This window comes from Nitrosomonas sp., assembly GCF_022842015.1.
Lineage (GTDB): Bacteria > Pseudomonadota > Gammaproteobacteria > Burkholderiales > Nitrosomonadaceae > Nitrosomonas.
Genome location: NZ_JALHQJ010000004.1, coordinates 1 through 57,671, shown reverse-complemented (window position 1 = coordinate 57,671; position 57,671 = coordinate 1). Strand labels below are relative to the sequence as shown.

General features: G+C 42.8%; 57 protein-coding genes and 1 pseudogene (1 of these 58 running past the window's edge). 32 read left to right on the top strand and 26 right to left on the bottom strand.

Features of this window, described 5'->3' with window-relative positions:
* Positions 1-16, bottom strand: partial view of a GGDEF domain-containing protein gene (locus tag Q0C11_RS01535; protein ID WP_293005129.1) — the 5' portion only. It extends 1,448 nt beyond the left edge of the window; the window shows 16 of its 1,464 coding nt (coding positions 1-16); its start codon is at positions 14-16; its stop codon lies off the left edge, out of view.
* Positions 17-322: 306 nt separating this feature from the next.
* On the opposite strand from Q0C11_RS01535, the gene Q0C11_RS01530 reads away from it, so the two are divergent.
* The 4 genes from Q0C11_RS01530 to Q0C11_RS01515 all read left to right on the top strand — a co-directional run bounded on the left by Q0C11_RS01530 (position 323) and on the right by Q0C11_RS01515 (position 5,587).
* Complete coding sequence (locus Q0C11_RS01530; protein WP_293005128.1) at positions 323-1,819, top strand: leucyl aminopeptidase; 1,497 nt, start codon at positions 323-325, stop codon at positions 1,817-1,819.
* Between the two features lie 35 nt (positions 1,820-1,854).
* Positions 1,855-2,295 (top strand): DNA polymerase III subunit chi, encoded by a 441-nt coding sequence (locus Q0C11_RS01525; RefSeq protein ID WP_293005127.1) that lies wholly within the window; start codon positions 1,855-1,857, stop codon positions 2,293-2,295.
* Between the two features lie 17 nt (positions 2,296-2,312).
* Positions 2,313-2,672, top strand: coding sequence for a hypothetical protein (locus tag Q0C11_RS01520; RefSeq protein ID WP_293005126.1), 360 nt, complete (start codon positions 2,313-2,315; stop codon positions 2,670-2,672).
* Between the two features lie 152 nt (positions 2,673-2,824).
* Complete coding sequence (locus Q0C11_RS01515; protein WP_293005124.1) at positions 2,825-5,587, top strand: valine--tRNA ligase; 2,763 nt, start codon at positions 2,825-2,827, stop codon at positions 5,585-5,587.
* Positions 5,588-5,654: 67 nt separating this feature from the next.
* Here the strand turns inward: Q0C11_RS01515 and rfbB are convergent, their stop codons facing one another.
* Together rfbB and rfbD are read right to left on the bottom strand one after the other, a co-directional pair.
* Positions 5,655-6,767 (bottom strand): dTDP-glucose 4,6-dehydratase, encoded by a 1,113-nt coding sequence (gene rfbB / locus Q0C11_RS01510; RefSeq protein ID WP_293005123.1) that lies wholly within the window; start codon positions 6,765-6,767, stop codon positions 5,655-5,657.
* Positions 6,751-7,650 (bottom strand): dTDP-4-dehydrorhamnose reductase, encoded by a 900-nt coding sequence (rfbD, locus tag Q0C11_RS01505; protein ID WP_293005122.1) that lies wholly within the window; start codon positions 7,648-7,650, stop codon positions 6,751-6,753. The genes rfbB and rfbD overlap by 17 nt, the downstream gene beginning before the upstream one ends.
* Before the next feature lie 66 nt (positions 7,651-7,716).
* Here rfbD and Q0C11_RS01500 point away from each other — a divergent pair.
* Positions 7,717-7,866 (top strand): annotated as a pseudogene (locus tag Q0C11_RS01500) (transposase); the annotation flags it as partial.
* Positions 7,867-8,031: 165 nt separating this feature from the next.
* Here the strand turns inward: Q0C11_RS01500 and Q0C11_RS01495 are convergent.
* The 13 genes from Q0C11_RS01495 to Q0C11_RS01435 form a co-directional block, all read right to left on the bottom strand.
* Entirely contained in the window at positions 8,032-8,346 is a 315-nt protein-coding gene (locus tag Q0C11_RS01495; RefSeq protein ID WP_293005120.1) for a DUF4389 domain-containing protein, read from the bottom strand.
* A 126-nt stretch (positions 8,347-8,472) separates the two neighbouring features.
* Entirely contained in the window at positions 8,473-8,967 is a 495-nt protein-coding gene (locus tag Q0C11_RS01490; protein ID WP_293005119.1) for an NlpC/P60 family protein, read from the bottom strand.
* A 53-nt stretch (positions 8,968-9,020) separates the two neighbouring features.
* Positions 9,021-10,100, bottom strand: a complete 1,080-nt coding sequence (locus tag Q0C11_RS01485) for a chemotaxis response regulator protein-glutamate methylesterase (protein ID WP_293005117.1) — start codon at positions 10,098-10,100, stop codon at positions 9,021-9,023.
* 36 nt (positions 10,101-10,136) lie between these two features.
* Complete coding sequence (gene cheD, locus Q0C11_RS01480; RefSeq protein WP_293005115.1) at positions 10,137-10,748, bottom strand: chemoreceptor glutamine deamidase CheD; 612 nt, start codon at positions 10,746-10,748, stop codon at positions 10,137-10,139.
* 4 nt (positions 10,749-10,752) lie between these two features.
* Positions 10,753-11,616 (bottom strand): CheR family methyltransferase, encoded by an 864-nt coding sequence (locus tag Q0C11_RS01475; RefSeq protein ID WP_293005113.1) that lies wholly within the window; start codon positions 11,614-11,616, stop codon positions 10,753-10,755.
* Between the two features lie 540 nt (positions 11,617-12,156).
* Positions 12,157-14,340, bottom strand: a complete 2,184-nt coding sequence (gene cheA, locus Q0C11_RS01470; RefSeq protein WP_293005111.1) for a chemotaxis protein CheA — start codon at positions 14,338-14,340, stop codon at positions 12,157-12,159.
* A gap of 137 nt (positions 14,341-14,477) precedes the next feature.
* On the bottom strand, positions 14,478-14,843 hold the full coding sequence (locus tag Q0C11_RS01465) for a response regulator (RefSeq protein WP_293005109.1): 366 nt from the start codon (positions 14,841-14,843) through the stop codon (positions 14,478-14,480).
* Between the two features lie 64 nt (positions 14,844-14,907).
* Positions 14,908-15,495: a hypothetical protein gene (locus Q0C11_RS01460; protein ID WP_293005107.1), complete on the bottom strand. Its 588-nt coding sequence runs from the start codon at positions 15,493-15,495 to the stop codon at positions 14,908-14,910.
* Positions 15,496-15,889: 394 nt separating this feature from the next.
* Positions 15,890-17,128 carry an EAL and HDOD domain-containing protein gene (locus Q0C11_RS01455; protein WP_293005106.1) on the bottom strand — a complete coding sequence of 413 codons (1,239 nt, stop codon included), beginning with the start codon at positions 17,126-17,128 and terminating at the stop codon, positions 15,890-15,892.
* Positions 17,129-17,294: 166 nt separating this feature from the next.
* Positions 17,295-18,011: a GGDEF domain-containing protein gene (locus Q0C11_RS01450; protein ID WP_293005105.1), complete on the bottom strand. Its 717-nt coding sequence runs from the start codon at positions 18,009-18,011 to the stop codon at positions 17,295-17,297.
* A gap of 455 nt (positions 18,012-18,466) precedes the next feature.
* Positions 18,467-20,170, bottom strand: a complete 1,704-nt coding sequence (locus Q0C11_RS01445) for a GGDEF domain-containing protein (RefSeq protein ID WP_293005104.1) — start codon at positions 20,168-20,170, stop codon at positions 18,467-18,469.
* 109 nt (positions 20,171-20,279) lie between these two features.
* Positions 20,280-20,912: a response regulator transcription factor gene (locus Q0C11_RS01440; protein WP_293005102.1), complete on the bottom strand. Its 633-nt coding sequence runs from the start codon at positions 20,910-20,912 to the stop codon at positions 20,280-20,282.
* Positions 20,913-20,928: 16 nt separating this feature from the next.
* Entirely contained in the window at positions 20,929-22,500 is a 1,572-nt protein-coding gene (locus Q0C11_RS01435; protein ID WP_293005100.1) for a histidine kinase, read from the bottom strand.
* A 352-nt stretch (positions 22,501-22,852) separates the two neighbouring features.
* Between Q0C11_RS01435 and Q0C11_RS01430 the strand changes: the two genes are divergently transcribed.
* The 8 genes from Q0C11_RS01430 to Q0C11_RS01395 all read left to right on the top strand — a co-directional run bounded on the left by Q0C11_RS01430 (position 22,853) and on the right by Q0C11_RS01395 (position 29,868).
* The gene (locus tag Q0C11_RS01430; protein WP_293005098.1) at positions 22,853-24,343 is read left to right on the top strand and encodes a flagellin; all 1,491 of its coding nucleotides are present in this window, start codon (positions 22,853-22,855) and stop codon (positions 24,341-24,343) included.
* Positions 24,344-24,444: 101 nt separating this feature from the next.
* Positions 24,445-24,816, top strand: a complete 372-nt coding sequence (locus tag Q0C11_RS01425; protein ID WP_293005096.1) for a flagellar protein FlaG — start codon at positions 24,445-24,447, stop codon at positions 24,814-24,816.
* Positions 24,817-24,854: 38 nt separating this feature from the next.
* The gene (gene fliD / locus Q0C11_RS01420; protein WP_293005094.1) at positions 24,855-26,828 is read left to right on the top strand and encodes a flagellar filament capping protein FliD; all 1,974 of its coding nucleotides are present in this window, start codon (positions 24,855-24,857) and stop codon (positions 26,826-26,828) included.
* Between the two features lie 49 nt (positions 26,829-26,877).
* Positions 26,878-27,306, top strand: coding sequence for a flagellar export chaperone FliS (gene fliS, locus Q0C11_RS01415; RefSeq protein ID WP_293005092.1), 429 nt, complete (start codon positions 26,878-26,880; stop codon positions 27,304-27,306).
* 39 nt (positions 27,307-27,345) lie between these two features.
* Positions 27,346-27,681, top strand: a complete 336-nt coding sequence (locus Q0C11_RS01410; RefSeq protein WP_293005090.1) for a flagellar protein FliT — start codon at positions 27,346-27,348, stop codon at positions 27,679-27,681.
* A 55-nt stretch (positions 27,682-27,736) separates the two neighbouring features.
* A complete protein-coding gene (locus Q0C11_RS01405) occupies positions 27,737-28,768 on the top strand; it encodes a flagellar hook-length control protein FliK (RefSeq protein ID WP_293005088.1) in 1,032 nt (343 codons plus the stop codon).
* Entirely contained in the window at positions 28,755-29,081 is a 327-nt protein-coding gene (locus tag Q0C11_RS01400; protein ID WP_293005086.1) for an EscU/YscU/HrcU family type III secretion system export apparatus switch protein, read from the top strand. The genes Q0C11_RS01405 and Q0C11_RS01400 overlap by 14 nt, the downstream gene beginning before the upstream one ends.
* A 1-nt stretch (position 29,082) precedes the next feature.
* Positions 29,083-29,868 (top strand): flagellar brake protein, encoded by a 786-nt coding sequence (locus Q0C11_RS01395; protein ID WP_293005084.1) that lies wholly within the window; start codon positions 29,083-29,085, stop codon positions 29,866-29,868.
* A gap of 271 nt (positions 29,869-30,139) precedes the next feature.
* Here the strand turns inward: Q0C11_RS01395 and Q0C11_RS01390 are convergent, their stop codons facing one another.
* Together Q0C11_RS01390 and Q0C11_RS01385 are read right to left on the bottom strand one after the other, a co-directional pair.
* Positions 30,140-30,523: an exosortase system-associated protein, TIGR04073 family gene (locus tag Q0C11_RS01390; RefSeq protein WP_293005083.1), complete on the bottom strand. Its 384-nt coding sequence runs from the start codon at positions 30,521-30,523 to the stop codon at positions 30,140-30,142.
* A 1,160-nt stretch (positions 30,524-31,683) separates the two neighbouring features.
* The gene (locus Q0C11_RS01385) at positions 31,684-33,300 is read right to left on the bottom strand and encodes a long-chain-fatty-acid--CoA ligase (protein WP_293005082.1); all 1,617 of its coding nucleotides are present in this window, start codon (positions 33,298-33,300) and stop codon (positions 31,684-31,686) included.
* A 290-nt stretch (positions 33,301-33,590) separates the two neighbouring features.
* Between Q0C11_RS01385 and Q0C11_RS01380 the strand changes: the two genes are divergently transcribed.
* Positions 33,591-34,127 carry a Slp family lipoprotein gene (locus Q0C11_RS01380; protein WP_293005080.1) on the top strand — a complete coding sequence of 179 codons (537 nt, stop codon included), beginning with the start codon at positions 33,591-33,593 and terminating at the stop codon, positions 34,125-34,127.
* A 59-nt stretch (positions 34,128-34,186) separates the two neighbouring features.
* On the opposite strand, the gene Q0C11_RS01375 is transcribed toward Q0C11_RS01380, so the two are convergent.
* Positions 34,187-35,272 (bottom strand): GGDEF domain-containing protein, encoded by a 1,086-nt coding sequence (locus Q0C11_RS01375; protein WP_293005078.1) that lies wholly within the window; start codon positions 35,270-35,272, stop codon positions 34,187-34,189.
* A gap of 277 nt (positions 35,273-35,549) precedes the next feature.
* Between Q0C11_RS01375 and Q0C11_RS01370 the strand changes: the two genes are divergently transcribed.
* From Q0C11_RS01370 to Q0C11_RS01355, 4 genes are all read left to right on the top strand, one after another.
* Positions 35,550-35,852, top strand: a complete 303-nt coding sequence (locus Q0C11_RS01370) for an antibiotic biosynthesis monooxygenase (RefSeq protein ID WP_293005076.1) — start codon at positions 35,550-35,552, stop codon at positions 35,850-35,852.
* Entirely contained in the window at positions 35,852-37,036 is a 1,185-nt protein-coding gene (locus Q0C11_RS01365) for an iron-containing alcohol dehydrogenase (RefSeq protein ID WP_293005075.1), read from the top strand. The genes Q0C11_RS01370 and Q0C11_RS01365 overlap by 1 nt, the downstream gene beginning before the upstream one ends.
* 127 nt (positions 37,037-37,163) lie before the next feature.
* Positions 37,164-37,907, top strand: coding sequence for a glutaredoxin (locus Q0C11_RS01360; protein WP_293005074.1), 744 nt, complete (start codon positions 37,164-37,166; stop codon positions 37,905-37,907).
* A gap of 222 nt (positions 37,908-38,129) precedes the next feature.
* Complete coding sequence (locus tag Q0C11_RS01355) at positions 38,130-38,591, top strand: VOC family protein (RefSeq protein ID WP_293005072.1); 462 nt, start codon at positions 38,130-38,132, stop codon at positions 38,589-38,591.
* A gap of 158 nt (positions 38,592-38,749) precedes the next feature.
* Here the strand turns inward: Q0C11_RS01355 and Q0C11_RS01350 are convergent, their stop codons facing one another.
* Entirely contained in the window at positions 38,750-39,505 is a 756-nt protein-coding gene (locus tag Q0C11_RS01350; RefSeq protein ID WP_293005070.1) for a dienelactone hydrolase family protein, read from the bottom strand.
* Positions 39,506-39,551: 46 nt separating this feature from the next.
* Between Q0C11_RS01350 and Q0C11_RS01345 the strand changes: the two genes are divergently transcribed.
* Positions 39,552-40,073: a heme-binding protein gene (locus Q0C11_RS01345; protein WP_293005068.1), complete on the top strand. Its 522-nt coding sequence runs from the start codon at positions 39,552-39,554 to the stop codon at positions 40,071-40,073.
* Here the strand turns inward: Q0C11_RS01345 and holB are convergent, their stop codons facing one another.
* Positions 40,074-41,111 carry a DNA polymerase III subunit delta' gene (gene holB, locus Q0C11_RS01340; protein ID WP_293005066.1) on the bottom strand — a complete coding sequence of 346 codons (1,038 nt, stop codon included), beginning with the start codon at positions 41,109-41,111 and terminating at the stop codon, positions 40,074-40,076.
* Positions 41,104-41,730 carry a dTMP kinase gene (gene tmk, locus Q0C11_RS01335; protein ID WP_293005064.1) on the bottom strand — a complete coding sequence of 209 codons (627 nt, stop codon included), beginning with the start codon at positions 41,728-41,730 and terminating at the stop codon, positions 41,104-41,106. The genes holB and tmk overlap by 8 nt, the downstream gene beginning before the upstream one ends.
* Positions 41,731-41,802: 72 nt before the next feature.
* Here tmk and ampD point away from each other — a divergent pair, with 72 nt between their 5' ends.
* On the top strand, positions 41,803-42,375 hold the full coding sequence (ampD, locus tag Q0C11_RS01330; RefSeq protein WP_293005062.1) for a 1,6-anhydro-N-acetylmuramyl-L-alanine amidase AmpD: 573 nt from the start codon (positions 41,803-41,805) through the stop codon (positions 42,373-42,375).
* Between the two features lie 37 nt (positions 42,376-42,412).
* On the opposite strand, the gene Q0C11_RS01325 is transcribed toward ampD, so the two are convergent.
* From Q0C11_RS01325 to queG, 3 genes are read right to left on the bottom strand one after another with little or no spacing between them, the layout of a single operon-like run.
* Positions 42,413-43,318: a D-hexose-6-phosphate mutarotase gene (locus tag Q0C11_RS01325; RefSeq protein ID WP_293005060.1), complete on the bottom strand. Its 906-nt coding sequence runs from the start codon at positions 43,316-43,318 to the stop codon at positions 42,413-42,415.
* A 36-nt stretch (positions 43,319-43,354) separates the two neighbouring features.
* A complete protein-coding gene (gene purT, locus Q0C11_RS01320; protein WP_293005058.1) occupies positions 43,355-44,569 on the bottom strand; it encodes a formate-dependent phosphoribosylglycinamide formyltransferase in 1,215 nt (404 codons plus the stop codon).
* Complete coding sequence (gene queG, locus Q0C11_RS01315; RefSeq protein ID WP_293005147.1) at positions 44,566-45,675, bottom strand: tRNA epoxyqueuosine(34) reductase QueG; 1,110 nt, start codon at positions 45,673-45,675, stop codon at positions 44,566-44,568. Before queG ends, purT begins: the two co-directional genes overlap by 4 nt.
* Here queG and tsaE point away from each other — a divergent pair.
* The 12 genes from tsaE to cheZ all read left to right on the top strand — a co-directional run bounded on the left by tsaE (position 45,670) and on the right by cheZ (position 56,443).
* Entirely contained in the window at positions 45,670-46,176 is a 507-nt protein-coding gene (gene tsaE / locus Q0C11_RS01310) for a tRNA (adenosine(37)-N6)-threonylcarbamoyltransferase complex ATPase subunit type 1 TsaE (RefSeq protein WP_293005056.1), read from the top strand. The genes queG and tsaE overlap by 6 nt on opposite strands.
* Positions 46,140-47,609 (top strand): N-acetylmuramoyl-L-alanine amidase, encoded by a 1,470-nt coding sequence (locus tag Q0C11_RS01305; RefSeq protein WP_293005054.1) that lies wholly within the window; start codon positions 46,140-46,142, stop codon positions 47,607-47,609. Before tsaE ends, Q0C11_RS01305 begins: the two co-directional genes overlap by 37 nt.
* A 236-nt stretch (positions 47,610-47,845) precedes the next feature.
* Complete coding sequence (locus Q0C11_RS01300; protein WP_293005052.1) at positions 47,846-48,958, top strand: ABC transporter permease; 1,113 nt, start codon at positions 47,846-47,848, stop codon at positions 48,956-48,958.
* 4 nt (positions 48,959-48,962) lie between these two features.
* Positions 48,963-49,772 (top strand): ABC transporter ATP-binding protein, encoded by an 810-nt coding sequence (locus tag Q0C11_RS01295; protein WP_293005050.1) that lies wholly within the window; start codon positions 48,963-48,965, stop codon positions 49,770-49,772.
* Positions 49,745-50,641: an MlaD family protein gene (locus Q0C11_RS01290; RefSeq protein WP_293005048.1), complete on the top strand. Its 897-nt coding sequence runs from the start codon at positions 49,745-49,747 to the stop codon at positions 50,639-50,641. The genes Q0C11_RS01295 and Q0C11_RS01290 overlap by 28 nt, the downstream gene beginning before the upstream one ends.
* Positions 50,638-51,264, top strand: a complete 627-nt coding sequence (locus Q0C11_RS01285; RefSeq protein WP_293005046.1) for an ABC-type transport auxiliary lipoprotein family protein — start codon at positions 50,638-50,640, stop codon at positions 51,262-51,264. Before Q0C11_RS01290 ends, Q0C11_RS01285 begins: the two co-directional genes overlap by 4 nt.
* Positions 51,265-51,356: 92 nt before the next feature.
* A complete protein-coding gene (locus Q0C11_RS01280) occupies positions 51,357-51,482 on the top strand; it encodes a lipoprotein (RefSeq protein ID WP_293005045.1) in 126 nt (41 codons plus the stop codon).
* Positions 51,482-52,738 carry a diaminopimelate decarboxylase gene (lysA, locus tag Q0C11_RS01275; RefSeq protein ID WP_293005044.1) on the top strand — a complete coding sequence of 419 codons (1,257 nt, stop codon included), beginning with the start codon at positions 51,482-51,484 and terminating at the stop codon, positions 52,736-52,738. The genes Q0C11_RS01280 and lysA overlap by 1 nt, the downstream gene beginning before the upstream one ends.
* A 66-nt stretch (positions 52,739-52,804) precedes the next feature.
* Complete coding sequence (locus Q0C11_RS01270; RefSeq protein WP_293005042.1) at positions 52,805-53,863, top strand: phytoene/squalene synthase family protein; 1,059 nt, start codon at positions 52,805-52,807, stop codon at positions 53,861-53,863.
* 14 nt (positions 53,864-53,877) lie between these two features.
* The gene (hpnA, locus tag Q0C11_RS01265) at positions 53,878-54,867 is read left to right on the top strand and encodes a hopanoid-associated sugar epimerase (protein ID WP_293005040.1); all 990 of its coding nucleotides are present in this window, start codon (positions 53,878-53,880) and stop codon (positions 54,865-54,867) included.
* A gap of 377 nt (positions 54,868-55,244) precedes the next feature.
* Positions 55,245-55,652 (top strand): chemotaxis response regulator CheY, encoded by a 408-nt coding sequence (gene cheY, locus Q0C11_RS01260; protein WP_293005038.1) that lies wholly within the window; start codon positions 55,245-55,247, stop codon positions 55,650-55,652.
* 32 nt (positions 55,653-55,684) lie between these two features.
* Entirely contained in the window at positions 55,685-56,443 is a 759-nt protein-coding gene (gene cheZ / locus Q0C11_RS01255) for a protein phosphatase CheZ (RefSeq protein WP_293005037.1), read from the top strand.
* A 295-nt stretch (positions 56,444-56,738) separates the two neighbouring features.
* On the opposite strand, the gene Q0C11_RS01250 is transcribed toward cheZ, so the two are convergent.
* On the bottom strand, positions 56,739-57,671 hold a 933-nt coding region (locus Q0C11_RS01250; RefSeq protein ID WP_367273719.1), incomplete at its 5' end, for a tetratricopeptide repeat protein.

Genomic DNA, 57,671 nt, shown 5'->3' with positions numbered 1-57,671 from the left:
ATACATCATCAATCACTTATCGCCCTTATTGTTATACAATACTTATATACTATTGAGTAACATACTGATTATGCTTTCATTATAATACATAACACAGCATATTGTCTTATTTCCACAAGGATTACCTACTATAACTCTTCAAATTATTCACCATACTTCTTGGCTCTATAATCAGGCGCTTATTTTCCAACCAAAGTATGTGATTAGATTATCGTAGAAATTGTTTTGATTATTTGGAACAAAGCAGTTATAAGACAATCAACTGGATAAATACTAAACTAATGAATTGTTCGAAAGGACATTCTTGATAAAGGAGTTAAACGTGGATTTTGGAATTAAATTTGGAACCCCTGAGAAACAACGAGGCGCCTGTGCTGTGGTTGGAATTTTCGAATCAAGAAAAATGACTGAGTCGGCAAAAGTATTGGACAAAATTACACAAGGACATATTAAAAACATACTTACGTCGGGTGATATCGACGGAAAAGTGAATACTTCCCTGTTACTTCATAATGTTCCGGGTACGCAATTTAAAAGAATTTTATTAATTGGGTTAGGAAAAGAGCAGGAATTTAATGAAAAAATATTCTTAGCGGTGATCAATTCAACGTTAAATGCCTTGCACAAAACAGCGGTGGCTGATGTCATGCTGTTTTTATCTGACTTTCCTAATAAAGTGCGCACAAATGATTGGAAAATCTCTCAAACCGTCATTGCTACAATCAGCAGCATTTACCGATTTGATCAGCTAAAAAGCAAGCCCGAGAACAATCAGAGCAAATTACGCAAGATATTATTTTGCATCGATACTCAAGAAGAACTCATTGCGTGTGAACAGGCCATGCAACAAAGTTTAGCTATTGCTCATGGGATGAATCTTACAAAAGATTTGGGCAATCTTGCTCCGAATATCTGTACCCCCACTTATCTTGCCACGCAAGCCAAAGATCTTGCCAAAACGTATAAGCTCAAGGCATCCATATTAGATGAAAAAGATATGGAAAAGTTAGGTATGGGATCTCTTCTCTCTGTTGCCCGCGGTAGCGAACAACCGGCAAAGCTAATTGTGCTGGAATACTATGGATTGGGTAAAAAAGAACACCCCATTGTTTTAGTTGGTAAAGGAGTGACTTTTGATACCGGTGGCATCTCGCTCAAGCCTGCTGCTGAAATGGATGAAATGAAATTCGACATGAGCGGAGCCGGTAGCGTGTTAGGAACGATGCTTGCAGTTGCCGAATTGAGATTACCGATCAATCTGGTTGCAATCATTCCAGCAACCGAGAATATGCCCAGCGGTAACGCGACAAAGCCTGGAGACGTAGTAACCAGCATGTCCGGCCAGACCATTGAAATTTTAAATACCGACGCAGAGGGACGCCTGATTTTATGCGATGCATTAACCTACGCCGAACGCTACAACCCCAAAATAGTGATTGATATCGCCACCTTGACAGGCGCTTGCGTAATTGCATTAGGCAATCTCACCACCGGCCTGATGAGTAATGATGACAAGCTTGCGCAAGAATTATTAGAAGCCGGAGAACAAGCAGCTGATCGTGCTTGGCAACTGCCTTTATGGGATGAATATCAGGATTTACTAAAAAGCAATTTTGCAGATATCGCTAATATCGGAGGAAGAACTGCAGGAACTATTACGGCTGCTTGCTTCCTATCCCGATTTACCAAGAAATACCGCTGGGCACATCTGGATATTGCAGGAACAGCCTGGAAATCAGGTAAAGATAAAGGAGCAAGCGGCCGACCAGTGCCGTTATTAACACAATTCTTGATTGCACAATCCAGGGCTTCTAGCTAGAGTTCTATCAGTCTAAATTCAATGCATTGATTTTTATGACACATATTATTTTCTACTCGGGATCAAGCAATAAGTTACAAACAACGTGTCGGCTTTGCGCCAAAGCAGTACAGAAAAATATGAAAATATTGATTTACACGCCCGGATCAACATTGCTAGATCAGTTAGATGAATTACTATGGACGTTTTCACCTACCAGCTTTATTCCACATTGCAATATCCTGGACAGTGATCAGTTGGTAGGCGTAACGCCGGTGATTTTAAGTAATCAAATTCAAGTAAGCTCTCCGTTTGATGTGTTGATTAATCTGCATGATCAACCTCCAAATTTATTGGATCAGTTTAAGCGATTAATCGAGATTGCAGGCACTTCTCATGAGGACAAACTGGCAGCACGCGAACGCTACCGTTTTTATAAGAATGCCGGTTATGAGATACAACATTACCATCTAAATGAACAGCTCGATCCACATTAACTGCCGCTTCTTCTATCATGGATGAGAATAAACCTGCAATCGATTTTGATGATGCTGCAATACTGGAGAAATTTCGTAGCTTACTCAACAAATATCAGAGTCAAGGTAAAATCACTCCTGCAATAAGTAACGTCACACTCTCTGCAAGCGCGCAGCATGCCGACAAAACAGCCTCCATGGATGCAGGTACAATACCACTATTGAGTGAAGTGGTGGTACTTCACCCGTCCGTAATTCAACTGCAGCCAGTACGCCTAACACCGATCCAGCTAATACTCGATGCCGCGTTAAGAGATGCCAATATCGAAATGGATACTCTGAATAAAAAGGCGCTGGCAAACGCTTTGGAAGTTCGATTGACCAATCAAATCAAATAACCGTTGCAAATAGTTAGTTATGTCTACCCCACTGCAGTAATAGATATGTCGACCTGCATCTAAATAACCTGCGTCTCTTGTCCTGCACGCGGGCATGGCATCCAGTAGTATAATGGCTATTTTCTTAGCAACACTTACACCCTTAAAATTTCATGGATCTCGAAAAAAGTTTTGACCCTAAGCATATTGAAAATCTTTGGTATTCCGAATGGGAATCAGCCGGATATTTCAAACCTACTGCAACTGAAGATTGCTCCGCCTATTGCATCATGCTGCCACCTCCCAATGTTACGGGCACATTACACATGGGGCATGCATTCCAGCACACCTTAATGGATGCACTAACGCGCTATCACCGCATGCGAGGGCACAGTACTTTATGGCAACCAGGCACTGATCATGCCGGTATTGCCACGCAGATTGTAGTTGAGCGTCAACTGGATCAGCAGAATCTCGATCGACGCCAAATGGGCCGGGAAGCATTTTTAGAACGGATATGGCAATGGAAAGAAGAGTCTGGTTCTACCATCACCCGGCAAATGCGACGTCTGGGTACATCTTGTGACTGGACACGCGAGCGTTTTACCATGGATGACGCATTATCACGCGCTGTCACTGAAGTATTTGTTCGCTTATATTGTGAAGGATTGATTTATCGCGGCAAGCGGCTGGTGAATTGGGATCCTGTTTTGCAAACTGCCGTATCCGATCTGGAAGTCGTCGCAACTGAAGAAAATGGCTCATTGTGGCACATACGCTATCCATTGGAACAAACGGATGGTTCTGGCACAGAACAAACGAGCGCTTTAATTGTCGCCACTACCCGCCCAGAAACCATGCTGGGTGATGTGGCCGTCGCCGTGCATCCCGAGGATCCGCGTTATCAACATCTGGTTGGGCGACACCTCAGACTACCACTATGTGAGCGCACTATTCCAATTATCGCGGACTCTTATGTCGATCTGGAATTTGGTACCGGTTGTGTAAAAATTACTCCCGCTCACGACTTTAATGATTATCTGGTGGGACAGCGACACCATTTGGTGCCCATCAACATTTTTACCTTGGATGCAAAAATCAATGATATGGCTCCAACCGAATATCAAGGCATGGATCGTTTTGAGGCCAGAAAAAAAATCACTGCCGATCTGGATGCGCAAGGTTTTCTGGTTGAGACCAAACCTCACAAGCTGATGGCTCCACGAGGCGATCGCACCAATACCATCATCGAGCCGATGCTGACTGATCAATGGTATGTCGCGATGGAAAGCCTGGCTAAGCGTGGACTAGAAATCGTTGCCAATGGCGAAATTAAGTTTACCCCGGACAACTGGACGCATGTTTACAACCAATGGCTAGAGAACATTCAGGATTGGTGTATTTCACGCCAATTATGGTGGGGGCACCGTATCCCAGCATGGTATGACGAAGATGGCAACGTCACCGTGGCGCATAACCTGGAAGAAGCACAGAAACTTTCCGGCAACTGCAATCTGAAACAAGATGATGATGTGCTGGATACCTGGTTTTCATCAGCGCTCTGGCCATTCTCCACCTTGGGCTGGCCGGATGAAACGCCAGAACTGAAAACGTTCCTGCCGACATCGGTATTGATCACGGGATTTGACATCATTTTCTTCTGGGTAGCGCGCATGGTGATGATGTCGTTACATTTCACCAACCAAGTGCCTTTCAAGGAAGTTTATATCACGGGCCTAATTCGCGATGCTGAAGGTCAGAAAATGAGCAAATCCAAAGGAAACGTACTGGATCCTCTGGATTTGATCGATGGCATTACCCTTCCCGATTTGATCACAAAGCGCACAGCCGGACTGATGAATCCAAAGCAAGCCGAGTCGATTGAAAAAAATACCCGCAAACATTTTCCCGAAGGGATTCAAGCTTTTGGTACCGATGCCTTGCGTTTCACATTTGCCAGCCTGGCTTCGCACGGTCGAGATATTAAATTCGATCTGCAACGCTGTGAAGGATACCGGAACTTCTGCAACAAACTCTGGAATGCAACACGCTTTGTCCTAATGAATTGTGAAGACAAAGATACCGGATTGGATGAAACCTTACCACTCACTTATTCTGCAGCCGATCGATGGATCATCAGTCGACTGCAACAAGCTGAACAAGCAATTGAACTGGCATTTACCCAATATCGCTTTGATCTTTTAGCACGTGAGATCTACGAACTGGTCTGGGATGAGTACTGCGACTGGTATGTTGAGCTGGCTAAAGTACAATTAAACAACCCACAGGATTCGATTCAACGGACAACACGCAGAACATTAGTGCGTGTATTGGAAGCCATGCTGCGGCTGGCACATCCTATCATTCCATTCATTACCGAGGAACTATGGCAAAAAGTCGCTCCGCTTGCAGGAAAACAAGGTGCAAGCATTATGTGCCAGCCATATCCGATTGCTGATACAACCAAAATCAATCAACAATCCATTGAAGAGATTCTGTTACTCAAAGAAATAATCAATGCCTGCCGTAACCTGCGCGGTGAAATGAAACTATCACCCGCACTCAAGGTGCCACTTCTCGCCAGTGGTGATTCACAAACGTTATCAAATTTCTCGCCCTACTTGCTTTCATTAGCTAAATTATCAAATATAGAGATTCAATCAGATGGATTACCTGTGGCAGATGCTCCCGTGGCAATTGTCAGGGATTTTAAATTAATGCTGAAAATCGAGGTAAATGTGGAAGCGGAACGCGAACGCTTATCCAAGGAAATTACCCGCATTCAGGCAGAAGTGTCCAAGGCACAAGCTAAACTTTCCAATCCCAGCTTTGTTAAACAAGCGCCGGCGCAGGTTGTCGAACAAGAAAAAGACCGCCTAGTTACATTTAACAAAAAACTCGATCATCTAACTTTACAGCTGGAAAAACTGAATTAGCTCGTCTACAGAATGTCGAGAATCCGCTGAGATGCGCTGTCAATCAAGTAAGCCATTGGTAGAAAATTTATTGGATTACTTTGCTCTCAAACTCAGTTGCTTGTGACCGTGTTTTTTTATCAGAATAGTTCGTATCTAGCCATTTTTTGTAACTATTATTCATAACGCCACGCCACCAGTCCTCGTTATCGAGATACCACTGAACCGTTTTGTGGATGCCGGTTTCAAATGTCTCCAACGGCTTGTAAGATAGTTGATCCATGATCTTGGTGGCATCAATGGCATATCTGCGATCATGTCCGGGACGGTCAGTGACATAAGTGATTAATTGGGTATGTGGTGCGCCATGAGGGTGGTATTTGTCCATCAACTGACAGACGAGTGTAACAATTTCGATATTCGCCCACTCATTGTTGCCGCCGATATTATAGACCTCACCCACCTTTCCACTCAGGAGAACACGTTCTATACCACGGCAATGATCCTCAACGTAGAGCCAGTCTCGAATCTGTTTACCATCGCCATAAATCGGCAAGGATTTGCCTTCGAGACAGTTGACGATAATTAAAGGGATCAATTTTTCTGGAAAATGATAGGGACCATAGTTATTCGAACAGTTGCTGATGGTGGTATTGAGACCGTAAGTATGGTGGTAACTGCGCACTATGTGATCCGAAGATGCCTTGCTGGCTGCATAGGGTGAATTAGGCAGATATTGATGCTGCTCAGTGAATGCAGGAGCGTCAGGTGTGAGCGTACCATAAACTTCGTCCGTGGATACATGGTGAAAGCGATGGGATGTTTTGCCCCCATCAAGCCATATTTTTTTGGCAGATTTAAGCAATGAATGCGTGCCTTCGATATTGGTTTTAAGAAAGGCGTCTGGCCCTAGAATTGATCGATCCACATGACTTTCTGCAGCAAAGTGCACTAAGGTATCAATCGAAGCATCGTGCAATAATTTTTCTACCAATGCGGTATCAAGGATGTCGCCGTGCACAAAACTGTAAGCCTTGTTGTTTTGTATATTTCTTAAGTTTTGTAAGTTTCCGGCATAGGTAAGCGCATCCAGTACCGTAACCTGGCTGTCAGGATATTTCTGCAACCAATAATGCACGAAGTTGCTGCCAATAAATCCAGCGCCACCCGTCACTAATAAATGCTTAGGTTGATAATTCATTGTTTTTTTTCCATTGGATTAACACTTGTTCTAACCCTTTTCGCCAGTCTGTTTGAGAAATGAGTAATTCTTCTTGAATGCGCGCACATGCCAGCGCTGAGTTCTGTGGACGCTTGGCGGCGGTGGGATATTCAGATGTGCTGATGGGTTTGATAAACGGTTTTTTATTCAGCATGCCTAGCTCAAAAGCCTGTTGGCAGATGGTTTCAGCAAAAGCGTGCCATGTGGTGACAGGGACACCGGTGTAATGATACAGTCCCCAAGTAATAGTCATACTTTGGTGTATTCGATCCACAATTTCCAACAGGACTTCAGCGATATCGCCTGCCCAGGTTGGCGCGCCGGTTTGGTCAGCAACAACACTCAGTTCGTCATGTTCTTTAGCAAGACGCAATATGGTGCGGACAAAATTATTGCCTGTGGCTGAAAATACCCAGGCTGTACGTAGCGTTATGTATTTTTCCAGCGTATTGGCAACAGCAGTTTCACCTTCTAACTTACTCTGGCCATAAGCTCCCTGCGGGTTCGGAGTATCTGTTTCATGATATGGGGCAGACTTTCTTCCATCAAATACGTAGTCGGTGGAAACATGCAATAGCGGTATATCAGCCTTCACACAGGACCTTGCCAGATATAGCGGACCATCACGATTGACGGCAAAGACCGAAGCAATATCAGTCTCAGCGCGGTCGACGGCAGTATAAGCGGCAGCGTTGATAATAATTGTAGGATTTATATGTGCAACAAAGGCCTGAATACTGGATTCATTGGTGATATCCAATTCATTGTAATCGACACCAACGAAGTTATAGCCACGCTCTTTGCTGCGCAAACAAAGTTCTGTACCTAATTGACCTGCTGCACCTATTATTAATACGGTCATAATAGATTTCATTCCCTGGAATTATTCATGTCGCACTGAGATTGGCAACTTCTCTAGTAGTCAAACAAACGAAAACAATGCAGAAGGCGTGCAGCAATTGAGCCCATTATCGGCCGCCTGAGATCGGATTACCGAATGGCCAGAAATTACCTGAAGGGCACACATGGTGATCACATCAATCTGTGGATGGCCGCAGCTGCTTGGAACTTAAAACAATGACTGCTAATCATTTTCTAACTCTTTTTTCCGACAGCTTGCCTGAAATAATTGTTTTCCGATACTTTTTCAGGGCGACTAGATAAACCGCCGACAGTGTACTCTCTTCTTCTGCAACAAAAAACATTGAAATGCTGATTTGTCGCGTCAGATAGCCATAGTCAATCAATCATCTGCACTGGTGTCAGTAAATCCAACACGATTAGTATCCTGTGGCCATGCGCTAAACGGAAATGGGCGCAAGTCAGTATTAAATGACAAATAACTAATTATCTGATGGATATATGCATTTAAGCCTTGACTGAATCCAAGTAATAGGGAATTTGTTTTTCCAGTTATTATCAAAGTAACAAACTGAAAGAAAACGACACAGATAACTAAAGAATTAGATAAGCCGTAGATAAACATAAAGAAAATAACATAAAGGCCACGCTGCCAGAAATCTTTCTTTTGTAATCTTTGCTTGATTTCTTCATCCATTTCACTTTTCCACAATATAGTGTAGATTATTTATCAACGCTCTAAACATAAACAATATATCAGCAGCGATTCTCCCACACGGCTCACACCAAGATACGGAAAGCTACTAGAAGGAAATATTTCAAATTAGATACGAACGGATTTCCAGTAATTGGATCTCCAATAAACTTGGTCAAGCCGTGATATTGTGACACCTTTCTTTTGAGACGCATGTAAGAATTTATTATTCTCCAGATAAATTCCTACGTGATTTGAAGATTTACCAGTTCTGAAGAACACCAAGTCTCCAGCCCTTAAATCATTTCTTCTAACTTCTTGCCCAATTTTTGCTTGCATCCTTGCCGTTCTTGGTAAATTCTTACCGAGTTTTGACTTAAACGTCAAATGTACAAAACCTGAGCAATCTATCCCACGTCGACTCAGTCCACCATATTCATAACGCACACCTTGCCATTCATTATAGTGAGAATAGAGTATTTTTCTCAGGTAACTGGGATCTAGGGGCTTATTGGCAGCAGAACGAGAATCATGCGTGGAAAAAGACCGTTCTTGAATTGATCCACAGCTAACTAAAAAACTGATACCAACAAAAATAATAAGTCGAGAAACAGATCTTTTCATTGATAGTGTACTTTTCACTTTATCCTAAATCAAATACCAGGAAATCAAGCAAGCTAAATACGGTTACGTTGTGACCCCATACTAGATACCTTTGATAGAACACATCTAGCCATATCTTTTAATGAAATAACCTCATTAACTCCACCTGCAGCAATAGCTTCTTTTGGCATCCCAAAAACAACACAGCTCTCCTCATCTTGAGCAAAATTATATGCCCCCGCTCTGTGCATCTCCAACATTCCTACAGCACCATCTTTTCCCATGCCCGTTAGAATTACACCAATAGCATTTTTGCCTGCACAATTTGCTGCTGAACGAAATAGTACATCAACTGAGGGTCGATGTCGACTCACTGGTTCACCATGATTTAATTCAGTCAGATAATTTGCACCACTACGTTTAAGCAATAAGTGCGAATGTCCTGGTGCGATAAAAGCATGGCCTGGCAACACCCTTTCTCCTCCCTGAGCCTCAACAACTGATATCTTGCATAGACTATTCATACGATTAGCAAATGACCTGGTAAATCCTTCCGGCATATGCTGGGCAATAAGTATACCTGGTGAATCAGGCGGCATGCGAATCAAAAATTCTTTAATTGCTTCTGTACCGCCAGTAGAGGCACCTACTATAATTAACTTTTCAGTCGACGAAATACGGTTTGATACAGTTGGCAGCACAACATCTGCATTAACACTTTTTGAAATTGGCAAAGGTATATGTCGCTTGAGCCTAGCTGATTTCGCGATACGGATTTTATCTGCAATTTCGTTACCATATTCTTTTAATCCCGACACTATATCCATTTTAGGCTTAGACACGAAATCGACTGCACCTAATTCAAGTGCTCGGAAAGTTACGTCCGAGCTTTTCTCAGTCAGAGTTGAAACCATAACAACAGGCATAGGCCTCAATCGCATTAATTTCTCTAGAAAATCAATTCCATCCATTTTAGGCATTTCGACATCCAAAGTCAGTACATCTGGATTCATTGCTCGTATCATTTCGCGTGCCGCCAGAGGATCAGCCGCGGCCCCAACGACTTCCATATCCGGTTGACTATTAATGATTTCGCTCAATAACTTACGAATAAGTGCTGAATCATCAACGACTAGAACTGAAATTTTTTTCATAATATGAACTCAAGGAAATTCAAGAAGCAAATTCAGCTAAGAAAATAATTCTATTTCTCCACCACTTTCAACCTTGCGCAAACGTTGACTATAATCTTTCTCACGCTGGGAAATAGTCACGTTACGAATATCCCGTAATTTCTTTACCATTACCTTATTGTTTTTTGGAAAGAAATAGACCTTACGAGGAAATATATCAACTAAATCTTGCGCTACAACTTTTATTTTTTCGGTTTGTAAAAACTTCAAAACAAAATCTGCATTCCTCTGCCCGATATTTACAACCGTCAACCCATCCAAAACATTACCACCACCGAATACTTTAGCCTCGAGGTTACATCTGCGAGCGCCCAATTTGAGTAGCTGGTTGATCAATATTTCCATTGCATACGTACCATAACGAGCTGAAGCATTTAACGGACTACCTATGTCCGCACCACCATCTGGAAGCATAAAATGATTCATACCACCGATACCGCTATAACAATCACGTATACAAGCTGCTACACATGAGCCGAGCACAGTTACCAAGAGCATGTCTTTATCAGTGACATAGTATTCACCTGGTAACAATTTGACTGCTTGATGGTTAAAGCTTTTGTCAAAATATAAATTGCTCGCAATTTGCTCATCAAGGATCTCAACCATATTATTATCTCTGCCGATTAGTTAATTCATAAACAGTCTTCTCACGCAACTTAAATAAATCAATAGCATGTTGAAAGCTTTCAGAATGACCAGCAAACAACAATCCGTCAGGAGCTAGCAATGGCACAAATTTCTTCAGAATTTTGTATTGTGTCTGTTTATCAAAATAGATCATTACATTACGGCAAAATATCGCATCAAATGGGCCTCGAATGGGCCAGTTATCATTAAGCAAATTCAATTGCCGAAACGTAATCAAATTTTGTAACTCGGGACAAACCTTTACTGATCCAGCATGAGAGCCTTTACCTTTTAAAAAAAACTGTTTAAGTTTTTCCTTAGGTAGTTTTTCTAACTTGTCCAGTGAATAAATACCCATTTGGGCTTTCGCCAATACATTTGTATCCAAATCCGTCGCCAGAATATGTACGGGAGGAGTATATGATTTAAACGCCTGCACCATTGCCATCGCCATTGAGTATGGCTCTTCGCCAGTAGATGAGGCACTACACCAAAGTTGAATTTTGTTGTGACTTTTTCGCTTCTCTACGTGCCTCTCGAGAATGGGAAAATGATGCTGTTCGCGGAAGAAAGCCGTAAGATTCGTTGTCAAAGCATTTGTAAACGCCTCCCACTCTTCCGAATTCCCACGTTCTAAATAGTCCAAATATTCATCAAAACTATCAAAGCCCGTCGCACGCAATCTTCTGGCAAGTCGGCTATACACCATGTTCTGCTTACCTATAGAAAGAGAGATACCCGCATGCCTATATATCAGCTTTCTAACTCGGTCAAAATCACTCTGAGTAAAATTATATTCGCGCGTTTTACTTTCAGGGCCATCTTCGGTATCTGTAATCAATCCCATAATTCCCATCCACAAACAAAATAAAATAAAATGCCATTTTGCGATAACCGTTTACAGTATCAATATCTTCTTATTCAATTCCTTCACTTCCTCATATATCGAACTAATATACTTTTCCTTAATCCCTCGAGATCATAAACACCAAACTGGCGCATCTACTATGCTCGTTGACAAGCCTGGCACTTGTATTGGTAGAATATAAAAAGAATTTTTTCAAAAAATAGATTTTGGGATTCTCCTTAATTTCAAGTAAACAGAAAATCACCTTAAATAACAAAGTTATTGATTAGTCCGGTACACTACCTCATCATTCATTCCCAAGCCAACAATGTATTCGGCATCAGTCTCTATAACCCAATCTAGGGTAAGGGCGCAGCTGATCCGCTTCCAAACTGATCACATTACATGTTCTGCCACACTTTAGATACCCAGTAAACCGACTATAATCAACATCTCCCAAACTTCAAGTTTTCCACTGTTCATACCTGTTCTGACATAAAATACCGATAAGCCGCGCATCATAAATAAGTAATGAATTTCCTATACGAGCTCTTGCTGTGATGCCATTACTAAAGCTGCGGTATCAAGAATAAGCGCAACTTTGCCATCACCCATAATAGTCGCGCCCGAAGCTCCCTGAACTCTGCGGTAATTACTCTCAAGGCTTTTGATAACGACCTGATGCTGTCCAACCAGGTCATCCACAAATAACGCTGCTTTATGTCCTTCAGCCTCAAGAATGACAAGAATTCCTTTATGAATCTCTGTTACGCTAGGACGCAAATTGAAAAACTCATGCAATGCAATCACTGGGAGATATTCACCTCTCACTTGTACCACGCGCCCTTTCCCACTCACTGTTTTAATATCAGTGGCCATCGGTTGCAATGACTCGGTTATATAATTTAATGGCACAATAAACATTTGGTCTCCAACAACCACAGATAATCCATCAAGTATGGCCAGCGTTAGTGGCAAACGAATGGATATGCGCGTACCAGATCCAAGCGTCGATTCAATATCGATACGCCCCCCCATGCTCTGTATATTGCGTTTCACCACATCCATGCCAACACCTCGACCTGACACGTCTGTAACCTGATCTGCTGTTGAAAAACCAGCCTCAAAAATCAACAACCAGACTTCTTGATCTGTCATTGCATCATGTACAGGTAATCCACGTTCTCTTGCTTTGGCAAGAATTTTCCCTCTATTTAGTCCTGCGCCATCATCACTAACCTCGATAACAATACTCCCTCCCTGGTGAAAAGCTCGCAGGGTTATTGTGCCCTGTGCTGGCTTACCAGCAGCCACACGTTTTTCAGCTACTTCTACACCGTGATCCAGGCTATTTCTGACTAAGTGTGTTAAAGGATCAGCAATTTTCTCAATTAACCCTTTATCAAGTTCTGTATTCTCACCAACAGTCCTCAACTCCACACGCTTATTCAGTTTCGCAGCCAAATCACGAACAACTCGCGGATATCGGCTAAATACAAAGCTGATTGGCATCATACGGATTGACATCACAGATTCTTGCAAATCTCGTGTATTTCGCTCTAACTGACTCATTCCGCTGTACAACTTCTCGAACAGTACCGGATCATACTGAGAAGCTGTCTGAGCAAGCATTGCTTGAGTAATGACCAGCTCTCCGACTAAATTAATCATTTGATCAACTTTTTCTATGCTGACTCTGATAGATGAAGTTTCACTAGCCGCCGCGATATTAGCTTTCCCGGAAGATTTATTGATGACTTGAGATTCATTTTTGCTACTACCTGTATCCGGCAACTGTGTCCGGTCAAAACCAATATCTGAGTCTTCTACATCCTTCGGTGCAGCGGGTGCCCCAGGGAAAAACCCATAACCTGGAGCAGGTGGCATCCTATACTTTAGCGTATCTTCTTCTGCTAAAAATTCTGTATTACTAACTAATCCATTAAGGGTTTCAATTTCTGTTGCCTTAACTCGAGCACTGTCAAATGTAACTGCTTTAATTTCAAGGCTTGTGGGGTCAACCACAAATACCAAAGTTTCCCAAACATCTTCTTCGCTACTACTTGTAGTCAATACTAATTTATAACGCTCCTCCGCATTTACAGGCGTAAGATTTTCCAGATTACCCATTCCCTGCAAATTAGCGAGTAAATTCTCAATTGTGGCACTACTCAAATCTGCACTGGAAAATTCGATACTAAAACTAAGTCGTGTGACAGCATTTTCTTGAGAAATTTTTTCTGCCATTGACTCTGCATCAGTCCCCTCCGACGCTGATTTGGCTTCATCGTCATAAACAATTACTTTTATATCTTCTACCGATACAGCCTCCTGCGCGTTCTCACTTAATTTCTTAAGTTCCTCGCAAACTGCTTCAGCAGCAGCAGGATCAGCTTGCCCTTCTCCACGATGTCCCGCCAGCTGTGCTTTGATAACATCTCCAGCCCCTAAAAAAGCATCGATCATCTCGCTACGTACTTTAAGCTCGCCCTTCCGCAATCTATCAAGCAGTGTTTCCAACATATGCGTCATCTCCGTCATATCTGTAAAACCAAATGTACCCGCTCCACCCTTAATAGAATGAGCAGCACGAAATATAGCGTTTAAGTCTTCCAAATCCGGCGAATTTACATCGAGCCTAAGTAAGCATGCCTCCATGTCCGCAAGTAACTCTGAGGATTCCTCAAAAAATATTTCATAAAATTGCTCGAGATCTGTACTCATAGGAAGCCCTATTTCAAGTTGAATTGTTTGGCTTGCGGTATAAAGAAAGAAACTAAGTAATGAAGGAATAACAAAACACTTACCCTTTGGGATTAAAAATTATTTAAGTCTATTAATCTGCTTAAAAATATTAACCTCTAACTAATAACTTTACCGATTACTTCCAATAATCGTTTGGGATCAAACGGTTTCACTAGCCAGCCAGTTGCCCCTGCCGCTCTACCTTTTGCTTTCATTTCATCACCGGATTCTGTGGTCAGTATCAAGATAGGAATATTTTTGTATTGAGCCAATTTTCGCAGCAACTCAAGTAGCTTTAATCCATCCATGCGTGGCATATTGATGTCAGTTAATATTAGATTAACTTGATAATGACTCGCCTTATCGAAAGCATCTTGACCATCAACTGCTTCAATGACCTCATAACCTGCGCCTTTAAGCGTAAAAGCCACCATCTGCCGAATTGAAGCAGAATCATCCACTGCAAGTATTGTCTTGGCCATTTACTTAGCTCCTTTACTGATAATATTAATTTGCTTGATAAAAAATTGCCTACCAAGCATTTTGCTAAAAAAGCTCAATATCGCCCATTTTCATTCCTTGCTGCACTACTGGCTTCTTTTTACCCTTATTTTTTACTTCATTAACTGCCTTATTAATACTTGAATGTGTTGAATTCAAGGCTCTTTTCTCAGCTTTTCCCTGCAAACTACCTTGTCGATCAATACCCCGCAACTCATCGCTCAACATTTCCACTTGACGCGCGGTATGCGCGAGTAATTGTGCAACTAAATCACCGAATTGTAAGGAAGTGATTACCGCCTCTAACTCTTGTTCGATTCGATTAGCAATTAACATTTGTTTTTCCAATAATTCATTAATAGAATGTCTTTCTTCAGGAGTAACCATTCTTTCAATCGCCAGAACCATCTCGTGATGAGATCCTGTTAATTTACTTATATATCTGAAGTTACATACTAAATTGTTGGCTGCGTCACTAACTAATCTTTCCGCTTGGTTTAAATCTCCCTTAATGCCTATAAGATACTCGCTGGCAGTGTTATTGCATATAACCCCATCCTTATCTTCCAGCACCAATTTATCTTCTGCTTTATTATCAAGCTTGTCGCTAGCTGATTGCAGCTCAGTCATCATCTTTTCCTCGCCACTTGTTTTTTCAGAGCTATTGACGCAATCGTCCGAGACATTAATCTATATTTTTATTATGCGAACACATAAACTTTACCGCTAAATTTTGCAAATTCATTAAGTTAAAAACATGAGTATGAGTATCTTTTTCGCACCAATATCTTTCTTTAATATAAAGCACTAGCGTCATAACATTTAACAACTTTAATTCCACGCTCACCCCAAGAATCTAGTAGATCTATGAAATAAGTGACATGGAGTCGACAGTCACGAATAAAGCGAATATCTCAGTAAAGTTCTTCGAAAATTACACAACTTCAATAAAATCCCTAGTAATATATATTAGTTACATATCAATGCTAAAACTTAAAAATACATTTAACCACATGAAAAATACAGTTCAATTGGCAACTTCACCGATCCGATTAGTCCATCCAATTGCTTGCATTTCAATATCCGCCAATTCACTCAAACTCAGAAAACCAAGTTCAACCAATATCAATTGAATGACAGCAACTTCCCCTCTCTCATTAGCCTCTATTAACTTCAATTCTTGTCCCAATCGTCCTTCCCGGTTTAATAATGCCTGACTCATATCATCTGGAATTCCCAACTTGTCGACAATCTGCTGCATCTCAATACCAAGTAGCACATTGAGCAAAGATAATATTCCTACCATAAATGCTCTTTCTTGATGATTCTTATCGTGAGGACGCTCCGCTGTTGCAATCAATTCCATTAATTTACCCCGTGCAGCAGCAGTTTGCATTAATGCATTAGACATATTCTCATTAGACTGATCAGCTGTATAAAGCAACAGTTGCACCCACCTTTGCAACTGTTTTCGTCCCATTATCATAATCGCATGTTTGATTGAGTTGATTTTTTGTGGCAATCCACTTGCCACAGAATTCACCATGCGCATCAAGTTATAACTGAGCCCAGGTTGATGCTTAAACTCCTTCTCTATTTCTTCAATGTCACCATCACCCATTACTAACGTCAGTAATTTTAATAGCGACAATTTTCCTGGGTCAGCTCGCTTAACCGACAACACCTCAGGTTTTGCAAAATAGAACCCCTGAAACATCTGAAATCCAAGTTGCATGCAATTGCTTTCTTGTTCGCGAGTTTCCACTTTTAGCGCTAAAAGCAATACTGGCCAACGATTCAACTCAGTTACCAGTTTAGAAAGCTCATTTTTCTCAAGTTCAAGTACATTTACCTTGACTACGCTGACCAATGGTAGCAATTGCTCGACTTTCTCATTCATCGCGACCACACTATCTAGTGCAAATTGATACCCTTTCTGTTTTAACTCGCTACATCGCCGCATAAAATCTGCCGTCACAGCTACTGTCTCTTTTAATTCGAGAACAACATGTTTGCTTGGCAACAGACTAATAATGTCGCTCATAACTAATTCTGGATCCGCATTGATAAAACCTCTTTGCTTGCCTAATACATTCTGAATACCCAATTGACAGTATGCATTGATGATGACATTTGCGGACGCAGATAAGTCATTAATAATACTTGCTTTTTCATCATATTCTTCTTGCCTAAAAAGTAATTCAAAGGCCACCAAATTTTGATTACGATCTAGAATAGGCTGTCGCCCAAGAAAAAAACCTTCCATTTATTCCCTCACATTAACCAAACGATACAAAGAAACGTTTAAACACACCGGTTCCATTGTTTGCTCCACTTGCTCCACTAGTTTTATTCATCACAAACAAACGTATTTCACAGGGATTAATATATTGAATTATGATTTGTTCCTCATATACTTCCCAAGTTCTCAGTTAGGTCAAGGCAGGAATTGCCCGATTCTTCCCAGCTCGTTTTGCCTGATAAAGTGCTTTATCAGCACGGCTTATAACTGAATTTTGATGCTCTCCAAACGAACGAAGTGCAACGCCAGCACTAAAAGTTACAGGCATTGATTGATTATCGATTTGTAAAGAAAAATTTTTTCCCAAATTATTTTGTAACCGCTGAATGATAGTTAATGCATCTTCAAGCTCAACTTCGGGCAATAAAATCACAAACTCCTCTCCGCCAAAACGTGCAACGATATCGGAAGGTCGTAATGTTTCCTTAGCAACAGTGACTAAGTTTATTAGTACACTATCCCCATATTGATGGCCAAAATTGTCATTAATTTTCTTAAAATTATCTAGATCAATCAGAACCACCCCCAACGATTGTGCATTTCTGTCGGCACGCGCTGCCTCACGTTTAAAAATTTCATCAAGACCACGACGATTGAATGCACCCGTCATTTGATCTGTCTGCACAAGCCCCCGCAGTTGTTCCAATTCACCTTTCAATAATTCAATCTTTCGTTCTGCCCGTTTTACCTGCTCCTGCGCAGCAAAAACCTCATCACTAAATTTCAACCCTCGAGTCTCAGATAACACGACATCCAGAATTCGAATGATCTCATCAGCATTACGTGTTTTACGGATTTGATCAGCGTAACGTTCTACTTGCTTATAATAATCTTCAGAATCAATCATAGGTTTGTGCTCACTTCTAATAGCTTTAGTCGATTTAACCAATCTCAACATTCTTTTTTGTTTATGATTAATGGCCTCTTGCATTGCTATCCTCCTAAATTGACAACATTAGATGCAGATTAAGCCAGTAGGGGAAATTCGTTGGATTGCGAAGGAGAACCCATCCTGGTATGGACTGCCATGTCTGCAAAGTTAACAGAACTCATCCAGAACGGATTTAAAGAATAAAAAGGGAAATCGGTACTATTTATCCATAAGAACAGCTTATGTGCTAATTAACTCAGATTTCCCATTAGAAACTTGCCAATGACGAGAAACCAATAACACAAGCAATCTTAATCAAACTGATTGGGAATAAAGAATTTCAAACATACGTGATGATGATTTATTGAAACTCTAGTATATTCAATAGGTTTTCCTAATGGGGAATCGGGACTTAACAATGGCTAAGCAATTCATTCTGCCTCGAGAATTAGATTCTTACCACCTTTTTTTGCACGATACAAAGCTTCATCCGCACGCTTAAAGACACTTTCTTGTGATTCTTCTGGCCGGAGCCGGGCAACACCCGCACTAAATGTAATTAGCAAGCGCTTATTTTCATGCAGAAAAAATTTCTTAGTTAAATTCCGTCGTATTCTAGATACTATCTGAACCGCTTCCTCTAGCTTAGTATTAGGAAGCAAAATCACAAATTCTTCACCGCCATATCGTGACACGATATCTTCTGGGCGCGTCGTATCCTTAACAGACTCCACCAAGTATTTCAAGGCATCATCACCTACTTTATGGCCGTGCGTATCATTGAGTTGTTTGAAATTATCGATATCCAGCAGTGCATAACATAATGGATGCTCATGACGTATCGAACGAGAGGCTTCTCGCTCAAAGGCAGTATCCAAGCCACGCCGGTTAAGTATCCCGGTCAAATGATCTTCATGAACTTTCTCACCCATCTCAACCAACTTGGTTTCAAGCTGGTCGATTTTATTCTGTGCAAAACTGACCTCTGCACGAGCAGCAAGAAAATCACGACGATAATTTAATGCGCTTGTTTGCATCTGCTTGGTTTCTTCCACAATCAATCCAAGCAATTGATTAAGTTCTTTAATATCATCAGTATTACTAATTCTTTGCGAATATTGCTCCAGCTTAACCTGATACTCTCCCGTAGTATCACTCAACTCTTCGATATTTGTAATCAGAGAAGTCACCATGAGCTTCAACGTCGTCTTGGCCTCATTCAGGTTATGTCTGATTATTTCCTGCCTTTGTGCTATCTCCTCTATATAATGCTCAGCTTGTTCTATGACCTGAAGATCTAAGGGTCTGGATATAGTGTCACGCAGTTTATTAAGCCGCACTCCAACCCATTGATCCTCGGCTAACAACTCACCAGTACTATCCATAAACATATTGAGTAATTTCAGTAAGCCTTTCTTCAACTTAAGTCCATTTTCCCCATATGCATCGAATTTTCTGCAAAAATTCTGAAAATCAACCGTAAATCCTTCTACGTCTGATTTATTTTGAATCTTACGCACTTGGTTTGCCAGTATTTTTGCTTCTTCATTTAGAACAATATCTTCAATTTGTCGAGCGACCACATGCTCTAATATCTGAGACATTAACTCCAATAGTTGATCTGCAAAATGCCCAAAGGTAAGATTCTGTTCTAAAACGACTTGCGATGTTCGAGAGTCTTGTGGTATTAAATCAACTTGCAACAAAGAACTCTTTACTTGCACATCCTCGGATGATTCTTGAATAGTGGGCGCTAACATTCCCCAAGAATCGATCAATGCCTTCAGCTTGATGTGCAATTGATTTGAATCTTTTGAAAACTTAGTAAGCACTCGATTAACACCGTCTCTTTTTTTCGCAATTGTCAGCCTGCCTTGCTTGTTCTCCAAATGTTTCAACAATGCCTCGATCGTGCCTCCCCAAACTGCTGTGGAATCAATTAATTCATTAGCTTGGCTCAACTCTTGATTCCTTGATGCCGGAATTAAAGGGTCGATGCTAGTTTCTGAATTTCCAGAAATCTGAAGATACAGTTTGTGGTAATTTTCTGGAGTTGGCTGAATTCTTTGCGAGGCAAGTTGCCGCAGCGTTTCGCGAGCAATAGTAAGTGGATTAGAATCTTTAAATTGTTTCATATTAATCGGTCAAAATTAAACATAATGAATCAGTAATCCTGGGACTAAAAAATATCGACTCATTCGAAAAAAAATTAAACTAATTGCAGTAACATCTTTAACTAGGAAATCAATCTACCAATTTATTCTTTATTGCATAGCGAATTATCTCTGAATTGTTTGTCAGTTTGAGTTTCTCCAATAATCGCGCACGATAAACACTCACTGTTTTAGGACTCAGAAACATCTCAGACGATATTTCAGACAAAGTTTTACCGGCTGCAATAAAACACAATGTTTGATACTCTCGATCGGACAAAGTAGCATGAAGGGGTTTATCGATATCAGAGTTAATAATATTAGCAAGTTCTTGTGCGACAACAGGGCTAACATACTTATCTCCCGCCGCGACTTGCCGAATAGCCACTACCAGTTGCGCAGGTGCGCTTTGTTTATTTAGATAACCCGATGCGCCCGCTTTTAATGCACGAATAGCAAACTCGTGTTCATTGTGCATACTAAGCATTAATACTGACAAATTTGGCCTATCTTTCTTTATCTGCTTCAAAATCTCAATACCATTTCTATCGGGTAGAGATATGTCCAACAACATGACATTGAAGTCTTGTTGCCGTGCAATTTTGATTGCTTGAAAACCCGTTTCTGCCTCCCCAGTCACCTTAATATCGTCAGTTTCACTGAGTATCTGTTTCAAACCTTGACGAACAATTGCATGATCATCGGCAATCATTACACTAATCATGTATACCTCCAGCTATTTAAAGCCGAGAAATTTGCTTTCCCTTCTTAATGGGCTCCGAGTGCGGGAACTCTCTAAACTTATTATTTAAATCACATGCTTGCTCAGAATCATATTCTGGATCCCCAGTCGGTATCAAAATGGTCACCTTAGTTCCTTTTTCTGATTCTCCAGAAATATGAAAATTTCCCTTTAATTGCAGGCATCGTTCACGCATTCCCCGTATTCCAAATGAATCTTGCTTGTCCATATCAATTTCAGTAATGCCGCACCCATTATCCATCACATCAAGTAAAATCAAGCCTTTCAATTCGACAAGCTTTACCTGAATGCGTGATGCATTGGCATGTTTGGAAATATTTGTCAGCGTTTCCTGGAATACCCGAAAAATCGCTATGGCCAAATCCGAATCTAAAGATATTTCATCATTGTCGCATGATACTCTGCAAACAATACCGGTACGATCACTAAATTCTTTTGCTTGCCATTGCACAGCGGCAACGATCCCACAATCAAGAATTCCAGGGCGCAAATCAAGCGAAATCCGTCTAGTACTATCGATTACACGATCCACTAGTGATTCAATAGATTTCGCTTTCTGTTGATAAAATTCGAGCTTTCTTGCTGTCTTATCCATACAAGGAAGTAACTCACATTTAATGGCAGTTAATGTCCCACCGATGTCATCGTGAATTTCGCGTGCAATTCGGGCTCGCTCCTGTTCTTTAACTTTCTGCAAATATGAGGATAGCTCGGCCAGCTGTTCACGCGAACGTGCAATCTCGCGCTCAGCCAGCTTATTGCGGGTAATGTTTATCATAATGCCATCCCACAACATCGCTCCATCAAGCATTCTTCTGGGCGTTGCACGTAAACTAACCCATTTAATATCACTGTCTCCTTTTACTTGAATACAGCCCTCCCAGTTCCAGGTTGAAAGTTGCTCGGCAGATGTCATCATAAGTTGACGATAAGATTCTTTGTCCTCAGGCAGAATTAATTCCGGGAAAAGTTCTGGGCTGCTCATTAGCTTCTGGGGTGATAGCCCCAGTAGTGTTTCGCTTGCATCACTGACATATGGGAAACTAGCTTTATTATTCTTACCCAACTGAAACTGAAACACGACTCCGGGAAGATTAGATGTAATAGCTTGAAAAAGCGCTTCACTTTTTTGTAGCGCAGCTTGAGCAGTAATAAGACGCTGATAATTCTTTACTTCACGCAAACTACGTCTGATTACCGGCACCAATCTAGCAAGATTGGCCTTCATCATAAAATCATATGCGCCTAAAGCCATGATATTTTCAGCCGCTTCTTCACCGATATCACTGGAAACGATGATTAAAGGTATATCCAATCCTTGATTTTTTATCAATTTGATTACGTCGCACGCATTAAGTCGCGGTGAAGCATAATCAGATAGAATCACATTCCAATCCTGGAGCCTCAGAGCCTCTTGCAAATCGTCAGCCGTAGCAACGCACAGATAGTCTGTTTGAAAACCACTGTGTGATAGTATTTTCAGAACCGCAGCAGCATCCTTTGCAGAATACTCAATCAACAATATTTTTAACTTCTCTTCATCGACCATCTCAGTCCCTCATTGATTGAAGCCGATATAAACTTAAGAATTAGGTTGAAAAATTAACCATCTGAATTAATTCTATATTCTACAGAGTGACTTCACCTTTAGAAAGTAATTTATATCACGAATAACTGTTACTAACCAACCAAATAGATAAAACACAAAAAAGCAAATCTCTAAACTTTCCAAAATCAATTCCGATAACTGCAATCAACGGTGCTTGCCTTTCTTCTTGGATTGCGAGGAAGTCACCACCGTAATTTAAATTAAAGATTTATCCGCCCAAGGTTTTTATACCTTTCAGGATTGCGGACAAACCAACTGGCAATAATGCCAAATGTAAATTAGGAGAACCCAAATGTCTCAAGTTATAAATTCAAACATCGCTTCGCTGACTGCACAACGTAACCTTAACTCATCAGCGTCATCACTCAACACATCACTAGAACGTTTATCTTCTGGATTGAGAATAAACAGCGCTAAGGATGATGCTGCGGGCCTGGCTATTTCAGAAAGAATGACTTCACAAATCCGTGGTTTAAACCAAGCTGTACGTAACGCAAACGATGGCATTTCACTGTCACAAACTGCTGAAGGTGCGCTGAGTGAAATCGGCAACAACCTGCAGCGTATTCGTGAGCTGGCTGTACAATCTTCCAATGCTACCAACAGTGCCAGTGATCGCACTGCACTACAAGCCGAAGCTTCACAATTAATTTCTGAAATATCTCGCGTTGCCAGCCAAACCCAGTTTAACGGCACGAATTTACTGGATGGTTCTTTTCAGAATCAGAGCTTCCAAGTTGGCGCTAATGCTGGCCAAAGCATCGATATTACAAAAATCAATGATGCGCGCGCTTCTGCACTCGGCAGCCATACCTTAGCCACTAGCGGTACAGCAATGAATGCCGTTGCTGTCGGCGATATCGCCAGCTTGACCAACGCTGTACTCGCAGAAACCGATCTCACCCTTACCACTGCAGATGGCGGCACAACGAGCGCAATTACTTATGCTGCGGGTACAGCAGGATCGTTGACCACTACCGGTGGAGCCAGAGAAGTTGCTGCTGCTATCAACAGTGCAGCAAGTGGTATCGGAATAACCGCCACCGCAAGTAACAGTACGACCCTAAGTAGCCTGAGTGCGGCTGGTACGGTTTCATTCAGCATCAATGGACAGGCGATTTCGACATCGGTTACTGATCAGAATGACCTGAGCAGTGTAGTTTCTGCCATCAACGGTGTTCAGGCCACTAGCGGTGTCACAGCTAGCTTCACCAGCGCCAGTTCGAAAACGAGCATTACCCTCAGCACGACGGATGGGCGCAATATTGTTCTGAGTAACTTCGCGAACAGCACCGCTGGTAACGATACAGTCAGCTTCGGTGGCTCGACTCTGACGGAAGGCGCTGCTGCTACCATCTCTGCCGTGAAAACTGGTACTGTCTCGCTTTCCAGTGCCAAAGGCGCGATCTCGACAGCCAACGCTAATGCTTCTGCATTTTCAATTGCTGGCGTAAATAACAGCACATTTTCTTCGGTAGCGGCGCTAAGCCTATCGTCTGTAGCGGGCTCACAAGCTGCACTCACCTCAGTGGATGCAGCATTGGCCCAAATCAATTCATCCCGCGCCGACTTAGGTTCATATCAGAATCGTTTCAGCTCAACCGTCGCGAATCTGCAAAGCACTTCTGAGAATCTTTCAGCTTCGCGTAGCCGGATTCAGGATGCCGACTTCGCCGCTGAAACAGCCAACATGACACGTGGTCAGATTTTGCAACAAGCAGGTGTAGCGATTCTTGCACAAGCAAATTCCTTACCCAATAATGTTCTATCACTGTTACGTTAAGCAATCCGTAACAAATGATGCAACGCATTAAATAAAGCTGATAGTACGCGGGATTATCAAGAAAAACTCCCGCGTACGTTTCAACTTTGAGGAGCTATCTCATGAATATCAATCAATTAAACAGATCAGATGCAATTTCACACCCAGTAGCACCAATGCCGGTTACTCAGAAGAAAGTCATGTCTGATACTGACGTTGCTCCATCACCTGTTTCAACTGGACGACCTACAGTAAATAATAAATCAGAGACAGTAGAACAAATCAAACAAGCTGTTCAAGAAATTCAGGAGGCAGCAGATATTCTGGGACATAATTTGCGTTTCTCAATTGATGAAGAAACTGGCAAATCAATCATTAAGGTATTGGATGCCCATACTGATGAGGTTATTCGGCAGTTTCCCACAGAAGAGGCCATTGAAATAGCTCGCAGCTTAGACAAGATGCAAGGATTGCTACTTAACGACAAAGCATAATAAAAATTCTAATAGAATCAGAATAACAGGACTCAAAAATGCTTTCATCTCCAGGAATTGGATCAGGTTTAGATGTCACCGGTATTGTCAGCCAATTAATGGCATTGGAACGCCGCCCCCTGTCATCCCTTGATACCAAAGAGGCTAAACAGCAAACTCAGCTAACTGCTTTCGGTAGCCTAAAGGGTGCGCTGTCCTCATTCCAAAGCAGTCTTTCTGCGTTGGCCAATCCGGAAAAATATACCGCCAAAACGGCCAGTCTTGCCGATACAACATTGGCCAATGTAAGCGCCAATTCGACTGCAGCAACAGGCAGCTACTCCATGGAAATCCAAACACTCGCACAATCGCATAAATTAAAATCTGCTAACTTTGCAACTACCGGCACCACAATCGGCAGCGGCACTATAACCATACAGTTCGGCACATACAGTGGCGGCGCATTTACACTGAATTCAGATAAAGCTGCGCAATCAATTTCCATTTCTCCTGACAATTCATCATTGGCTGGCATCCGTGACACTATCAATCTAGCTAACGCAGGAGTAACCGCCAGCATTGTGAATGATGGCACTGGCAATCGTTTAGTGATTGCTTCAACGGATACTGGTTTGAGCAACGCCCTAAAAATAACTACAAATGATACTGATACAAACAATACCGATAATGTAGGATTATCTCAGCTTAATTACGATGCATCCACTGGTGGCACGACTAATCTTACTGAGACTGTGGCAGCCAGCAATGCCACATTAGTCATTGACGGCATTCTAATTAACAAAGCATCCAACAAAATTACAGATGCTATTGAAGGTGTCACGTTAGATCTATTGAAAACAAATACTGGCACAACAACAACCTTAAATTTATCTCGAGACACAGCAAACACTCAGAGTGCAGTGTCGTCATTTGTTAAAGCTTTTAATGATCTTAATAAAACCATCGTCGATCTCTCAAAATATGATGCCGCTACTAAGCGCGCATCTATTCTAACGGGGGATTCAACCGTTCGTTCAATTCAGACACAATTACGTAACACAATCTCCGATCCACTGACTACTGCAGGCGGCGGCCTGAGCATACTAACTGAGGTAGGCGTTTCTTTTCAAGCGAATGGCACTCTCAAATTTGATTCAACTGCTCTATCCCAAGTACTGAATGATCCGACAAAAGATATTTCGACACTGTTTGCCTCCGTTGGAAAAACCAGTGACAGTTTAGTATCATTTATCAGTGCTAAGCCTGATACAAACAATGGCAAGCACTCATTGGATATCAGTCAAATTGCGACACAAGGCACTGCGGCAGGTAGCGCTCCTGCTGCGCTGAGTATTAATACTGGAGTCAACGACACACTAAATTTCACTATTAATGGAGTAAGCGCTAGTGTAACTCTTGCAACAGGCACTTATACGGCAACTTCACTGGCAGCTGAAATCCAGTCAAGAATCAATGGTGCACCAGAAATTTCTGCAGCCGGTATAAAAGTAGCACTAAGCGAGTCAGCGGGAAAATTAACTATCACTTCCGATCAATTCGGTGCTGCATCAACTGTATCAATTACAGGCGGGAATGGTAAACAGGATTTATTTGGCACACCTGTTGAAACCAGTGGTCTAGATGTGGCTGGGACGATTAATGGCGTCACCGCCACAGGTTCTGGTCAAATCCTAACCGGTGCTGCCGACAGCAGTGGACTCACTCTCAAAATATCCGGTGGCAATACAGGTGCTAGAGGAACTGTCGATTTTGCGCATGGCTTTGCGGCAAAGCTGGGTAAATTAGTAGATGATATGTTGAAATCTAATCTAATTGATAATCGTATTGATGGCATTAATTCATCAATCAAAGATATTGAATCACAGAGAGAAGCATTAAATCAGAGACTCGAGGGAGTAGAGAAGCGTATACGTGCACAGTTTTCTGCACTGGATGCGACAATCGTCAGCATGACCCAAACCAGCAATTTCTTACAACAACAATTGTCCAGATTGCCTGGTGCAAGTAGCTAAAAATAAGCTCCAAGAAGTAAGCTTTTTATAATATAAAAGAGAGTACCAAATGTTTACTACCAAGAATAATGCAATATCCGCCTACCAGCGTATTGGTGTTGAAACCGGCGTTGAGTCAGCTGATCCGCACAAACTTATTTTAATGCTATTCGAAGGAGCACAAGAAGCACTGGCGAGAACCAGAATACATATGCAGAATAACGAGATCGCAGAAAAAGGACAAATGATTTCAAAAGCCATCATGATTATTGATCACGGCTTGAAAGCTAGTTTGGACATGAATGCGGGCGGTGATTTGGCCATTAAACTCCAAGCACTTTATGATTATATGACGCACCGATTATTAATGGCTAATATTCAGAATAATATTGAGACACTGAATGAAGTAAATAAACTTTTATCCGAACTATATAGTGCCTGGAAAGAAATCGGAGAATCCAATGGAACTCTAACTGCAATAAAAGCAATTGCTACCTAAACAAAGATTTCTGTGACAAGAAAAAGGATATGTAAAAGAATGGATAATGCGCATACGATAATAACCTACAATGCCATTTTAGCAACAACTGGGAAAATGCTGACTGCTGCACAAAATAGCGAATGGGATCAATTGGTATCATTAGAACAAGAATGTAGAAAGCTAACCGATAGCCTCAAAAAAAATGACACGGAGCCTTTACTAGATAAAGAATTACAGCAAAAAAAGGTAAAAATTATTCACCAAATATTGGATAACGATGCCCAAATTCGAGCAATCATTGAACCTTGGATGGCAAGACTACAAGATATGCTCAGCATTAATAAACGCACACGCAATCTTCAACAAACATATCAACCTGTTAACAATGTATAAGCATCCAAATAAAGTATCAGAATATGTTGCTTCTATTGGATAAATACAAGCTGTCGTGAATCCAATCATTATCAAAACCGATTTAATCACGCCCCTAACACAGATAAAATCTGTTTCACCGATAGCACCTGTAACAGCAATTCTTGATTCACAAAATTCTTCTAGTAAATTTGAGCAAGGACAAAAATATCAGGCATTTGTTGAAGCACGTTTATCTAATGGAAGTTCCAGAGTCTTGGTTAACGATAAACTACTCCAGATAGATCTCCCTGCAAAGTTTCAACCCGGCAATAAACTAGAATTAGTTTTCATTTCTCACCAACCAAATCTAAAATTCCTTATCCTCGACAAAGCAACGATAGAATCAAAGGAAAATATCGCTTCAATAAGCACCACTGGACGATTTATCGGCCTCCTAATGCATGATACTTTAAAGCATGCTCCAACAAATACCGCCCAATCACTAACAAACTCTTCTCCTATTCTGAATGGAACGCTAACAAATAGCACTGAATTACCCGGTTTATTGCAAAAAACAATTACCCAAAGTGGGTTATTCTATGAATCACATCAGGCTCAATGGATTAATGGAGAAAATACACTGGAGAATTTACAACAAGAACCACAGGGTAAGTTAATGTTAGCAGTGCCTGAACTATCTGTGACTAAGACAGCGATTTTAGCTTCGCCAAGTCCTGAAATGCCAGTGCATGTTCAGACTCTGCCACTAGTACAGCAACAACTAAATACACTGGAAACCGGACATCTATTCTGGCGAGGTGAAGTTTGGCATGGCCAATCGATGGAATGGGATATTTATGAACAACAATCTGAAGATGGAAACAAGACCGATGAATTCGATCATGCAGCACAGTGGCGTACGCAACTTCATTTATCGTTGCCACAACTGGGAGATGTTACCGCCAACATCTTATTTAATGCCCAAGGTATTAATATTAAATTAAAAACATCACAAATTGATACGTCTAGTTTATTAAAAGACAATCGATCATTACTCACGACAGATATGCAATCCGCAGGATTAACCATACAAACGGTAGAAGTTCAGCACAATGACAATGAATGAATCTTACCCCACTGCTGTAGCGCTTGCTTATCAAGAGGGACAAATCGCGCCCAAAGTCATTGCTAAAGGTCGAGGCCTCATTGCTCAGGAAATTATAAGGCGCGCCAAAGAAGCGGGGATTTATGTTCATGAATCAAGTGAATTGGTCGCATTATTAATGCAGGTTAATCTCGACGATCGTATTCCGCCACAGCTTTATGTCGCAATCGCCGAATTACTTGCATGGCTTTATCGCTTGGAAAAAGCAAAAACGCCTTTGACTGCTAACAGTCTTGGCAGCAAGATCACACAACAAACTTTGGAAGGACATTGAAATGCTCGCACCCAATGAAGATACTGAAACATACGAAGTATTAGAGCCTACTATGCTAACTCCTGAAGAAAAAAGTGAAAAATTCCGCATTAACTCGGAAATTGATATTCTTTTTATACTTCGCGGAATCATGCAAGCAGATTCACTGATTACACTTTATCCTGACTATGAAAGCGATTTTATACTAACATCAATTCTATCCATAAACTCTGAAAAGAAGGAAATGGTGATTGATTATGGCATTAATGACAAACATTGCCATAAAGCACTTAATTCCAAAGAATTAGTATTTGTTACTACACAAAATAGAGTAAAAATAGAATTTGTCTGTAATCAAATCAAGAAAATACAATTTAATAATAAAGATGCATTTTTAGTCAATGTTCCAGAAATGCTTCTACGTATACAAAGAAGAAATCATTTCCGCATTACTACTCCTATTGTAAAACCACTTAAATGTGTTATTCCAATACCCGGAAAAAGTTCAACAGCTGCCAAAGCGGAAGTAGCGATCCTTGACATAAGTTGTGGCGGTACTGCTGTCATCGATCAGCACCCAATTATCAATTTTGACCCAGGCATAATTTATAGCAATTGCCAAATCATGCTCCCAGAGATTGGAACTATTAATGTCACTATCCAGGTAAAAAACACCTACGAAATCACTTTACGTAACGGTCAAAATTGTATGCGCGCCGGATGTCAGTTTATCAATCTAGCAGCAAGTATGGAGGCTATGATACAGCGCTATATTATTAAACAAGAACAAATTAGAAAAATGAAATAAATTAAGATTCCTTGCTAAAAGGAACAACTACAATTCAGTTTGACCTGCCTCTTCCAGAGGCCTGATCAATAATATGCTCTTCTGTTCAAGCATCGCGAAGCGTGGTTACAAAGCATTCGTTGTGTTTGTGTCACCATTTTTTCAACGGCATGCGTCTAATGTAGTACGACATGGCCTTGTTTCATATAGAGATATTCCTCGAATTAAAACAAAACAAGCTTAAACAACAAAGCAACCAATAAGACAAATAGCGTAAAATAAAAGCAATCTATCACCTAGCCATGCGCCAACCAATATAGTCAGAATCTTTCGAGAAATCATCCCAAATGAACAACGGATCAGGCGCTGGATAGGTTGGGAGCCAAAAAGTGGCAAGATCCAATACACCATTTCCAGTGCGACTGGCAGTATGAAAAATACCCCATAACAATCCTTCTGCAGTCCCAATGACAACATTCTTGTCTCTCTGTCCCCACAAAATCATATTTTTTGGTAATTCCATCCATCCGGTGGTTGCATTAGCTACTCCGCTTATAATCTTCGTGCCCGCCCTGCTAAAATAAACTCTGTTAGTAATTTCTTCCATGGCCTGAACCTGTGACGAAAAAATAAAGCACAGCGATATCACCAAGGCTAATTTTCTAATTGTTCTCATTATTAATACTCTCCTTACAGTTTTAAAAATAATGATTATGCGTCCATTAAAATATTCAATGAATAATATTGAATATAGTATGATTGAAAGTAGGTTAATTTGGAGTATTCGGAAAATGTCTGATATGTTAGAGATCGTTTTATATTCTGCAATTGCATTAGTTGCGGGTTTATTTGTTGCACAGTTTATCAATGAGAAATTTCGCAAATAATAAGCCTGCTTAGAGAGCAGTTCGCGTAGTATTATGTTTCTGAATTCTGACTGATATCTTTTCGAATGGATCGAACGCGGTACATTTTGTGGCAGAAAAATCCAAAGCTACAGCCCACAACCTCATACAAGATCCACGTCAAATTCCAATTATGCTTCCTTTCATCCTTAATCGCTTTCAATTTCCCCACATTTATTTGTTTATTTGCTCGACATCTGTATAGGTGTATTGACACATGATTTCAAAATGAGTCGACCTGAAGTGCACTCGGAATCGATAAATCCTGGCAAACAGGCGGCGAACACAACTTTAAAAGGAATAAAGAAAAACCTTATTTAACTTATACGAATGCAATAGTATAGCGATCTTAAATTACGCAGAAGGATCTGAATATGAAAAAAATAATTTTGATAATTACATTGATACTCTCACTGATTCTATATGGATATTATGCAATAACCGGTGATGAAATAGTATTGGCTCCCATATTGCTTGGCCTCCTTGTTTCATTTACTTGTGCAATGATGTTGCTGACAGAAAAATAGCAGTAAAACCCAATCTTCATTAAAATTATGCAAACTAGGACCCAATCATTCATAGAATCATTCGCCAATGTTATCATTGGGTATTTTGTAGCCTTAGCCGCTCAATTGATCGTGTTTCCGATCTATGAAATAGAAGTCAGCATGAGTCAAAACATTCAAATTGGATTAATCTTCACGGCTGTTTCAATAGCGCGCAGCTATCTGCTACGACGTTTTTTTAACCACTACCATCACCGCCGATCCGAAAATCAGGAAATTATCCGCTAATAGACTTCATGATTCGGCTAGCTTCGTATCAGGTCGCTCCGTACTCAACCTCAACCGCAAGCTCATAAACATCATAATCCAGGCTGTCTGTAAGAAACTAAAACCATCTACTGTAGCGTTCAATATTTTCTTATTAATTAACTGCCTGAAATATGTTCAGCGCGCAAGGCTTTTTTATCAATTTTCCCGACGCTGGTTTTAGCAATACAGTCAATCCGTTTAAATTGCGTTAGCAGTGCATGCTTCGAAATCAATCCACGCGCGGCACATAGGCGCACATGATCTTGCGCAACCGATTCACTGAACAAGGCTGCATCTACAACCAGCAAAGCCAACGGACGCTCTCCCCAGCGCTTGTCCGGCATGCCGATTACGGCCACCTCCTTAATTCCTGCAACCGACACAAGCACATTTTCCACCTCCAATGAAGACACCCACTCACCCGCAATTTTAATAACGTCTTTCATACGATCGGTAATGCGTAAATATCCATCCGAGTCGATTACACCTATATCCTGCGTGTGCAGATAACCACCTCGCCAAAGCGCTGCACTTGCTTCAGGATTATCGTGATATCCCGGCGTCAACCAAGGCGCCCGCACAACCACTTCACCACTGCTTTGCCCATCGTGGGCTTGCGACTGCATCGCATCATTAACAATTTGCAAATTTACTAGCGGTATGGCCCGTCCAGCACTGCATAACACCGTCAACGAATCTTCCGTCACGGCTTCCTCTGCACTGCTGTAGTTACCGCTCAACTGTGCCAACGTAAGGATCGGCGCTGTTTCGGACAAACCGTAACCGGAGAAGCAATCAACCCCCATTTCCAACGCTTGTCTGGCTAGCGCCTGAGGCAGTGCTGATCCACCCACCACAACCTTCCATCCACGCAAATCGGTTGCTGATGCTCGCGCTGCCGTCAATACCATTTTCAATAACGTGGGCACGCAATGTGAACAGGTAACTCGCTCCTCACGAATTAATTTCAGCAGCATTTCGGGAACATAGCGCCCCGGATACACCTGTTTCACACCAAGCAACGTTGCAATATACGGAACACCCCAGGCATGCACATGAAACATCGGCGTCAACGGCATATAAACATCATTCGCATGAAATCGTTGATGTACCGCCGGCGCGGCTAACGCCATCCCTGCCGCAAGAGTATGTAATACCAGCTGCCGATGCGTGTAATAAACTCCCTTGGGCACACCGGTAGTGCCGGTGGTATAGAACGTCGTCGCCCGCGTATTCTCATCAAAATCTTCAAAATCAAAATTACTTGGCTGATTTGCCAACCAAGTTTCATATTCACCGTCAACATACGCGGTAGCTGGGAAAACTTCCGCCTTATCCATCATCAAAATAATCTTGTGTATTCCTGACAGTTCCGCGCGTATACCATCGATAATCGGAACGAAATCCACATGCAGCAGCAATACTGATGCACCGGAATGATTTAAGGTAAAAGCAATCTGCGTCGGTGTCAGGCGCGTATTCACCGTCATCAGGGTTGCACCATACATCGGGATTGCAAAATAACATTCAAGATAACGATGGCTATCGTGATCCATGACTGCAATCACATTCCCCTGCTGAATATTATCAGCTGCCAACGCCGCACCGAATTGCTGAATTCGCGCATACACTTGACGGTAACTCAAACGCAAATAATCACGATAAACAATTTCTTGCTCAGGCGCATTCGCCAAAGGCGCATGCCAAAGCTGTTTCAGTAATAATGGATACAATGTTATTTTCCTTTGACTGAATAATTAGTCCAAGCAAATACCCGTCCAGAAATTTTCTGTCCAAATGCTTGCCTAAGAATCATACAACTGACTGGCATCAGCAGCAATCAGACTAGAATCTTAATCTTGGCCTCTGATTCAGTAGTAACCGCAAAGCATTGCCATTGATCAACCCTGCAATTCAAATTGTAGCTCGCAGGGGAGCTAAGAATCATAACAACAAATTGTGTATAAGCACTGAATTAGGAGCACAACTGGACCGGATATAGATAAATCGCAGGAGAAAAGTTATGAAACCAGTTCTACTACTATTACCGTATTTGCTTTTGAGTGGCTGCGCTGGATTACCGCCTGCAATCGGAAATGCGCCAGCAATAAACGTTTCCTATAATCAGCTCAGCCATGACGTCAATAACTATAAGGATGCACCTGTACGCTGGGGAGGCGTGATTATTGACGTGGAAAATGAGGAGTATGCAAGTTTGATGCAAGTTCTATATTATCCTCTCGATTTCAGTGGTCGCCCGCAGTTACACAAAGCAGGCGAAGGTCGCTTTGTGGTCAAAACCACTGAGTTCCTCGATCCGGAAGTCTATTCCAAAGATAAGGAAATTACCGTTGCCGGGGTAATTGCTGGCGATATTGAACGGACTGTCGGGAAAAGAATTATTCAAGTACCGCTGCTATCTGCAACGGCAATTCACCTTTGGCCAACCTATCCCAATTATTATGACAACCGGGGTTATGGTCCTTATCCCTATTTTGGCTATCCTAGTTACTATCCATTTTTCCGGGGAGGAATTTATGGGCCTTATTATCGCTGGTGATCTGCAATTTTATTTGCCATAACTGAAAAATTTCCTGCGTAGTATAAATATTCGCATTGCTAAAAATAGTTTATCGCATTGGTCTCTTTTTTTTCAAGGATATGGCCATTTTCCAAAAGGTTCTCATAAAAATGCAGTTGGTTCTTTCCGTTTTGTTTTGCATGATAAAGCGCTTGATCTGCACGTCCGATGATTTCGGAAGCCAAGTAGTTCAATTCGTTGATCAAGGTCGCGCCCATACTGATTGTCACGCCATCGATTTGCGGAAAGCGATATTCTTGAATCTTATTACGAAAACGCTCCAATGCTTTATAGGCCTCTTCCTTATCGGAAACACGGAAAATCACTACAAATTCCTCTCCACCAAAGCGAAACAATAAATCCCTTGCGCGGAAATTTTGCTTCATCACATAGGATAACAGCAGCAAAACCTCATCTCCCATGATATGACCAAACTGGTCATTGATCGATTTAAAGTCATCAATATCAATGATAGCGAGGCAGAATTTTCCTACTTCCACCTTTAGCCTTCTCCGGTTTAACTCACTACCATCATGATCTTGATTAAGATCGGAGCTTAATGTAAGCGCACTTATCTTCTTGATATTCGCTTCAAATGTTTGACGGTTCAATAAACCAGTTAGCTTGTCTTTCTGACTTTCATCCAACAAACTACAAAAATTATGCGTAATACTCAGCAAACTGGAAATGATCAGCATTTCTTCTTCAGTCAATGAATGAGAAAGTTCAAAAGTCAACATCCCCTCAATTTTATTGAGGGACAGTATGGGATAAACGACCAGATACCGGTCTTCTTGGTAATGAATATATGGTTTCTTCGTTGTCTCTATCCACAACTGAGCAGATTTTATTTCCTCAGGGATCATGATTTCGGATGTATAAATCTCCTGTGACTCTGAGAATTTTCTTTTATCATCATCTTGAATCAAATTAGTTGAATAAGTCGACAACCAGCACGTAGTATTGAACTGATCAAGCTTGTACATTGAAATTTGATTAATTCTTAAAAGCTCAGTCAAAGTTTTCAATAAACTGGATTCGAATAATTCAACGTCTCGAATGGTAGTCAAAGATACTAATTTATTCAGCAGGGAAGGCGGTACAACGTCTTTTTTATTAGGCATGCGTAAGATTTGGATGACAAGGCAATATCGTAATTATATCCATATTACTTAGATGGGTAAAACCTCAATATTAATAAAAAGAGTTTAAAATCGCTCTTAGACAAAAACTATCTGGCTCATTCAGAAATTTGCAATTGAAATATCTGCAGTCTGCAGACACCTAAAGAACTCCTAAAGGATTAGTAGTAGAATACCACCAGACCTGCATATCTGGGCTCATTACCAGAAAACTTTACAATCAGTTAAGTAGCAAGAAATTGATGAAAGGAAAAAAATCATGCATGTAACCATTGTCTACGCTTCAGTCAAACCGGAAAAAATAGAAGCATTCAAGAAAGCTTGCCGACTTAATCACGAAAACTCCATTCTTGAGCCAGGCAATGTGCGCTTTGATATTCTGCAATCCGCGGATGATCCAACAAAGTTTGTATTTTACGAAGCCTATAAAACTCAACAGGATGCGCTCGCCCATAAGGAGACTACACATTACCTGTCATGGCGGGACACCGTCGCGGATTGGATGGCAGAACCACGTCAGGGCGTCCCCTATCAAGGCTTGTATCCGGTCGTAAACAGCTAATGTTTAGTTTCTCCATCGCTCGACTGCCGCGTATCGAATTTGGCACGGGTGTTATCAAAAAATTGCCGGATATTATCGCGAGTTATGGTTCACGCATCTTACTTGTAACAGGAGCAAGCTCGTTCACTAATACCAATCACTGGGAGACTTTGATCAATCAGCTCCAACAACACGCAATCAGATGGCAGCACTGCGTGGTTGCTGAAGAACCCTCCCCTAAGCTGATCGATGATCTGGTAAAAACATATGCCAACCAATCATTTGATGCCGTGGTGGGCATCGGCGGCGGCAGTGCTTTGGATGCCGCCAAAGCCATTGCCGGACTAATAAAAATTCAACGCTCGGTCATGAATTACCTGGAAGGCGTCGGCCCAGAATTACCGTACCAAGGCCCAGCCATCCCATTCATTGCCGTACCCACCACCGCCGGAACCGGCAGCGAAGCCACCAAAAATGCCGTGCTAAGCGTGCAAGGTGAAAAGGGTTTTAAAAAATCATTCCGGCATGACAAACTGGTCGCTGAATATGCCATTGTCGATCCGGATTTACTCGCCAGTTGCCCACCTGAAGTAATCGCCGCCAACGGCATGGATGCATTAACGCAACTGCTGGAATCGTATGTATCGATCAAATCCAATGCTTTCACCGATGCTTTGGCAATCAGTGGCCTGCAAGCCGCCCGGGATGGGTTGATTCCACTCTACCGTCAGGAGGGGGAACTGCAAGAGCATCGCGAGAAAATGGCCTATGCCGCGTTACTCTCTGGTATCACGCTGGCGCAAGTTGGCCTCGGCGCGGTCCATGGCCTAGCTTCCCCACTAGGCGCTTTTTATCCAATCCCCCACGGCGTCGTCTGCGGCACCCTAGTCGCATCCGCCACGCGAATTAATATTCAAAGCATGCTGGCGCGCGAACCCAGCAACAAGGCACTGGCAAAGTACCTGCATGTCGCCGAAATTCTCTGCCAGAAACGCTTCATCGATCCTCAAGCCGCGTATAACGCACTAATCGATTTGCTGGTGCAATGGACCAACGAACTTGCCTTGGCGCGGCTATCGCATTACAGTTTGCAAGAAACTGCGTTAGATAAAGTCATCGCTAATTGCCGTGGCAGCAGCATGAAGACCAATCCAATTGTGTTGAAGGATGAAGAAATCAGAGAGATATTGCTGGAACGATTGTAATAAAGCACCCCACCGCAAGCGGCGGGAAATATAACCCAATGAGATTAAAGCTATCCCTATCCCTCCAATTCAAACCGCAATAGATTCCAGCTCAGCCCTGATAAATAAAAAACGACGGAGAATAGACATGACCTCAGCCCATCAAAAAAACGCAAAACTATATCGCATGGTGATGAAAGATCATATCTGCCCTTATGGTCTCAAATCAAAGGACTTGCTGGAGCGCGAGGGCTTTAACGTTGAAGACCATCACCTTGAGACACGTGAAGAAACAGACGCCTTCCAGGAAAAACACCAGGTCGAAACGACGCCTCAAACCTGGATTGATGGCAAACGTATTGGCGGATACGACGCGCTGCGTATGTATTTCGGAGAAAAAGTCAAAAATGATGATGACACCAGCTATAAGCCGGTCGTCGCCATATTTGCCGTCTCCTTTCTGATGGCACTGGCCATGAGCTGGGAAATTTACGGGACTGTATTTACCATTCGCGCCTTTGAATGGTTTATTTCCGTTGCTATGTGCTTGCTTGCAGTACAAAAATTGCAGAATGTAGAGAGTTTTTCGACCATGTTCCTAAATTATGATCTGCTGGCTAGAAAGTGGGTGCGTTACGGCTATCTCTATCCGTTTGGAGAAGCACTCGCGGGTATCCTAATGATCTCGGGTGCGCTCGTTTGGCTATCTTCTCCCGTCGCGCTCTTTATCGGCACCGTAGGCACAATTTCGGTGCTTAAGGCCGTGTACATCGACAAGCGCGAATTGAAATGCGCCTGCGTCGGTGGCGGCAGCAAGGTGCCATTAGGTTTCGTATCCTTGACCGAAAATTTGATGATGATGGCAATGGGGATCTGGATGTGGATAAAATGAACACACACCTTTAGTCCTTCGGGAGACTCTATTAAAAGCCAGCATCAATCAGAGTAAGTCTATGATTCTTCAACTACAGATCAAATTTGGCTTGTAATGCCGTCACAGGCGCATTTCAATTTCCGTAGCATAATTGTTGAATTGGCGGTTGTTACGGGGAATTGTAGAGTATTCGAAAGAGTCAATGCAGTATCATATTGGGAGAAATTACGGAGATAACATATGACGAAGAAAACTGAAACACTCAAGGCAAATGCCGTGGGGATAAACCATGTGGCGCTAGAGGTTGGAGACATTGATAAAGCGTTGGAATTTTATAGTGGTTTCTTGAATTTCGAAATTAACGATAAAAGTGACACGCAAGCTTTTATTTATTTCGGCGATCAATTTATTAATTTCACCAAGCATAGCGATAGAAAACCTGATGAAAAAAGACACTTTGGAATTGCTGTTGATGATAAAGAATTGGCGCGACAGTCACTGGAAGAAATGGGTGTTAAGCTTTTAAGTGGCTCTTTCCTTGATTTTCTTGACCCGTGGGGAAATCGAGTAGAAATTACGACCTATATTAATATTCAATACACAAAGGCAGACCATATTCTGCGCGGTATGGGGCTGAGTAATCTCAAAAAAACCGCGCAAGCATTGGCAGAACTGCGTGCAAAAGGTATGGCACCAGAATGAAATTTATGGAAAGCTTTTATGAATAAATCAATAGCTACATTTTCAGCGTATAACCCAACTACCGTCTAGTTTATTTTCACCTTACGGCCTTGTGACATAGGCTAAAAGACCAATATCTACGTTGGTATCCGCGACAGCCCTAGAAAATTAAAAACCTATTAAGAAGAAAAAATTTCTCCCAAAAAATTCGCAATCGAACGATACGCTCGGTTCGCCGCCACTTCCTTGTATACCGTGCCGAAGCTGGGATTATTGGCTTTCGGGTTGGTGAAAGCGTGCATCGTGCCACCATACACATGCACCTGCCAATCCACTTGGGCTTGGGTCATTTCAGTTTCAAATGCGAGCACTTGTTCCGGCGGCACCATCGGGTCGTCGTGGCCGTGCAGACAGAGCACCTTTGCAGTAATTTTTGTATTGGCGACATTGCCGGGCGCGAAAATGCCGTGAACGCTGATCACGCCTTGCACATCCGCACCAGAGCGCACCAGTTCCAATACGCACATGCCGCCAAAACAATAACCCATCGCAGCAATTCTTGAGGTATCGACTTGCGGCAGTTGCTGCACGGCTTGCAGTGCAGCAGTAATTCTGCGCCGCAGCAGGGCGCGATCCTGGGCAAACGGCGCCATCAACGCGCCGTTCTTTTCTGCGTCACCATCGGCACCGAATATGCCTTTGCCGTACATATCCAGCGCAAAACCCACATAGCCCATGTCGGCGATGCTTTCCGCTCCTTTACACGCCATTTCGCGCCGTCCGCTCCAGTCATGCGCAACCAACACAGCAGGCTTTAGTTTGTCGGTTTCATGATAGGCCAGATACCCTTCCAGACTTGTGTTTCCATCCTGATAATCGATCATTTTTGTAATCATATTGTCACCTTTACTTGAAAGCAGTGATAATCTCACCATGTCGTGTTAATGTATATCCGTGAAAATTGACCTAGAGGACTCGATCATGACTCATACATTCAAATCATTATTAACCGGTATTTCCGCGCTCGTTTTGTGTGCAGCGTCTACACATATATTAGCGCAGGATTTTCCCTCGCAAAAAGTTTTACCATTGGAATTATCAACCCAGGCGGCGATGGCGGCAATCAAAAAATGTCACGACGATGGATTCAAGGTTAGCGTGGCCATTGTCGATCAATCCGGTTTGCTCAAGGTACAATTGAAGGCCGATGGCGCAGGGCCGCATACGCTCGATAGCAGTCGCCGCAAGGCCTACACTGCAAACAGCTTGCGTGATTCGACGCATAAATTTGCCGTCCTGGTGACGCAAAAACCGGAATTACAAAGTTTGACCCGGATGAATGAAAACATTCTGTTATTGGGCGGCGGTTTTCCGATCAAAATCGGCGGTGAGGTAGTGGGTGGCATCGGCGTCGGCGGTGCACCAGGAATTGAATACGATGAAGTCTGCGCCAGCGCGGCACTGAAAGTTTTGAAAGCGGACGATGCATTTGAGAAGCAGTAATTATTCTCCCCGCATCAGGGCGGCATATGCGATGAACATTTCCTCCAGAAACAGACGTGGATTGAGCGGATGACGCGACAGTTGTTGTTTGGTGTTGAGTTCCCGCGTAAAAGTCACGCACGCAAGCAAATCGATCTGTTCGCTTAGCGCTTGAATGGCCGGCAACTGGTTCAAATAGTAGCGGATTTTCCCCGTGGTGTGATAACTGACCAGATCATAGCACCATTTTTGCAGCCAATCGACGACAGCAGGCAGATTCGTTTGCTGCAACGATCCGGCCAACGACAATGGATCCAGTTGCTTGGGATAGGCAATGTGCTGGATGAATTGCTCGTAGTGCGCCGCATATTCTCCCTTATCCAACAGCAATGCGGATAAGGGTGCATAACCTGCGCCCGCGAGGCGACCTTCGGGATCATCAACCGCTTGCTGTTTCAACCAAGCAACAGCGGTTTCAACGTCCGGAATTGGCATCGCAATTTGTTGACAGCGGCTGCGTAGGGTCGGCAGCAAATGCTGCGCCTGATGCGTGACCAGGATGAACAACACATTTTCCGGCGGCTCTTCAAGCTTTTTCAGCAATGCATTGGCTGATGCAGTATTCATCGCTTCCGTCGGATAGATCAGAATAATCTTGTAACCGCTTTGATGACCTGTCAGATAAACAAAATCGGAGAGTTTACGGATCTGCTCGATGCTGATTTGCTGGCTGACGCTTTTTTTGCTTGCCGCGCTACCGGATTTTTCTTCACCCTCCTCTTTCTCGCTCCCTCCCGACATGACAGCAAGTGCTTCCGGTATCACCGGATAAAAATTAGGATGACTGTTTTGCTCAAACCAACCACAACTCAAACATTGCCCACAAGCCTTGCGATCAGTCCTTGGTACGATACAGAGCAATGATTTCGCCAGTTGGCGCGCAAAATCATATTTGCCGATGCCTGGTTTACCTTTGAGCAACAACGCATGCCCCAAGAATTGTCGGCTGTGCGTCAATTTCTGCCAAATGTCCTGTTGCCAGCTATAAATATCACCCATAATTCAACAGAGGCTGCAACGTCTGTTCAACCGCGTCCTTGACTCCCGCTAAGGATTGGCTGCTGTCGATGATTCTGATACGGTCAGGAAACTGCTTTACTCTCTCCAGATACGCTGCGCGCACGCGCTGAAAAAAGTCAGCTTGTTCTTGCTCAAAACGATCCCTATTCTTGATTTGACTAACGCGCTCTTGCCCGATTTCTACCGGCACGTCGAAAAAAAGCGTCAAGTCAGGTTGCAATCCGCCTTGCACCCATTGTTCCAAGATAGCCAGTTTATCGCTATCCAATCCCCTGCCACCGCTCTGATAAGCAAAGCTGGCATCAGTGAAGCGATCCGAGACCACCCATTGGCCTTGCGCAAGGACGGGTAGAATGACTTTATCCAAATGCTCCCGCCGCGCAGCGAACATCAGCAATGCTTCGGTTTCCGCATGCATAGCCATGGTCTTGTCCAGTAGTATTGCACGCAACTGTTCGCCCAAAGCCGTCCCGCCTGGCTCGCGCGTCACTACGACTGACTTTCCTACGCGCTGCAATAGTTCGACAATCCACGCCAACTGGGTCGATTTACCCGCACCGTCTATGCCTTCCAATGTAATGAATTTGCCCTGCTTCATACGATTCTGGTTTTCAAGTTTTGTTAAGGTAAGCTACCATGGAGGATCATAGGATTATCAGCTCATTTTATCATGCACATTGATGCCGCCGGTTTGTTGGATACCGCTCGATTCATCGCATCCCCTAACTGTGACGACCGTCCAGAGGATACCAAAATCAGCTTATTGGTGATCCACAACATCAGTCTCCCGCCCAACCAATTTGGCGGCAATGGCGTGATTGAATTGTTTACCAACCAACTCGACCCGCAAGCACATCCTTATTATCAATCATTACAGGGATCGAAAGTATCGGCGCATTTTTTCATTCGCCGTGATGGTGCAATCATTCAATTTGTCTCCTGTATTAAACGTGCCTGGCATGCGGGTGTATCTTGTTGGCAAGGGAAAGAGCGATGCAACGACTTTTCGTTAGGCATAGAACTCGAAGGCAGTGACACCATACCGTTTACTGAGAACCAATATTCATCATTGACTGCACTGACACAGTGCCTATGCAATCAATACCCCATCCAACATATTGCCGGACATTCCGATATCGCACCTGGACGCAAAACCGATCCGGGATCTTGTTTCAATTGGAACAAATATGCGTTAGAGCTTGGCGACAAGAAAGTTTTCACTGCAGCCCAGCATTTATTATGATGCGGAAAGCACGCTGCATCATGTACATTTTCCTGGACTAGCTGCGTATCACCCGATAGTCTGCGGTTAATCGACATTCACCTCCCGGCACGACTTCCACCACATCATTCGCAGCATTCGTCGTTTCAACGCACAGCAAGCGCTGGTAATCAGCGTCTTCCAGATCGGCCATTTCCTTGGAAATTTTTTCCCAGGGATTCCAAACCACTGCGGTTTTAGTGCCTTGCGAAGTAATCTGAATATGTCGATTGAGCGCACTATCGGCAATTGTTAAAGTATTTCCCACATCCAAATAGATGCGATCGACTTCGGATTCGATGGTCACAGCGCCCGATTGTTGTTTTTGTGCATTGCTGCCGCCCGCCTTGTCGATATATTCACAGTTTTCCAAACCAAGCACTTTCGTCCGTGCAATATCCCCCACTTTAAAATAAGTATGAAACGCTTGCGTAATGGAGAATTTTTCTTTGCCGGTATTACGCGTGATCAGAGACAGATTCAAACTTTCGCCAATTATAATTTCTTGCTGCAGACTGAACGATTGCGGCCAGATCTCGCGCGTGTCCGGCGTATCTATTAAACCTAGCGTGACTTTGACATCACCATTTGTCATGGCTTCGGTTGCCACGACATTCCACGCACGATTGCGCACAAAGCCATGTCCCGGGCCCTTGCCTTCCGGATCGGCGCCAAACCATGGCCAGCAAATCGGTGCACCGCCTTTGATCGCTTTGCCGTCCTGGTAATACGCTTTTTCACTCAAAAACATGACATCTTCCGGTTCACCGACTGGCTGATACGACAACACTTGTCCGGCATGAATTGAAACCAGTGCTTTGGCTTTGGCGCTATTCACCTGAATCATCGGCAATCCGCCTTTACCGACGATAAATTCAAGTTGCCCTGTCAGTTTGTATTTAGCGTTGAGTTGCTCAATAGTCATGATTTTCCTTATTCAATTGTTGGTTACTCAGTTTATTTATGCTTTGATGGGTATTACCCGACTAGCCGCAAGTTTAGCACGGCTGCGGGCTTCGTCCGTATTAACGCCGTTTGCCAGCGCAACGCCCATGCGCCGGCGCTTGAATGATTCTGGTTTGCCGAACAAGCGTAAATCGCTGTGCGGGACGCTGAGCGCTTCAACCACACCGGAGAATGCAATACCTTGCGCTTCCAGTTGACCATAAATCACTGCGCTGGCACCCGGTGCCAGCAAAGTGGCATCCACAGGCAATCCCAAAATGGCGCGCGCATGTAAATCAAACTCACTTTGTTTCTGGCTGCACATGGTTACCATACCGGTATCATGCGGGCGCGGACTGACTTCACTGAACCAGACATCATCACCCTTGATAAACAGTTCCACACCAAAAATACCAAAACCACCCAGATCATCAGTAATTTTTTTAGCAATCTCACGTGCGCGTTCCAATGCCATGGGTGACATTCCCTGTGGTTGCCAGCTTTCGACATAATCACCAAGCACCTGCACATGGCCGATCGCCTCACAGAAATGCGTTTTAACATTACCGTCAGCATCCAGTGCACGTACCGTCAGTTGCGTAATTTCGTAATCAAAATGGATCACGCCCTCGACAATTACCCGCCCTTGATTTACCCGACTGCCGCTCGCAGCGTAATTCCATGCTGTTTCAATTTCATCTGCATTCTCGATGCGCGATTGCCCTTTACCCGAAGAGGACATCACCGGCTTTACGATGCAGGGATAACCAATCTTGCCATTAATTGCTACGCGCAGTTCATCCAGACTATCGGCAAACGCATACGACGAAGTTGGCAAACCCAGTTTTTCTGCTGCCAGACAACGAATTCCCTCACGATTCATCGTCAGTTTGGCGGCGCGCGCAGTAGGAATTACAGTAGCCATCTCCGCTTGTTCGATTTCTAACAGCATATCGGTTGCAATCGCTTCAATTTCCGGCACAATGATGTCGGGGCGTTCTTGCTCAATCAGTGCGCGTAACGCCTGACCATCCGTCATATTAATCACATGCGCACGATGCGCCACCTGTTGCCCAGGCGCATCAGCATAGCGATCTACTGCAATGGTTTCCACCCCCAATCGCTGCAGCGCGATAATGATTTCTTTACCCAGCTCGCCACTGCCCAGCAGCATGACTTTGGTCGCTGATGCACTCAGCGGTGTGCCGATAGCGGATCGTTTATTCATCATATTTTTTCCTCGGTTGCTGTTTTTTTCAAACTCTGTTGTTGTAACGCCCATTGCACATGCTCACGCACCAAAACTGAAGTATCATCGAGCCGTGCTTGCAGCGCTTGGACAATTTCCGCAGAATACGGTGCATTTCCTAAACCGACCGCAATATTTCGTAACCACTGCGTATGGCCGATACGACGAATCGCACTGCCGGCTAATTTAGCTTCGAATGTCTGTTGATCCCAACTGAACAATTCAATCAGCGACACATCATCCAATCCATTGCGCACATGAAAATCATTCTCATTAGTAATTTGGGCAAATTTATTCCACGGACACACCAACTGACAATCATCGCAGCCATAAATACGATTACCAATTAGCGGGCGTAACGACTCCGGAATGCTGTCTTTTAATTCGATGGTCAGGTAGGAGATACAGCGCCGCGCATCAACCTGATATGGCGCAACGATAGCCTGTGTCGGACAAATATCGATACATCGGGTGCAACTACCACAATAATTTTCAGTTTCCTCATCGACAGGTAGCGGTAGATCGGTATACATTTCACCGAGAAAAAACATCGAGCCCGCTTGGCGTGACAACAACAAAGTATGCTTACCGCGCCAACCCAGGCCGGCTTTCTGCGCCCACGCCACTTCCATAACCGGCGCGCTATCAGAAAAAACCCGGTAATTGAACGGCCCCGCTTCCGTTGTCATTTTATCCGCCAATTTTTGCAACCGAGAGCGCAGAACCTTATGATAGTCTCGTCCCAGTGCATAGCGCGAAATAAATGCTCGTTCTCCCGAGTGAATTACATCCCAGCTATTTTTGACTGCAGGTGGCGCATAATTGATGCACACAGAAATAATTCGCAGCGTACCAGGTTCAAGTTCGGCAGGACGGGTACGTTTGGTGCCATGTTTCACCATATAATCCATTTCACCGTGATATCCTTTGTTTAACCATGCGAACAAACTGGACTCGATCGCGGTGATGTCCGCTTTAGCATCGGCGATACGGACGTCATGAAAGCCTAGCTCCCTGCCCCATGTTTTAATGGCAACGGCAAAGGCTGCATAATCAGATATATTATTTGTTGGAGTATTCTCTTGCATAGCATTCATTCGACAGATGCTGAATCAGCACAAATTCTCACGCACTATCTTGCCGATGAAAAAGCAACCCTGAAATTCGGTGAAGAATTAGCAACTTGCTTGCATTCTGGCTTGACAATTCATCTGTTCGGTAATCTAGGCGCCGGTAAAACCACATTAACTCGGGGTATTTTACACGGCCTGGGATACTCGCATGTCGTCAAAAGTCCTACATATAATTTAGTTGAAATCTACAAAATCTCTGGGTTATACTTGTATCACTTTGATTTTTATCGTTTCAATGATTATTCTGAATGGGAAGAAGCAGGCTTCCGCGATTATTTTAATTCAGATTCTATTTGTTTGGTGGAATGGCCTGAAAAAGCAGGGGATTTATTGCCAAGAGCTGATCTGCAGTGCTTTCTTAACATGCTTGATCCGGGCAGAAATATTCAAATCCGGAGCAGCACAGAGACAGGAAAACAATGCCTGATACGTTGGAATACAGAAAAAAACACCTGATTGCATATTTTAGCGACTGCAGCAATGCTACCGTGAAACATGGTTTTCTGACGTCCCTGATATTAATCTTTTTTTGTTGCTGGATGTTGTTGAGCCAATCCGTTCTGGCTGCGAATGCCACCGTGCAATCCGTTCGCGTTGGATTGACCCCTGACTACACGCGTATCACGCTTGAATCCGATCTGCCGCTTGATTATGAACTGAGTATGCTGGATAACCCGCACCGCGTGGTTATTGATCTAAACAATACCAAGCTTAATCCGATACTGCATACCTTGCCCCGGCAGGTGGATGCCATCGACCCATTTGTGCAAAATATTCGTATCGGTCAGTTTACACCACACGTTATCCGGCTGGTATTCGATTTAAAAGCGCATGTTGTTCCACGCACATTTGTTGTACCACCCAAAGAAAATTTTGCTTATCGATTGATATTGGATATTTATCATCCGCACAAAGCAGCTAAGATAGATTTGAACAATCACGCCCATCCTGCTGCCAGCGCTGATCTTGAAACAGATGCTCTGGATAAATTGGTTACCGCTCTAATACAAGGGAGCAACAAACGAAAACCCAGCCCAGCCCAATTGATTCCTCCATCACCACCCCAACTCCAACCTCAACAAGCAAACCAAACTAAACAACCCGGCAGTTTTCAAGCAGCACAAAACCGTAAACCCAATTCGACGCCACCCAAAAGTATGGTGCCAAGGATTATCATTGTAGCAATTGATCCCGGCCACGGCGGCAAGGATCCTGGCGCAGTCGGGAAACAAGGCACCTACGAAAAGGATATCACGTTGGCAATTGCCAGAAAGCTTAAGGAAAAAATTGATAAAGAGCCCAACATGCGGGCTGTTCTGACACGTGATGGCGATCATTATATTTCGCTTCCGCAACGACGAATCATTGCACGACGCGCCAATGCCGATTTGTTTGTGTCAATACACGCAGACGCCAATCCAAAGTCACATGCCCATGGCTCTTCGGTATTCACGTTATCTGAACATGGCGCCACTTCGACTACGGCCAGCTGGCTAGCTGACAAGGAAAACAGCGTCGACGGTGATTTGATGGGAGGAATTGACATCACGTCAAAATCAAAAGATATCAAAGAATTGCTACTGGACTTGTCACTTAACGCCGCTATCAATGACAGCGTTAAATTGGCTGAATATGTGTTAATACAACTCGGCAACATAAATCACTTACACAAAAGAAATGTAGAGCAGGCTGGTTTTGCAGTACTTAAATCACCAGATATTCCTTCAATTCTGGTGGAAACCGCTTTCCTCAGCAATCCCAAAGAAGAAGTAAAATTACGCAGTGGAGATTATCAAAGCAAGATGGCAGACGCGATGTTTCTAGGAATTAAGAATTATTTTTTAGATAATCCGGCATTAGCTCGCGCTACGATAGCGCAAACAAAATAAATCTGCTGAATGTTTGTCGGAAGAATGGCAAATCTGATTAAACTGCTTTGGATTGCTATATGCATATACAATAACAATAACACCCTTTATTTTACGTAGATTGCAATAAGCACAACCAAACTAAGATGCGAGAATCTGCTTGCATTAGATAACCCGATCGGCTTTAAATCTGCTTGGTAATTTCCATGAATAAGACCAAGTCTAAATTAATATCTAGTCATCACTCTCGGAAAACCATGAGTCATTGGTATCAACTCTGTACTAAAGAAGGCTCTCCTCACATTATCCTGACGGGCAACTATACCTTGACCGCATTGAAATCCTTGTTGACACCCCTAGAAAACGAGCTATCCCGTGCGGCTGAAAATCAGAATCTTTATTGGGACTTAACGGGCATTGAACAAATCGATACTGCTGGCACTGTCATGCTCTGGCGTGCATGGAAAACAAAGCGCCCAGAGCATCTGCAACTACGTTCCGAACATGAAAAGATGTTTGAACGCTTAGAACGGTTACCCCCCCTCCGGTTAGAAACCAAGCACCGGGATTTACTATGGCCAGTCACTGCCTTAGGAGAACTAGCGCTAGTTTTATGGCAACATTTCGTAGGTTTGATCGCATTGATTGGTCAATTAATGCTTGATGTGATTTACTTAATCCGGCATCCTGTCTACATTCCTTGGCGTGAAATCTCAGCAAATTTATACAGGACTGGCGCACAGGCGCTGGGTATCACTGCATTGGTGGGGTTTCTGATTGGGATTGTATTAAGTTATCTTTCATCCAAACAATTGCAATTATTTGGCGCCGACATCTTTATAGTTAACATATTGGGAATTAGCATCATTCGCGAACTTGGCCCAATGCTGGCGGCAATACTGGTAGCGGGTCGCTCGGGTTCAGCAATGACTGCGCAACTGGGCGTTATGCGTGTAACTCAGGAACTGGATGCTTTGACTGTCATGGGCATCTCTCATAGTCAACGATTGATATTGCCCAAAGTGCTGGGTCTTGGTATTGCCATGCCACTCCTCGTTCTATGGACCAGTGCAGTGGCCTTATTAGGCGGCATGGTCGCAGCCGAAATACAGCTGGGCTTGCACTATCATTATTTCATTACTGCACTGCCGGATTCTGTACCAATAGGAAATTTGTGGCTGGGATTAGGAAAAGGTATTGTAAGTGGAATGGTGATAGCATTGATTGCATGTCATTTTGGCCTAAGAATCAAACCCAATACTGAAAGCTTGGGTGAAGGCACTACCGCTTCTGTGGTGACTGCCATCACCGTGGTCATCATTATAGATGCAATTTTTGCAATACTATTCTCTGACGTGGGAATTGGTTAGACTAATGAAAAAGTCGGAATGTATTATTGAAATCGAATCACTAAACACTCGCTACGGCAATCATATTGTCCATCGCGATGTCAATTTAAATGTGTATCGCGGCGAGGTTTTGACATTGATCGGTGGCTCAGGTAGTGGAAAAACGACATTACTACGTCATATGCTGGGGCTTGAGCAGCCTTCCCAAGGAACAGTAAAAATCTTTGGTAGCTCTCTAAAAGATGCCAATTCCAATCTGAAAAAAGAAAATATACGAAGTCATTCCGGCGTACTTTTTCAGCAAGGGGCATTATTTAGCGCATTAACTGTGTTCGATAATGTTGCGCTGCCCTTACGTGAATTGCATACGCTCAGTGAAGATATAATTCGTGATTTAGTATTAGTCAAACTCAATATGGTGGCAATAAAACTCGAGCATGCTGACAAGATGCCAGCGGCCTTATCCGGAGGAATGATCAAGCGCGTCGCCTTAGCTCGTGCGCTGGCATTAGACCCAGAAGTGTTATTTCTCGATGAACCTACTGCCGGACTGGATCCAGAGCTAAGTCAAAGTTTTGTAGAATTGATTCTAGCTTTACGCAGTGAAATGAATCTCACCATTGTTATGGTTACCCATGACCTTGATACGCTTGTAGCATTATCTGATCGCATTGCGGTTCTGGCTGATCAACAAGTGATCGTAACGGGCACCTTAGATGAAATAGATAGCTTTCAACACCCATTTATTACCAGTTTTTTTAAAAACATACGACATAAAATCGAGCAAAAAAATCACTCGGAGCGAACATGGAAAACCGTGCCCATGCCCTCATAGCCGGCATCTTTGTTATTTTATTGAGTATTTCTGTAGCTTTAGTCGCCATGTGGTTCAGCGGCAACAATACTAAGCGCACAGATTATCTCGTGGTTACCAAGGAATCAGTGAGCGGGCTTAATCCTCAATCTGCCGTACATTATCGCGGCGTTAATATTGGCAAAGTGGAAAAGATTCAATTTGATCCTGATAATCCACACCAAATACTTATCCAGATTGCAGTTAACGAGAATGTTACCCTGAGAAAAAGTGTTTATGCGCAATTAGGCTATCAAGGTGTTACCGGACTCGCTTATATTCAGCTCAATGATGATGGTGTTGATAATGAAATACTTAGCGATGAAAGGATTCCAATGCGTCGATCATTGCTGGATGAGGTCACAGGCTCTGGACAGGATCTACTCAGCAACGTCAATCAGTTGGTACTAAAAATGCACCAATTGTTGAATGAGCAAAACCAGGGGCATGTTTCACAAATTTTGCAGAATATTGATAAAGCGACTAAAAATTTTGATGGTATTGCTGGTCATTTGCAACCGGTGTTAAAAGCATTTACTGAATTAACCATAGAATCCGGCACCTTAGTCAAACGTTTGGACCAACTTCTGGGCGAGCTCAATCTTACGGTATCCAAAGCTAATCAAAAAGAAGGCATCTTTGATAGTTTGTCACAAAGTACCCAGGAGCTCGCCACTACAATTCCTGAGTTACGACAATTAAGTCACAGCATAATACGTAATTCCAACAACTTAGATAAAGTACTTCACCAATTAGAAGAAAATCCGCAGAGCTTAATATTTGGTCGCTCTCCTTCATCACCTGGCCCGGGCGAGACAGGTTTCGTTCCACCCACAGGAAATAAACCATGAAGCAAATGCTATTGTTAATCGTTATTCTTCTCTTTCTAACGGGTTGCTCTGTATTGCACAAACCTCAATCTGCCATATCGACTTACGCTTTTGGTATGCCGCATTTATCCCTGACCGAACAAGTGCCAAATCAATCGCAACTACACCGAAGAAGTCTGCTCATTAACGAAGCGGCAGCACCTGCTTGGCTAGACAGTACCGCGATCCATTACCGGTTGCTCTATGACAATCCTGCGCAGTCTTATGCTTATGCCAATAGCCGCTGGATTGCAGCACCTGCAACGTTGCTTACCCAACAAATACGCAACCGTATCGTGACCAACACGCCCGAGCAAGTCTTAAAAGATAGCGGCACAGCCAAAGCTGATTATGTGCTGCAAATTGAACTGGACGAATTTACCCAGCTATTTGATACAACAGATTCAAGTCATGTCGTTGTTAGTCTTCGTGTTAGCTTAATTGAACGTAATTCCCGCAAATTATTCGCTCAAAAAGATTTCAGTACTATCGAAAGCAGTCCTTCTGCTGATGCCGCAGGCGCAGTATTCGCGCTTAACTCTGCAAGCGATAAACTAATAAATGAATTAGTGAGCTGGTTGACCGTAAAACTGCCGCCCGCTTAACCTTGTTATGATTGCCAAAATTAATTACAAGTTTGATTAATTTGTCATTCGCTTATGATAGTATCCGGTAAATTATCATTTAGGGTTTTTCCATGCGTTTAATCTGTGCCGTGATCCTGTTAGTTTATTCTTTAAGTGCATGCGGGCTCAAAGGGCCGCTTTATCTACCTAAAACTGATGAAGCTAGTCGCTTGACTCCAGTTGAAATTGAAAGATAATGAGTGGTTTTCCAGAATTTGATTACCATGACGATGAGCTCTTTGTCGAATCAGTACCTTTAAAACAGATTGCCGAGAAATTCGGAACACCGTGTTATGTTTATTCGCAATCAGCTTTAACTAAAGCTTATCAAGAATTCGATGCTGCATTTGCAAGCCGTGACCATTTGATTTGTTTTGCAGTAAAAGCCAATTCAAATATTGCCATACTTAATCTATTCGCCCAACTTGGCAGCGGCTTCGATATCGTATCCGGCGGGGAATTGCAACGTGTCATTAAGGCAGGTGGAGATCCAGGAAAAACGGTTTTTTCCGGTGTTGGAAAAAGTATGCATGAAATGCGTATGGCGCTAGACGTCAATATCTTATGTTTCAACGTAGAATCTGAGGCTGAATTAATTTCATTAAATCAAATTGCCAAAGAAATGGACAAGATTGCACCGGTTAGTTTGCGTATAAATCCGGATGTCGATGCTAAAACGCATCCATATATTTCCACCGGGCTCAAAGAAAATAAATTTGGCATTCTGGCCAGCGAAGCTGAAAGGATCTACCAATTTGCACACTTATATCAAAATATTCGTTTTATCGGCTTAGATTGCCATATTGGCTCGCAGTTAACAGAACTCGAACCCTTCATCCAAGCCAGTAAAAAAATGCTCAGCTTACTGGATACCCTGCAGTCGAAAAACCTAGAAATTGAGCACCTGGATTTAGGCGGAGGATTAGGCATTCGCTATACTAATGAGATTTTGCCATCGATTCGTGATTATATCTCCATGCTTTGCGCCAGTACGCATCAAGCAAAACAGCGCCTCTTAATCGAACCGGGCCGCTCTTTGGTAGGTAACGCAGGCATCCTTCTAACACGCATTGAGTATCTGAAGCATACGCCTGTACGTAATTTTGCTATTGTTGATGCAGCAATGAACGACCTTATGCGTCCAGCACTTTATGATGCCTATCATGAAATTTTACCCGTTAAAAAGAATTCTGGAGAAATCAATGATTATCAGATCGTTGGACCTGTATGTGAAACGGGTGATTTTTTGGGTCATGATCGCAAAATTGGTCTGATTAGTGGTAATCTTTTGGCTATCATGTCAGCCGGTGCATATGGCATGAGCATGAGCTCGAATTACAATTCGCGGCCGCGCGTCGCTGAAATTATGGTAGATAAAAACACTACCCACCTTATCCGGCAACGTGAAACAATTGATCAGTTATTTTCTAACGAGAAAATTCCATCTTACTGAGCAACATGAATCAGGGGACGCATTTAATTGTATTAACACGTTGTATTGCTTTATGATAAATTTGTAATGACAAGCCACTCTCGCATCAATGATGAGCAATATCAAGACTACATCCTGCAAGGTGTCTCACGCACTTTTGCATTAACCATTCCACAATTACCTGAGACTTTACGTTGCATCATCGGTAATGCATACCTACTTTGTCGTATCACTGACACGATTGAAGATGATAATGCTCTGACAATCGAACAAACCCGACAATTATCGGACATGTTTGCTGAAGTGGTATGTGGAAATGCATCAGCAAAAGAATTTTCACAAATATTGCGCCCTCTCCTTTCTGAGCAAACCATTCCTGCAGAACATGACTTAATTAAAAATACACCCGCAGTTATTCGCATCACACACAGTTTCAATCCCGTGCAACGCAAAGCATTGGAGCGATGCGTTAAAATCATGGCTCAGGGTATGGCGGATTATCAGGAAACCGAATCTTTGGAAGGACTCAAAGATTTATCCGCAATGAACCAATATTGTTATTACGTTGCAGGCGTTGTCGGTGAAATGTTAACCGAGCTATTCTGTGATTACTCAGAGGAGATCAATGCGCATAAACCCACTTTGATGAAACTTGCCGTATCATTTGGACAGGGCTTGCAAATGACAAATATTCTTAAAGACATATGGGATGACCGTGAGCGTGGTGCATGCTGGCTGCCACAAGATATTTTTCTTAAGCATGGATTTGATCTCAGCAAATTGCATCCTGGCATGAGTGATACCAAATTTCAAGCCGGATTAGCAGAACTATTGGGAGTTGCCAAAGGGCATTTGCTTAACGCCCTAGTCTACACTAGCCTGATCCCTCCGCACGAAAAAGGTATTCGCCGTTTTTGTTTATGGGCCATTGGCATGGCCATCCTGACCCTCAACAAAATAAATCAACACCGAAATTTTTCTGCAGGAGCACAAGTAAAAATCAGTCGTCGTAGCGTTAAAGCGGCCATCGTAACAACCAGTTTGTTTGCCAGTCACAACTGGATACTCGAACTATTGTTCAAGTATACTTCCAGAAACCTTCCTGAAGTTAGCTTACACCAAGCGGTGTTATCAGAAATTAACTGAGCAATTGCGATAATATGAAATCATTGGTTACAGGCGCCACTGGATTTCTCGGTTCAGCGGTCATGCGATGTTTGCTCACTGCCGGACATGACGTTCGTGTTTTGGCTAGACCGAATAGTGATCGGAGAAATCTTAGAAATTTTGCAGTTGAAATTTTCGAAGGCGATCTACGTAACCATGAATCCCTGAAACGTGCAGTTCATGGTTGCGATAGCCTTTTTCATGTCGCCGCTGATTATCGCCTCTGGGTACCTGACCCTGAAACTATGTATGATATTAACATTCATGGTACGCGCGCACTCATCTTAGCTGCTCATCAGGAAGGCATAAAACGTATAGTATATACTAGCAGTGTAGCGACACTCGGCCTCAACCCCGATGGAGCACCGGCCAACGAAGAAACTCCATCCGATATTTCTACGATTTCCGGATACTATAAGCGCTCCAAATATCTCGCTGAACAAATGGTGAAACAATTAACCGATGAGTATCATTTACCCTTAACTATCGTCAATCCTTCAGCTCCGATAGGCCCTCGAGATATTCGCCCTACTCCAACTGGGCGCATCATATTGGATACACTCATGGGTCGTATGCCTGCTTACGTCAATACTGGACTGAACGTTGCTCATGTCGATGATATTGCATATGGTCATTTATTAGCGTATCAGCGTGGAAAAATAGGGGAACGCTACATATTAGGTGGCGATGACATGACTCTGTTACAAATCTTACAAACTATTGATTCAATCACCGGAACAAAGAAGAATCGCATCAACATACCTATCAGTCTAATGTTGCCTATGGCATGGTGTATGGAAAAAATTGCAAGCCTCACGCACTCAGAACCGCGCGCAACGATGGATAGCATTCGTATGGCCAAAAAAACAATGTTTTTCTCCAGCAAGAAAGCACAACATGAATTAGGCTACCAATACCGTCCGGCATTTGAAGCAATTAGAGACGCCATTAACTGGTTCAAAGAAAATGGTTACAACAACTAATTGATCAAAAACATTTGTCCTAAAAACACTACAAACCCAGGCTGATTTTGTTATTTCTTATTGCATAACTTCATACTTCATATATTTATGAATGCTCTCAACAGAATATTTATAAATACAGTTAATTATCTTCATTATAGTTTCCCTAAATATCGTCGATTACTTCTCGTAGCATTAATCAATCTGAAGTACATTAAAATTCTTAAACCTTAAAGTAACGATTTCTACACAATATTCTTCTGGTTTAACCTCAATTTTAATAGTCATTTGTCGTAAATACACCAGCAAGATTGATACAAATAAAACTATTTAATTAGCCAGTTATAGATCGAGCAGCACGAGTAATACGAAAGATACAACTATTTTCGGAGAAAAGCATGACGGACAAAAATATGAAAATTCTGGTAGTCGATGATTTTTCTACCATGCGTAGAATCATTCGCAACCTTTTAAAAGAGCTTGGATTTGTCAATGTTGACGAGGCTGAAGATGGTGCAAGCGCATTACGTAAACTGCAAGACGGTAACTTTGACTTTATTGTATCCGATTGGAATATGCCCAATATGGATGGGTTAACTATGCTACAAAATGTGCGCGCGAACTCTGCACTAAAAGATATTCCCGTCCTTATGGTCACCGCTGAAGCCAAAAAAGAAAACATTGTGGCTGCCGCCCAAGCCGGCGCAAGCGGTTATATTGTTAAACCATTCACTGCCATCGTGCTTGAGGAAAAGCTAAATAAAATTTTCCAGAACATGAAAGCCAAAATTTCTGAGAAGGCGTAAACCCCATCTATCAACGAATAGGTAAGTTAACTATGAATTCAAAAGATCAAATAAAAGTAAAAATTAACGAAATTGATCAAGCTCTAACCCCCAAAAAATCCAGAAAACCGATTCAATTAACTAATACATCAAAAAATTCTGAAACCAAATTCAACGATAACCAAGAACCCATAATAACTGACAAAAAAATTCTTGATCAGGTTGGGTTGTTAACACGGAACTTACACAATAGCTTACGGGAATTAGGGTATGACACACGTCTCCAAGAAATTGCTTCTGAAGTGCCCGATGCTCAAGATAAACTGGCTTATGTCGCCACAAAAACTGAACAAGCTGCTGAGCGCACACTCAATGCCACTGAAATCGCAATGCCGATTCAAGATAAACTTTCAAATGATGCAATTTATCTATCCGAGCAATGGAAAAAAGCCTTTGAAACCCAGCAAGCGAATTCAGATCCTGAAGTATTCAAAACATTGCTTATTGAAACACTTCAGTATCTTGACAAGGTACCCGAACAGACCAGTACAACCAATGCCCAATTACTTGAAATAATGATGGCACAAGACTTCCAAGATTTGACAGGCCAAGTCATCAAAAAAATCACGCATATGGTGCAAAGTTTAGAAAAAGATCTAATTGATCTTTTACTCGCCAATGCCCCTGCCAAGAAAATTACAACTGAACATGAAGGACTCATGAATGGACCAGTTACAAATCCTGAGAAAAGAAATGATGTCGTATGCAATCAAAACCAAGCGGATGATTTGTTAGCTAGTCTCGGTTTCTGAGAGAGGTAGCTTCATCTAATTTGTAGTCACCGCGACTTGATCTGACAGTTACTCTGACTTCACAAAGTACCTGTCAGATCAAATTCAGCTTCCCGTAAGAAGCAACCTGCGTTTTTGTTGGTTTTTGAATAACGCTATTGAGTGGTTCAATGGCTTAAGCTGTTCAGTGGCTTTTCTAGTCTCTCTGAACAATTAAATTGTGTAAAGATATATTTTATTGTCACTCTTTAACGCAATATCAGGGCTTAATTGCTTGCCCTATCTGGCGGCACCACTTCACTCCACAAATGGCTCATCAGCGCCCAAAACGAGATGCGCGCAGTTTTATATCGGCACGCGCCCAAGCCTGCTCAAAGCGTGCTGTGATAATGGCCGCCTCATCGTTTTTGTTTTGTGCTCGCAATGCCTGTGCTAAACCGTAAAGCGCCCATCCATTGTTGCGATTCCGGCGCAAATCTTCCCAATAAACTGTTTCCGCTTCATTGGGTCGCCCTGATTCCAGAAGGATAGCACCCAACGCCAACCGTGGCGGCAAGTGAAATTCCGACGGCTCGGTGTACACCAAAGCATCTTCCAGGCGAACCGCTTTTTCAAGATATGCAATGGCCTGATCGAACTGCCCTCGCGCAGCGGCAATCTCTCCTGCCAGAACTTCAGGCGCAGCGTTCAGCACAGTCTTCGTGGTATTTTTTGAGAGCAGTGGGCTATCCAGTAGCGGATCTTTCATAATCTTGCGCAGCGCTTCCAGTTCATTTTCAGCTTGCTGCAATTGTTTTGTTGCGACAAATGCGAGACCACGTACATAGTGCCAGCTTCCGGTTAAAAACAAATTAGTTGCGGGAGGCGCAGGCTGTGCAAGAATTTCCTGCCAGTGTCCGAATCGTGCAAGCGCCCAAAATGGCGTTACGCGGAATATAGCGGTCAGTGGTATTGTTTTCAACACTTCATCGTCAATCCTGCTAGCTGCTTCCTGCGCAGCGCTCATGGCAAGCTTACTCTGACCATCCAGCGTCGCTGCAAACCAGAGAAAATGAATGTTGTGCGGATAGTACACCATCGGATACAAACCTTGCGCCTGGCATTGCAAGATATAATCTTCATCCGCCGCGATTGCAAGTTGGTTGCTCTTTATTGAGTCGGCGTAACGGCCAACGCGCTGATAAATATGCGATGACATGTGTATCAGATGTCCCGCTGCGGGCATCAGCGTCAGCAATGTGTCGGCTGC

Excerpts from the sequence above, each read along its gene's own strand:
- Q0C11_RS01525 (WP_293005127.1), top strand. The coding sequence starts at position 1,855 with ATGACACATATTATTTTCTACTCGGGATCAAGCAATAAGTTACAAACA.
- Q0C11_RS01520 (WP_293005126.1), top strand. The coding sequence starts at position 2,313 with ATGGATGAGAATAAACCTGCAATCGATTTTGATGATGCTGCAATACTG.
- Q0C11_RS01515 (WP_293005124.1), top strand. The coding sequence starts at position 2,825 with ATGGATCTCGAAAAAAGTTTTGACCCTAAGCATATTGAAAATCTTTGG.
- rfbB (WP_293005123.1), bottom strand. The coding sequence starts at position 6,767 with ATGAATTATCAACCTAAGCATTTATTAGTGACGGGTGGCGCTGGATTT.
- rfbD (WP_293005122.1), bottom strand. The coding sequence starts at position 7,650 with ATGACCGTATTAATAATAGGTGCAGCAGGTCAATTAGGTACAGAACTT.
- Q0C11_RS01495 (WP_293005120.1), bottom strand. The coding sequence starts at position 8,346 with ATGGATGAAGAAATCAAGCAAAGATTACAAAAGAAAGATTTCTGGCAG.
- Q0C11_RS01490 (WP_293005119.1), bottom strand. The coding sequence starts at position 8,967 with ATGAAAAGATCTGTTTCTCGACTTATTATTTTTGTTGGTATCAGTTTT.
- Q0C11_RS01485 (WP_293005117.1), bottom strand. The coding sequence starts at position 10,100 with ATGAAAAAAATTTCAGTTCTAGTCGTTGATGATTCAGCACTTATTCGT.
- cheD (WP_293005115.1), bottom strand. The coding sequence starts at position 10,748 with ATGGTTGAGATCCTTGATGAGCAAATTGCGAGCAATTTATATTTTGAC.
- Q0C11_RS01475 (WP_293005113.1), bottom strand. The coding sequence starts at position 11,616 with ATGGGATTGATTACAGATACCGAAGATGGCCCTGAAAGTAAAACGCGC.
- cheA (WP_293005111.1), bottom strand. The coding sequence starts at position 14,340 with ATGAGTACAGATCTCGAGCAATTTTATGAAATATTTTTTGAGGAATCC.
- Q0C11_RS01465 (WP_293005109.1), bottom strand. The coding sequence starts at position 14,843 with ATGGCCAAGACAATACTTGCAGTGGATGATTCTGCTTCAATTCGGCAG.
- Q0C11_RS01460 (WP_293005107.1), bottom strand. The coding sequence starts at position 15,495 with ATGATGACTGAGCTGCAATCAGCTAGCGACAAGCTTGATAATAAAGCA.
- Q0C11_RS01455 (WP_293005106.1), bottom strand. The coding sequence starts at position 17,128 with ATGGAAGGTTTTTTTCTTGGGCGACAGCCTATTCTAGATCGTAATCAA.
- Q0C11_RS01450 (WP_293005105.1), bottom strand. The coding sequence starts at position 18,011 with ATGATTGATTCTGAAGATTATTATAAGCAAGTAGAACGTTACGCTGAT.
- Q0C11_RS01445 (WP_293005104.1), bottom strand. The coding sequence starts at position 20,170 with ATGAAACAATTTAAAGATTCTAATCCACTTACTATTGCTCGCGAAACG.
- Q0C11_RS01440 (WP_293005102.1), bottom strand. The coding sequence starts at position 20,912 with ATGATTAGTGTAATGATTGCCGATGATCATGCAATTGTTCGTCAAGGT.
- Q0C11_RS01435 (WP_293005100.1), bottom strand. The coding sequence starts at position 22,500 with ATGGTCGATGAAGAGAAGTTAAAAATATTGTTGATTGAGTATTCTGCA.
- Q0C11_RS01430 (WP_293005098.1), top strand. The coding sequence starts at position 22,853 with ATGTCTCAAGTTATAAATTCAAACATCGCTTCGCTGACTGCACAACGT.
- Q0C11_RS01425 (WP_293005096.1), top strand. The coding sequence starts at position 24,445 with ATGAATATCAATCAATTAAACAGATCAGATGCAATTTCACACCCAGTA.
- fliD (WP_293005094.1), top strand. The coding sequence starts at position 24,855 with ATGCTTTCATCTCCAGGAATTGGATCAGGTTTAGATGTCACCGGTATT.
- fliS (WP_293005092.1), top strand. The coding sequence starts at position 26,878 with ATGTTTACTACCAAGAATAATGCAATATCCGCCTACCAGCGTATTGGT.
- Q0C11_RS01410 (WP_293005090.1), top strand. The coding sequence starts at position 27,346 with ATGGATAATGCGCATACGATAATAACCTACAATGCCATTTTAGCAACA.
- Q0C11_RS01400 (WP_293005086.1), top strand. The coding sequence starts at position 28,755 with ATGACAATGAATGAATCTTACCCCACTGCTGTAGCGCTTGCTTATCAA.
- Q0C11_RS01395 (WP_293005084.1), top strand. The coding sequence starts at position 29,083 with ATGCTCGCACCCAATGAAGATACTGAAACATACGAAGTATTAGAGCCT.
- Q0C11_RS01390 (WP_293005083.1), bottom strand. The coding sequence starts at position 30,523 with ATGAGAACAATTAGAAAATTAGCCTTGGTGATATCGCTGTGCTTTATT.
- Q0C11_RS01380 (WP_293005080.1), top strand. The coding sequence starts at position 33,591 with ATGAAACCAGTTCTACTACTATTACCGTATTTGCTTTTGAGTGGCTGC.
- Q0C11_RS01375 (WP_293005078.1), bottom strand. The coding sequence starts at position 35,272 with ATGCCTAATAAAAAAGACGTTGTACCGCCTTCCCTGCTGAATAAATTA.
- Q0C11_RS01370 (WP_293005076.1), top strand. The coding sequence starts at position 35,550 with ATGCATGTAACCATTGTCTACGCTTCAGTCAAACCGGAAAAAATAGAA.
- Q0C11_RS01365 (WP_293005075.1), top strand. The coding sequence starts at position 35,852 with ATGTTTAGTTTCTCCATCGCTCGACTGCCGCGTATCGAATTTGGCACG.
- Q0C11_RS01360 (WP_293005074.1), top strand. The coding sequence starts at position 37,164 with ATGACCTCAGCCCATCAAAAAAACGCAAAACTATATCGCATGGTGATG.
- Q0C11_RS01355 (WP_293005072.1), top strand. The coding sequence starts at position 38,130 with ATGACGAAGAAAACTGAAACACTCAAGGCAAATGCCGTGGGGATAAAC.
- Q0C11_RS01350 (WP_293005070.1), bottom strand. The coding sequence starts at position 39,505 with ATGGTGAGATTATCACTGCTTTCAAGTAAAGGTGACAATATGATTACA.
- Q0C11_RS01345 (WP_293005068.1), top strand. The coding sequence starts at position 39,552 with ATGACTCATACATTCAAATCATTATTAACCGGTATTTCCGCGCTCGTT.
- holB (WP_293005066.1), bottom strand. The coding sequence starts at position 41,111 with ATGGGTGATATTTATAGCTGGCAACAGGACATTTGGCAGAAATTGACG.
- tmk (WP_293005064.1), bottom strand. The coding sequence starts at position 41,730 with ATGAAGCAGGGCAAATTCATTACATTGGAAGGCATAGACGGTGCGGGT.
- ampD (WP_293005062.1), top strand. The coding sequence starts at position 41,803 with ATGCACATTGATGCCGCCGGTTTGTTGGATACCGCTCGATTCATCGCA.
- Q0C11_RS01325 (WP_293005060.1), bottom strand. The coding sequence starts at position 43,318 with ATGACTATTGAGCAACTCAACGCTAAATACAAACTGACAGGGCAACTT.
- purT (WP_293005058.1), bottom strand. The coding sequence starts at position 44,569 with ATGATGAATAAACGATCCGCTATCGGCACACCGCTGAGTGCATCAGCG.
- queG (WP_293005147.1), bottom strand. The coding sequence starts at position 45,675 with ATGCAAGAGAATACTCCAACAAATAATATATCTGATTATGCAGCCTTT.
- Q0C11_RS01305 (WP_293005054.1), top strand. The coding sequence starts at position 46,140 with ATGCCTGATACGTTGGAATACAGAAAAAAACACCTGATTGCATATTTT.
- Q0C11_RS01300 (WP_293005052.1), top strand. The coding sequence starts at position 47,846 with ATGAGTCATTGGTATCAACTCTGTACTAAAGAAGGCTCTCCTCACATT.
- Q0C11_RS01295 (WP_293005050.1), top strand. The coding sequence starts at position 48,963 with ATGAAAAAGTCGGAATGTATTATTGAAATCGAATCACTAAACACTCGC.
- Q0C11_RS01290 (WP_293005048.1), top strand. The coding sequence starts at position 49,745 with ATGGAAAACCGTGCCCATGCCCTCATAGCCGGCATCTTTGTTATTTTA.
- Q0C11_RS01285 (WP_293005046.1), top strand. The coding sequence starts at position 50,638 with ATGAAGCAAATGCTATTGTTAATCGTTATTCTTCTCTTTCTAACGGGT.
- Q0C11_RS01280 (WP_293005045.1), top strand. The coding sequence starts at position 51,357 with ATGCGTTTAATCTGTGCCGTGATCCTGTTAGTTTATTCTTTAAGTGCA.
- lysA (WP_293005044.1), top strand. The coding sequence starts at position 51,482 with ATGAGTGGTTTTCCAGAATTTGATTACCATGACGATGAGCTCTTTGTC.
- Q0C11_RS01270 (WP_293005042.1), top strand. The coding sequence starts at position 52,805 with ATGACAAGCCACTCTCGCATCAATGATGAGCAATATCAAGACTACATC.
- hpnA (WP_293005040.1), top strand. The coding sequence starts at position 53,878 with ATGAAATCATTGGTTACAGGCGCCACTGGATTTCTCGGTTCAGCGGTC.
- cheY (WP_293005038.1), top strand. The coding sequence starts at position 55,245 with ATGACGGACAAAAATATGAAAATTCTGGTAGTCGATGATTTTTCTACC.
- cheZ (WP_293005037.1), top strand. The coding sequence starts at position 55,685 with ATGAATTCAAAAGATCAAATAAAAGTAAAAATTAACGAAATTGATCAA.